The sequence below is a fragment of the Parafrankia colletiae genome (assembly GCF_001854655.1).
Classification (GTDB): domain Bacteria; phylum Actinomycetota; class Actinomycetes; order Frankiales; family Frankiaceae; genus Parafrankia; species Parafrankia colletiae.
In genome coordinates this window covers 115,211-172,881 of sequence record NZ_MBLM01000130.1, presented here as the reverse complement: position 1 = coordinate 172,881, position 57,671 = coordinate 115,211, and the positions used below count along the sequence as shown (strand labels likewise).

The window sequence follows — 57,671 nt, the reverse complement described above, 5'->3', positions numbered from 1 at the left end:
CCGACCGCGGTGATCTCCGGGCCGAGGAACCGGCGGCCCACCCGGGCGAACACGCCCGGGTCGCCCGTCGTCAGGAACCGGTGGACCGGTGGTGGCAGGGCGGGGTCGCGGAACAGCCCGTCGCGGGCGAGGACCCGGTAGGTGTCCTTTGCCGTCTCCTCCGCGCTGCTCACGAGTGTGACCCCCTCGCCCATGACGAGACCAATCACACCGGTCAGCAGAGGATAGTGGGTGCATCCAAGAATCACTGTGTCCACATCGGCTTCCTGCAGCGGCGCGAGATACGCCTCGGTCAGTCCCAGCAACTGCCGCCCGGACGTGATGCCGCGCTCGACGAAGTCGACGAAAGCCGGGCATGCCACGCTTACCAGCTCGGTGCCCGAGGCGGCGGCGAAGGCGTCCTCGTAAGCCCGGCTGGTGATGGTGGCGACGGTTCCGATAACTCCCACCCGGCCACTCCGTGTTGCGGCTACGGCACGGCGGGTCGCGGGCACAATGACCTCGACCACCGGTACGTCGTAGCGTTCCCGGGCGTCGCGAAGGCATGCCGCGCTCGCGGAGTTGCACGCGATGACCAGAAGTTTCACGCCCGCGGCGACGAGATGGTCCAGCGCGGCCAGGGCGTGCCGGCGGACCTCGGCGATCGGCCGCGGGCCGTACGGGGCGTTCGCGGTGTCGCCGATATAGAGCAGTGGCTCTCCTGGTAGCTGGTCCAGGATCGCGCGCGCAACGGTGAGACCACCGACTCCACTGTCGAACACCCCGATGGGCGCGCCACTCATGAGCGATGAGACTAAGCCGGAAACCCGGCGCTCACCCTGTGGCTGTCATCACTGGACCGCTGTCCGATCCCGGACAGTGCACGCGTCACGGACATGCTGGGCGTCACCGACAGTCCCACCCATTCCAACCCGGGACGTTTCGGCCCACGTCACACGATGTCTGGACGATACGGCAGTGGTCACCCACGGGCCGGCGGCCACCCCTGCCRTGGGTTCGCCGATGGTCCCGCCGCCCGCCGTGACGGATCTCTCGCCTGCGGCGCTCGCCTGCGCCCGGCCGGCCAGTGAGCGTCGCCGCCTGCGTTCGGACGGGTACRCCATACGGGGACAGGGGCAGCAAAGGGGGTGTACGCTAGAACTGCCTGTAGTCGATCAGTGACTAAAAGCGATCGGCCAGGTAGGTTGAGGACGCGACTGAGGTGTCCGGGTCGTTCCAATCATCCGTCCCCGGCCCGTGACACCCCAGTCGCATCCTCGATCTTGCGCTTCCGCCTCCCGGCGGGCCGCCGCGAATGCCCGGAGCCGTCGCGGAAGCCGTCGCGGATCCCGCCATCTGTCGAGGTGGCGTGGCCCGCGCGGACTTGGCGCAACCGCCGCCGCCGCGGGCTCGCAGGCGAGCCGCCGCCTACCGCGCATGGTGATCCGTGTTGCCGCTGACCTGCGGCGCTGTGACCTGACGTCACTGTCGGGTTGGCGTCGATCGCCCCCCGCGGGCCGGTCTGAGGCGTAGGAAAGCACCGTGGCTCGGTTCAACATTGCGACGGTCGGCGCGCTGGCCGTCACGGCCGGGATGGCTGCCGGCTCCGCCGACTCGCCGCGGCCAGCATGGGTGCTTCTGGTCGGAATGATCACTTTCGTCGTCCTGGGGGTCAACATCACTGCCTGGCTTGTGGTCCCAAGGGTCATCGGATCCGCCTTCGCCGCCACGCCGCCGCTACCCGCCGAGCCGGGCTTCTACGGCCGCGACCGCGACACGGACTGGTCCTCCTCCTCGGAGTGGCAGCCCGAGGCGTGGTCGTCAAGCTGGGACTACGCGGGCAGTGACGGTGTGGACGGCTCCGAAGGAGCCGACGACGACTGGCCAGCCCACCGCCAGGGCAGCCGGCACCGCCGCGACCGTGACACCGGTCCCGGCCCGGCCACCGGACCAACCACCGGACCATTCGGCTTCTCGCGGAACTCCGGCCACGGCCCGACGGCCGGCGACCACCGCGCCGCGGGCGACAACTGGTCCGTCACCCCCGGCTCCGCGCCCGGCGCCGCCGACAGCGCGTAGCCATCGGCTCGGGACCCGACGCAGGCTCAGGAAAGCAGGATGTCCCGATGCCTCCAGGCGAGCGCGACCAGCGCGGCACCGGCTGCCTGCACCGGCTCGTCCCGGAGCAGCCGCTCCACGGTCCGTTCGGTGAACGGGATGCCGGCGAAGACGGATCCCTCCGCGTTCGTGGCCACCAGGCCGGCGAACAGGGCGTCGAACACCGGCGCCTCGAAGACCGCAACCGTGAGCAGATCGGTGGCGAAGGTCAGCGGATCGACACCGAGACCGAGAACCGAGATCCGCACCCCACCGTCACGGCGGGCCTGTGCAAGGCTCGCGGCGAACGGCCAGGCACCGTAGTCGATGGGCTGGCGGTCGCTGCCGTACTCCTCCGCGGTGCCGAGCAGCTCCTCGGAGTACTCCCGCGTGATCGCCCGCCACAGGTCGAAGTCGTTGCGGAGGTTCCACTCCGCCGGGCCGGACGGCTGGAAAATGCCTGCCGGCACCACCTGCAGCAGCCCCCCGGCGTGACCGACCTTCGTCGGGTCCCGGCGGTGGAGAAGCATCGTCGCCTTCCCGGTCTCGCCGGCTGCGCCGGCCGTGCGGTCGAGGCGGATCGTCAGGGTGCAGACGGCGAGGTTCGCCGGCCGCCGCCGGAGGTCCCACGGCTCACCCACGGCCCGTCGCAGCGTCCGGTCGGGACCCGCGGCGAACTCGTGGGCGCATGCCTCTCCGACGTCGATGCCGTCGAAGTAGCGACCGAGACCGAAGGTCATTGCACCGCGCCCACCCGGCAGTGACAGATCCGCGTCGTGCAGCCGGTAGGTGGGCAGGTCCACGAACATCGCCGGCCGGTCGAGCGCGGCCATCGCCGCGGTATAGCCCGGGTAGCGGCGCCCCCCGGAGTCCACCGGACGGACGTCCTCGCTGCCCGGCCCGCGACCGGTCACCATGCCCGGATTCGCCTCGCCCTTGAGGTCCGCGGTGAGTTCGATCGTGACGGCCGAGAGCGGCAGCGGCTCGGCCGGGATCCACCGCTGGGCGGCCACCAGTGGGGTGCCAACCACCTGCGCGGACCGCGGGTACTCCCGCGCCGCCTGCAACGCCAGCTCGAACCGCTGCCGCTTCAGCTCGCCGCGGGCACGAAGCCAGGCAAGCTCGCTCGTCGTCCGGCTGATGCCGGTTTCCGTACCCGTGGTGCCGCCGTCCGGTGACACGGTCGTCATCCCGCCTGCTCCCTTTCCGTGGGGCCGGGCGGATTCCGACGCTCGCCGTCGCGCCCGCGATCATTCTGCGGCCGGGCTACGCCGAGGGCTTCGGCGGTCCCTCCGGTCGTGTCGACGGCCGCCGACGGCCGCCGACGGCCGCCGTCCCCGGCCGCCGCCGACGGCCGGGGACGGCGGCGGCGGGGCCACCACATCCGTCCAGTCGGCTCGCCGGTGCTAATCGCCGGTAAATTTCCGCAGCTGGACGGGTTAACGTGGCGATTGGGTGGGCACTATTGCGGGGCACCAGTGGTGGCGCGCCCCAGGGCGCCCGCCTGTCCCTGTAGCCGCACTATGACGGGCCGATCAAGCACTCATGGGGGGCGTCGCGCGACGTTTCCAGCCGGATGCGCGGTAGTTTCCGGAGGAATCGCTGCATGATTCGCCGGGCCGTGGACCCCGCCGACCCGCCGCCGCCCCATGGCGCGCGCAATGGCCGGTTCGTCACTGGCTCGCCCGTTCTGTACCAGCCGCCGACCGCCCGACATTTCCCGTGGAGCCCTGGCCCGATGAATTCCGGGACGATCGCACTCGTCAATGCGGACCGTGACGCCCTTGGGTGTTACCGCGTGCCGATGGTGAGAAATCCGACGTGGGGGCGCTCCCTCCGTCGCGCCGCCACCGCTGCGTCGCCGACGAGTGCGACGCTTGGCCGGTACGCGACCGGCCGGGGCACACCAGCCGGTTCCCCCCGTGGAGTGGGCGGCCAGCCAGTGCACGACCAGTCAATGCGTGACCGGCGAAGGCTCGACCCGTCGATGCCTGACCGGTCAGCGCCGCCGGACGCGAGAAGACCGAGACACTGCCGGTGCCATGAGGCACCCGGTTGGAGGTGACGCCGTGATGTTCCTGCCGCTCCTGCTCGGCCGGGTCGGATCCCGGGTTCGGGGTCAGCGGGCCCGAACCCGCCCAGCCGCGGCCACCGCGACTCCGACGCCGCGCGTGGACCCAGAGGTCTGCTCCCACCCGGCCGACGCGCTCACCAGCGTTCCGGCTGGACGGCTGAGTCGTGTCTGGATTCAGACCTGCCAGTGCGGCAGGCAGTGGACGCTGCAGCCCTGACCACTCTGAGGCGACCTGAGGCGCTGCCTGTCTCTCGGATGTCGAGATAGCCCGGCTTTCTGGATTGATGCTGCGCCCGTCGCTTCGGCCCGGGCTGCTTCGCGTCACGCATACCACAATCCCCGCCACCCGGAGTCCACCTGCAGCGGCGATCAGGTTCTCATCGACCAGCCGACAGCGGTAGTTGCCTTTACTGGTTCAGATGCGAACTGCCGCTCTGTGGACGACCGGGTGGGCAGGCCGAGCACCCGGTTGGTTGCCGCACCCAGGCCTTCATCCCGCCACGCCTGTTCCACCCGGGCGGCGGCGAGGTCGCCGCGTCCCGGCGCCCTCCGGCCCCGTGCCGTTGACGCGGCCGGCCACCCCCGACGTCACGGGAAGCACTACGACCCCTCCACGGACGACGTCCATGGAGGGGCTGCCGCGCTCACAGAACAATCCGATACGCCCTCGGTCGGACACGGAGGGCGAGAATCCGTGATGGCGGCGGGGCGTCCGTGGGTCGACCGTAGGTCATCGCATGTCACCGCGGGACTTCCTCCCGGGTCGCAGTTCCGCCCCGGTGGGGGCGCCGCGTGCCGGCGCCGAGCGGGCTCTCGCTGCCGCGCAGGGTAAATGCGCACGTCCAGAGGGATGACGAAACGGACCACGGCGAGCCTGCGTGCACGACACATGCCGAACCACTGGATCGTTGCGCTACGAAAGGTCAAACCCTGAAAAACCCGGCAGACCTGTCCGGAGGGCGACACGGTCCCGCACTACTGTGGCGCCGTCGAGTAACCGAACGGGCCCTTGGGGGGGTCTTGGGGCTCGACTCCTACAGGGATGGTCTGCATGGCAGACAGGCACGAGGGCGGCCAGACGCTGGCCGACCCACCCCCGCGGCGCGGCAGCAGCGCATTACCCACGGACGATCCGGGGACCACGCGAGACGGCACACAGCCGGGAAACACCGACCACACGACCGACCACATGCGGACCGCCCGACCACCGACGAGCACCGCGAGCCGCCGAGGGCTGTTCGCATCGCTCGCGGCCTTCGGGGCGACCGCGGCGGGCTGTTCGTTCGGCGCTTCCGGCGGYGGGAGCGGCGGGGCGGCCCCGACGGCAACAGCCACAGCCACCATGGGTCCGGTGACGCCCACGGGTGTTCCGACACCCGGCGGGCCCATGGGCGGTCCGGTGACGGGCATGCCGACCTCGGTGCCCACGACGGCAGCGCCCACGACGGGCCCCTCGACGCCGCCGGCCGGGGCGGCGACGCCGGCCTTCCTGCGCGGACGCGACCCGGTGGTGCACCTGCTGAACAGGGCGACCTTCGGGCCGACACCGGAGCTGGTCGCCGAGGTGCGCGCGAGCGGGGCCGGGGCCTGGCTGGACCGCCAGCTCAACCCGGGCTCCGTCGGCGACGGGACGATTGACGGCGTCCTCGGCCGTTTCCGGTTCCTGAAGGACAGCAACCAGACGCTGCACACCCTCGAGGGCGATGTCGACTACACGGACGTGATCGGCCTCGCGGTGGCGTCGATCGCGCGGATGACCTGGTCGAACCGCCAGCTCCTGGAGCGGATGGTCGACTTCTGGCAGTCGCACGTGTTCAACAAGGGCTATCCCAACGACGGCCTGTGGCGGGACTCGTTCCCGGACGACCGTGAGGTCATCCGGCCGAACGCGCTCGGGCGGTACGCCGACCTGCTGCTGGCGGAGACGACCAGCCCGGCGATGATCCGCAGGCTGAACGCCGACCGGTCGACGGCGCGGGCGATCAACGAGAACCTCGGGCGGGAGCTGCTCGAACTGCACACGGTGGGTGTCGACGGCGGGTACGACCAGGACGGGGTCGTGAACAGCGCCTGCATCCTGACGGGCATCTCCATCGACTCCACGTCGAAGAAGTACGTCTTCAAGCCGAGGGACCACTACGTCGGGCCGGTCGGAGTCCTGGGCTTCTCCGCGCCGAACGGCACCACGGAGGGCGGGGAGGCGGTGATGCGGGCCTACCTGGACCATCTGGCTCACCACCCGGCGACGGCGGCACACATCACCCGGAAACTGGCGACCTACTTCGTCGCGGACGACCCGCCGGCCTCGCTCGTCGAGACRCTGACGCGGACCTACCTGGACAGCGACACCGCGATCGCGCCCGTCCTGAAGGCGCTGTTCACCTCCGCCGAGTTYGCCCAGGCGGTCGGGCTGCGCACCCGCCGTCCGCTGGAGGACCTGGTGGCCACACTGCGCGTGCTCGGGATCCGCCCGCCCGCCACCGGCACCGAGCCGCTCACCTCGCTGTACTGGATGGCGAACGACATGGGCATGGCGCCACTGGCGTGGCCGGCCCCGGACGGCTACCCGCTGCGGGCGGAGCGCTGGGTGTCGGCGTCCGCCACGATCGGCCGCTGGAACATGCACCGCAACCTGCTCAACGGGTGGTGGCCGAAGAACCTCGGCACCCCGAAGGTCAACACGCTGCTCGGCGACGCGCCGCCGGCGACGATGACCGCGGCGGTGGACGTGCTGGCCCGCCGGCTCCTGTTCCAGGACCTGGCCCCCGAGCACCGGGCGGCGATCACGACGTTCCTCGGTGACCGCGGGTCGCGCAGGCCGGCGGACAACGAGTGGCTCGTCGGGCAGGTCGCCGCGCTCCTGCTCGATTCGCCCTACCACGTCTACGGTTAGGAGGCCGTTCGATGGTCCAGAACCTGCTCCGTCCCCCCGGCGGCCGGTACGCGCCCAGCCGGCGCGGCGTGCTCGCGGCGGCCGGCGCGGTGGGCATCACCGCGAGCCTCGCGTCTGTGCTCCCCGTCCGTGTCGCCTTCGCCGACACCCCCGGCCGGACGCTGGTCGTCCTCTCCCTGCGCGGCGGCATGGACGGGCTGAACGCCCTGGTGCCGGGTGCCGACCCGAACTACGCGGGCCTGCGCGCCGACATCGCGATCCCCACCGGGCAGCTCATCTCGATGGACCGGACATTCGGCCTGCACCCGGCCTACGCGTCCCTGAGGCCCCTGCTGGACGCGGGGAAGGTCGCGGCGGTCCCGGCCGCGGGGCTGCTCGACAACTCACGCAGCCACTTCCAGGACACCTTCGAGCTGGAGATCGGCGGTGACGGGCAGCGCAGTGGCTACCTCACGCGGCTGCTGAGCGTCCTGAGCCCCGGGTCGGCGTTCCGCGCCGTCCAGGAGGGCGGGTCGTTGCCCACCGCGTACCTCGGAGCCACCGAGGCGCTCACCCTCAACGGCATCGACAACTTCAAGGCGAGCGGCTGGGGTGAGTCGGCCGCCGAGCAGGCCGCCACCTCCGCGGTGCTCGGCACGCTGTTCGCCGAGGCCGACGCGGCCCACCCGTACGCGCGCGGTGTCGCGACGACCCTGGCGGCGCTCACCGCGGGCCGCGAGATCGCGGCGAAGCCCTACACCCCGGCCGACGGCGTCACGTACCCGGACGAGGGGCTGGGCCGTGCGCTGCGGGACATCGCCCGACTGATCAAGGTCGGGTCGGGAGTCAGGGTCGCGGCGCTGGAGACCGGCGGGTACGACACCCATGTCGGCCAGGGCGGCGTCACCGGCACGCTGGCGACGCTGCAGAAACGGCAGGGCGACGCGATCGCGGCGTTCTTCGCCGACCTGGGGGAGAAGGCCGCGGACGTCACCCTGGTCACGATCCAGGAGTTCGGCCGCCGCGCCGACACGAACGGCAACGGCGGCACCGACCACGGCGGCGGCGGGGTCATGTTCGTGATCGGCGGCGGGGCGGTCGGCGGGGTGCATGGCCAGTGGCGGGGACTCGCGCCCGACCAGCTCGACGACCGCGCCGTGCCGGTGCTCAACGACTACCGCAACGTCCTGGGGGACGCGATCCGCTGGCTCGGGATGTCCCAGGAGCAGCTAGGGACGGTGTTCCCCGGGCTTGCCTACACCCCGGTCGGCGTCACCGCGGCCTGATATCGCTGACCGCCTGTCGCCAGCCGACATCGAGACCTTGATCGGCCGCTACCTCGCTGGCATGACCATCCGCGGCTTGGCCGAGAGGTGTTCTGGCCGGACGAGTCCGGGCTCACCATGATCGCTACCCGTCATCGACCGTTCGCGGCGGAGGCGGCAAGGCGGGTACTGGCCGGCCTGTCTCACCCGGCCGACTGCATGTTGTCGCGACACGGACACGATTGGTCAACATACCCTTCGCCGACAACACTCTGTGTACTAGAAATTGTACACAGAGTGTCCACGGGGAGATGTGACCCGTCCTTCAGGCAGAAAGAGCAGACATGTCTCAGCGACAATGGCGAACAGGGATGTGCTCGGCGGCGCTGGCCGTCGTAGGGGTGATCGTCGCGCCCACAGCCGCGACAGCTGCCCCGAGCGGGCCGGCGGTCCCGGCGGGGCCCGGCACGGTACAGGCCTGGGGCGCCAACGGCCAGGGCCAGCTCGGCGACGGCACCACTACGGGCCGCCTGACGCCGGTTCAGGCTGTGGGCATAGATGAAATCACCGACGTCGCGGCCGGTGAGAGCACCGGGTATGCGCTGGCTCACGGCGCCGTCCAGGCCTGGGGTGACAACTCACACAACGAGGTCGGTGACGGCACCACCACCGACCGCCTGACCCCGGTGCAGGTCAGCGACCTGGTCGACGTGATCGCCGTCGCGGCCGGCGCCCACAACGGGTATGCGGTGCGCAGCGACGGGACCGCCTGGGCCTGGGGGCAGAACAGCGACGGCGCCATCGGCGACGGCACCACCACCAACCGCTCGACCCCGGTGCAGGTCGCCGGCCTGACCGATGTGACCGCCGTCGCAGGCGGTCTGCACACTGGTTACGCGGTGCGTAGTGATGGCACTGTCTGGGCCTGGGGGCTCAACAACGCCGGCGCGCTCGGTGACGGCACCACCACCGAGCGTCTGACTCCGGTGCAGGTCAGCAATCTGACCCAGGTGAAGGCCGTCGCCGGCGGTGTGTACAGGGGATATGCGCTGCGCCACGATGGCACTGTCTGGGCCTGGGGCTCCAACAGCTTCGGCGCGCTCGGTGACGGCACCACGACGGCCAGCCTGACCCCGGTGCCGGTCTCCGGCCTGACCCAGATCATCGCGATCGCGGCCGGCAGCAACAGCGGGTATGCGGTGCGCCGTGACGGCACCGTCTGGGCCTGGGGATACAACTCCGAAGGCCAGCTCGGCGACGGCACCACCATCAACCGCTCGACCCCGGTCCAGATCGCCGGCCTGACCCGGATCACCACCGTCGCGGCCGGCGCCTACAGCGGGTATGCGCTGCGCCGTAACGGCACCGTCTGGGCCTGGGGATCCAACGCCGGCGGCGCGCTCGGCGACGGCACCAACACCAGCCGCCCCACCCCGGCCCAGGTCACCGGCCTGAGCGGCGTCAGCGCGATCGCCGGCGGCGGCCTCAGCGGGTACGCGGTGCGCTGAGACGGGTCTCGCACCCGTCCGGCCGCACCACCCGCTGACCACATGAGGACAGCAGGCTCGCTGCTACCCGGCCTGTCACCCGGGTAGCAGCGAGAATCCAGGCATCCACGACGGGAACCGGCTCCGGAGGTCGACCGCTGTCCGCGTCCCGGAACGGGTCGTCCACGGCTGCGTGGCTCGACGGCAGGGTGTTCCGATCCCCGCACGGCTGCGCCGGGCGTATCCGGCGTACATGTGCCGGGTTGTCGGTTCGATGTCCGCAGCGGCGAGGTACTCGGCACCGAGGTGCTTCACCTTGGCGTTGCGTTCGGGTCGCGGCCGACGCGGACCTGGGCAAGGAGGCGCGCTCCAGCTGCGGCGACGTCCTCGGAACGCATGACGGTCTCTTCAGGTAGCTCGGCGTGCTGGTGACGTCATCCCGGCCGGCGAACACGACGATGCGCAGCGAGCCACTGGGGAGCCGTTCGACGTCCCCCCAGGGTGGGCGCATCGTCGCAGGAGCGGTCCTTGACCATGCACGGACTGTTGCTGATCCAGACGCCATATTCCACGGCGTATTCCACGCGGACCGCTTCCGGAGCGGTTCCAGCCCGGTATCGCCGGCAAAGTGCCTGCTAGACAGCCGGTGCGGGAGGGGGGATTTGAACCCCCACGCCCTAGGGCGGCAGATCCTAAGTCTGCTGCGTCTGCCATTCCGCCACTCCCGCCTCCGTCCAGGTTAGCGATCCGGGGTCGCAACGCGGGACGTGGGGCGTGCGGTCCCGGTGGTCTCGTGGCGATCTCCGGGGGGGTGGGGGTGCGGCGTGGGYCGGGCGGGAGCTGCGGTGTCGATGGCGGGTGCACGGGTGCTGCCCGGGCCGGGTGCCGGGCGATAGGTCGACGAACGGACGTTTCGGGCGGCGATTGCCGGAAAAGACCTGGTTGAGCCCTTGGTGCTACCTCGTCCGGGTGGGGCGGCGCTGCTCGGGGGCGAGCGTGATCCTGAACTCGATCATGAACCGACCAGGTGTCGCCGACCCAACACGGCCGGAGTGCGTGAGTGTCGTCGACGCGACCGTCAGGCAACCCCGTTCGGGTGCAGGGTGTACCTGCGCCGGCGGGCGCCTGGATGCCTCTGGGGGAAAGATCGTATGACCACCGCTGCAGATGCCACACCGAACGGGACCGAGCTGGTGGCCGGCGTGTCCGTCGAGGGCTGCTTCGAGCGGCCGGCGACAGCGGCGGGTGAGGGAGAGCGTGACCGGGCCCGCCGGCTGATCGACAACGGGCGCGCGACGATGGCCGTGATCAGCGCGGTGAGTGACACCGGCCTGCGGGTCGACGGGGGGACCGTCGCGGAGGTGCACCTGCTCGTGGACTGTCCCGGTGCGGAGCCCTACCCGGTGACCCGCCGCGCGGTGGTTCCCGAGAACGAGCGGCGCGCCGGGCGGACGGGTTCGGCCGGCGGCGGCGTGCCGCGTCAGCTCCGCCGCCGGGTCCCGGTCCTCGTGGATCCCGCGCAGCCCGACAACGTGCTGCTGATGTGGGATCTGCGTGTCGCGAGCTGACAACCGCATGCGCGTCGCGCGCTGACAGCTGCCGCCGTTCCCGTAGCCGGGTCAGCTCGCGAGGCCGATGTCCTTCAGCAGTTTGGCGACGTGGCCGGTGGCGCGCACGTTGTACTGCGCCTTCTCGATGGTGCCGTCCGCGTCGATGACGAACGTCGAACGGATGACGCCCACGGTCTTCTTGCCGTACATGGTCTTCTCGCCGAACGCTCCGTACGCGGACAGCACGGCCCGGTCGGGGTCGGAGAGCAGCGGGAAGGTGAGGCCCTCGACGTCCCGGAACTTCACCAGCTTGGCCGGTTTGTCCGGCGAGACCCCGAGGACGTCGATGCCGGCGTCGTTGAGCAGGGCGAGGTTGTCCCGGAAGTCGCAGGCCTGCTTCGTGCAGCCGGGGGTCGACGCCGCCGGGTAGAAGTACACGACGACCTTGCGGCCCCGGAAGGACGACAGGGCGACGTCCTTGCCGTCAGCGTCGGGCAGGGTGAAGTCGGGCGCGGGGTCACCGGGGGAGAGCCGGGCGGCGCTGGCGGTCTCGGTCATGACCGAGAAGCTAGTCGCGGCCCGTGCGGGGCGGCAAACGCCCCGCCGTGATCCCCCGGTGACCCCGTTCGTAGCAGTTGCGGACGTCTGCGTGGGCCCGTCCGATCAGCCCTTGCTCTTCGCCGCGGCGACGGCGGCCCGGAAACCGTCCGGGGTGAGCTGGTCCGGTGCGATCTGCTGCGCGTCGACGAAGACGCTCGGAGTCGACGTCACACCGCGTCGGGAGGCGTCCTCGTCGACCTTGGCGACGTAGCCGTCGTACGTCCCGTCGCGCACCGCGTTGACGAAGGCGGGTGAGGTCAGGCCGACGGAGRCACCCTTCTCGATCAGGGTGTCGGTCTCGTAGCCCCCGGTGTGCTCGGCCGGCTGGTCGGCGAACAGAGCTTCGTGGAACTGCCGGAACCTGCCCGCGTTGGCCGCTGCCGCGGCGGCGTTCGCGGCCCGCTCCGACTCGGGTCCGAGGAAGGACATCATGTGGTAGTTGACCTTGATGTCACCGGAGTCGACAAGGTCGCCGATGGTCGAGCCGGTCGTCTTCTCGAGAGATCCGCAGGCCGGGCACTGGAAGTCCTCGTACAGGTCGACGGTGACCGGTGCGGTCGGCTGCCCGACGACGATGGCGTTGTCCAGGCCGGTCGCCGACGCCGGCAGCACCACCGGCTTCGACTCCTCCCGGGAGTTCTGCACCGCGAAGCCGATCACACCGACGAGGACGAGGACGGCGGCCACGATCGACCCGATGACGATCTGACGGCGGCGTCGCTCCCGGGCCGCCTCGGCGGCGCGTGCGGCGGCGGCTCGCTCGCGGCGGGCCGCGGCACTGGCACCCGCCGAGCCGCGTCCGCCCGCGGAGTCCCCGCCCCCTGCCGAGCCGCCTCCGCCGGTGGGGCGGTCGCCCGGACGGTCACCCGGTGGGCGGCTACCGCCGCTTGCCGACGGTGCCTGCCCGTGTGGTGCCTGCTCCTGGCCTGTCCGGGTCCGCGACGGCTGCCGCCGTGAGGTCGGTCTGCGCGGTGCCTGCGGCTGCGTTGTCTTTTTCGACTGTGGTGCCATCGGTGCTCCCGAGATAGTCGTCCTCGTCGTCGTCGAGGGGCGGTTGCGTTGGCCTGGTGAGGAGCTGGTCGACGGCGAGGAAGCCGTTCGGCCACCGCGCCAGCAGTGCGCTCGCGATCAGCAGCGCGCTGTCCCGCACGATCTCCTGGGTGTAGTGGGTGGGTGCCTCGGCCGTCAGATCGCCGCCGGTGGAGAAACAGCCGCAGTCGATGCGCAGCCCGCGGGCGGCCGCCGAGATGATCGCGGCGGTGTAGACCGCGAACAGCAGGCCGGACACGACGGCGCCCAGCCGGACGGCGAGCCCGACGATGAGCAGTACGCCGAGGGCGATCTCGACGAACGGCACGGCGTAGGCGACCGGATCCACCAGTGATTCCGGCAGGATCCGGAACGCGCGCACCGAGCGCACCATGCCGTCCGGATCGCCGATCTTCAGTGCTCCGGCGACGAGCCAGACCAGGCCGAGGCCCACCCGCAGCACGGTGGACGTCAGCCGGGGCAGGACCCGTGCCGCCCTTCCCCGCACGGAAGCCGTCTCCGAGCTCATCCGGTTACCTCCCGGGTCGCTGCGGCCGCGCCGGCCGTACCCGCTGTGGCTGCCGGGGCCGGGCCCGGGGTGGCGTCACGGTCAGATGTGCGGCTCGGGCTGACGGTGGCGGACTCGTCGGGCCCGAGCCGCTCGGCGGTCAGGACGGGGAGATCCGCCACGTAGTCGGCGACCGGCGTGCCGGCGAGGTAGAGCACCCGGGCGCGGGCGTCGCGGCCGAAGGCGATGACCTGGCTGCCGTGGGCGACCAGAACGGACCCGTCAGCCTGCACCCTGGGCTCCTCCAGCGCCACGCCGATGGCCTCGGCCTGGGCCTTCACCTTCTCGAACGGCCCGCGGACGCCGATGAAGCTCTCGTCGAACTGGTTGAGCCAGCGGTCGAGCACGGGGGCGGTGTCCCGCTCCGGGTCGGTGCTGACGAACACCACCGAGACCTGGTCCCGCACGGACTGGTCGACTTCGTCCAGGGCGGCCGCGACGTCCGCCATGGTCGTCGGGCACACGTCCGGGCACATCGTGTAGCCGAAGAAAAGCAGAGTGATCTTCCCTTGCGTTCGGGTGCGAAGGTCGAACGGGCGGTCCTCGGTGTCGGTCAGGCCGAGTGCGGGTTTCGCGAAGCGTTCGGTAGGGATAACGCCGTGTAGTCCTTCGTTGGTTCCGTCGCCGACGTCGACGATCGTCACCCCGGCCCCGCCGTCGCCGTTGGAACAGGCGCCGAGTGTCGCGCCGAGGGCGAGAACGGCGGCGAACGCCAGCCCCGCGCAGCGCCGCCGAGGATGGCCGATCCGGCCGGCTCGGCCGGGTCCGCCGGGTCCGCTGACGTGGCCTGAGCGGCCGGTCTGGCCGGTCTGGTCGGGCGCGCTCCCCTCGGACGGGGTGGTGGCGGGACGGGAGCGTCCGGTCGTGTGGTGGTGGTGCGTGGACGTCTGGCTGCGCCTGGGCACTGGGGCTCCTAGGAGAGAACTGGCGGTGCCCGGCACCTTCCCTACGCGTGGGCCGGCCGCACCGAACGCGCGCAGCACGGAACGAGCGAGCCGCGGCGGGCGACAGGCGAACCGCGAACAGCGGAAGGAACCGGCACCGCGGGCTGGGGCCGCCGGCATGGCCGGGGCCCGCGGCCGGAATCGGGCCGGGTGGCACGGACCGCCCGCTCGGGCGGTCCGGGACGCCGGTCACGACGCACCTGGACGGGCGGTGGCACGCGCGTCAGCGCGGCCGCCGCGGCGCTGTTACGCCGGGACCGGGGACCGGTCCGGCGGGCCGCGGGCGGCGATGGCAGCCCACGGCCGGTCGAGGACCCGCGGGCCGCCCGACCGCGCGGCGCGCACGGTCGGCCTGATGATGCGGACCGGCGCGAGGGCGACGCGCAGGGTGGGAAGGCGCGATCCGATCGCCCGGCAGGTCGCGAGCAGGACCGCGACACCGTGCCTGGTCCACCACACGACGAGAGCCGCGGCGACGGTGTGCGCCAACAGCACGGCCGGGGTATGTCCGAGTCCGACCCCGGCGTGGTGACCGGGCGAGGCGAGGGCGACGGCTGCCTGGGCCGGCCTGTCGGCACCCGCGCTGGAGCCGGGCGTACGCCCGGCGAGGGCCGCCGCGAGCAGGTCGGACGAGGAGTACCCGGCTGTGCCGGGACTCCCTGCTCCGCTGGCGGCGCACAGCAGTCCGCCGATGGGTGGACCGCCGGTCCCCGATGTCGGGCCAGCCCCCGTCAGGAAGACGCCGTGCAGCGAGGCCTGGACGGCGAGCGTGCCGCCGAACGACCGGAGCCCGCGCCCAGGTCGCCTCGCCCCCAGCGCGGGACCGAACGCGTCGAGCCGGTCGTATGGGCCGAGCCGGTCGTATGGGCCGAGCCGGTCGTATGGGTCGCGCCGGGCGCGGAGGACGCGCCAGGCGATGCCTGCCGCTGTCAGCGCACAGGTGACAAGGAGGACCCGGCTGAGGGTGGGCGTGCCGGCCCTGGCGGTCGGCAGGTGAGCCAGCAGCGCGAGCGCGACGGCAGGCACCGCCGATCCCGCGGCGGCGGGGAGCATCTGCCAGGGGCTGCGCGCGGAGCGGAGAACCCTCGCCCCACGATGGCAGACCCGCACCTGACCAGCGTAGTGCCGCATCCGCGGCCCCTGATCAGCGCCGGTGGGCGGGGCACCGGCGGGCTCGATGCGGGGGAGTCCGATCGGGGCGGGCCGCCGCACCTCACACCCGATCGGTCCGGTGCCCCGGGCAGCACCCTGACCAGGGCAGCAGCGGTGGTGGAAGCCAGCCCGGGCGGGTGGGGCGCACGGGCCCGGTCGGTGCGGCGTGCCTGATGGCTGCGCCGGGGCGGGGCTGTTCTGGCACGATCGAGACGGGTCGTCAGCCCGGCCCCGTCTACCCCGCACGAGAACCGAGAGGGCGACATCGGTGCCGCAGGATCCGGCCGTCATCCAGCGTCAGATCGAACAGACCCGCGCCGAGCTGGCCGAGACCATCGACGCGATCACTGAGATCGTCAGCCCGAGGCGGGTGGCGGAGCGCGCAGGCGAGCAGCTCCGGTCGAAGGTCGCCGAGCTCCGTGCGCGGTTCGTCCCCGACGGGTCCGCGGACGGGCCCGCGGGTGGTGTCCTCGGCGCCGGCAGCGCCATCCGGCACGCGATCGCCGCGGTGCCGTCCGGTGCCCACCGGGGGAGCGCCGGCGACGGTGCCGGCATCCCCGTGGCGGCGGACGGAGGTCCCCCGCTCGGGCCGGTGGAGTACGGCGACGGCGCGACCGAGATCGTGCGCACAATCCGGTGGGAGCGCGTCGCGCTGGTGTCCGGAGCGTTCGTGCTGGTGATGGGGGCGCGGCGACGGCGGCGTCGGCGGCGGTGAGCGGTGGCGTGGTGCCGCCGGGCGTCCTCACCCTGATCCGGCACGGCGAGACCGAGTGGAGCCGCTCAGGCCGGCACACCGGGCGGACGGACATCCCGCTGACAGCCGACGGGGAGCACCAGGCAGCGCAGCTCCGGGCGTCGCTGGCGAGCCGGCGGTTCGTGCTGGTGGCAACGAGCCCGCGCCTGCGGGCGGCCCGCACCGCCGACCTGGCCGGCCTGGCCCCGGCGGACGCCGGCCCCGCGCCGGGCGCGTCCGCGCAGCCGGCGGTCCTCGAACGCGAGGTGTGGCCGGACCTCGCCGAATGGGACTACGGCGACCTCGAGGGCGAGACCACCCCGGACATCCGCCGGCAGCGTCCCGGCTGGACGGTGTTCACCGGTGACGTGCCGGGTGGGGAGAGCGTCGAGCAGATCGGACGTCGCGCGGATCTCGTGCTCGGTCGTGTCCGGCCACGGCTGGAACAGGGTGATGTCGCGCTGATCGGGCACAGCCACATGTTCCGGGTGCTCATCGCGCGGTGGCTGGGGCTGCCGCCGACTGCCGGCGCTGGCTTCGTGGTGCTGCCGTCCGCGGTCTCCGAGCTCGGGTACGAGCGGGAGACCCCGGTCCTGCACCGGCTCAACACCGGCCCGATCTGACCGCCGGGCCGCCGGGCCGCCGCTTCTCCGCGCGGCGGCCCGGCGCGCGATCAGAGGTCTCTGCGCAGCCCGGTACATCCCATCAGAGGTCGCCGCGACGGCGCAACAGGGCCAGCGCGGTGACGCCGGGGATGATCGGCAGCCAGTAGCTGATCAGACGGAAGACCAGCACGGCCGCGACCATCGCCGCGCCGGTTGCGCCGGACGCGGTCAGGCCGATGACCAGCGCCGGCTCGAGGGCGCCGACGTTGCCAGCCGTGGGGGCGGCGCCGGCCACGGCGGATCCGACCAGGTAGACGGCGGTGACCGACGCGATGCTGAGCCCGCCCTCGAACGCCCAGACAGCTCCGGCGAGTGCGGTGACCTGGCAGATCTTCGTGGCGGCGGTGCTGCTCACGAGCACGATCGTGCGCCCGGGAGAGCGGGCCAGCACGCCGAGATGCTGACGGAAGACCCGCAGTGCCGGTCTGGCCCGGGCGCGGATGCGTGGATGCGTCACCGCGGAGCCGACCCCCACCCCGACCACGGCGAGCCCGGCGATGACCGGGCCGGTGCCGAGGCCGTTCACGGTCATCCGAACCGGCCGGGTGACGGCCTCGCCGATGCCCGACCCGCGCAGGGTCCCGGCGACGAGAGCGATTCCGGCCAGGTGGACGAGGAACGCCGCGCCCTTGATGGACGCGACCGCAGCCAGGGCGGCGGGCCGGGTCATCCCGCGCCGTTCCAGGAAGCGCAGATGGACGGCGATGGCCCCGAGGCCGGCGGGTACGACACGGTTCGCCGCGGCCGCGGCGAGCTGGGAGGCGGTGGCGATGCCCAGGCCCATCCGCAGCCCGCTGGCCGCGCGCACGCTCACCCCGTGCGCCACGTAGAAGGTGCCGGAGGCAACAACGCAGACCACGAGCCAGGGCCAGCGCGGGGCCGGCACCGCCGACAGCGAGCCGACGACGTCCTCGCGGAAGCGGGTGGCCATGAGCCCGGCGACCACCGCGAGCACCCCCGCGGCGACGAGGATCCGCAGCCGCGTGCGCCGCAACCGGAACAGCTTCGGGTCGCCGAGGTCGACGGCGATGGCCGCCGCTCCGGTCGCGTCGACCCCCCCGAACACCGCCCGGGTGGCCCCGGGCGCGCCCGGGGCGCCGGCTTTTCCTGGCCTGCCCGGCAGGCCCGGGCTGCAGGGAGCGCCCAGAACCACCGGAACATCCAGCATTCTCGGCGAGAGCACGGAAGGAGTGGAAACGGAGGGAGTGGAAGGAGCGGAGGGAGCAAGGACGGCGGGAGCGGCCAGGGCCGCCTGCGTGCCCGGCCGAACCGGGACGGCCGCAACCGGCTCGGCGCCGCTCGGGCTGCTGACCTGGGCGGACGCGTTGGAGGCAGCTCCCGGCCCGGTACGGCCGGTACGCTGACCGCCGCGACCAGACGCCTGACGATCCCCTGGCGCGGTATGCCCGCGCTCGCCGACGCGCCTGTGACGGGGCAGCGCGGGACCGGTGACCCGTGGAGCCGTCGCGGCGCTGTCGGCGTTCAACACAACCGGGATCTCGATGTCTACCCCCATTGTCCGGAAGCCTCGCCACTCACGCTATGACGCGTGCCTGAACGACGGCTGAATGTCGTTCGTGCCGGGACTGCCCGGCGAAAGTCACGGACGACGGCGCTGGACGCCCCCCGCGGTCGGCGGCTCCGTCCCGCTGAAGGCAGTTCTGCGCCGCGACCGGGCGTCCCAAACTCACTGTGACGTGCCGGTCTGCTTCGGGGGAAGTACCCGGGAGATGACGGTTGGGTGGCCGTGGCAGAGCACCCGGGCGTCCGGTACTGACCCGTCCCGGAACGGCTCGGCGCGCGGTTCGCTCAGCCGGACGTCACACTCGTGGGGTGCCCGGACCCCCTGTCGGTGTGCCACCGCGGTTCGCGGTCGGCCAGCCACGTCCTGATCATGTCGCCGGCCCCTGCGGGGCGGAAAGCGACGGCGCCCAGGTCGGATGTCCGGAGGGTGACGAGGTCGAGGTCGTCGAGACGGCTGCCGAACTCGGCGTACCGGGGCACTGCGCCCGCGAAGAGCAGGTCGATCTCGGGCCGGGCGCCGGGGTCGGTGCCGGGGCGCTCCATGCCGCCGACGAAGTCCAGCGAGCGCACCTCGAATCCGGCGGCGCGGCGCAGCAGCCGGTGCAGAACCTGCTCGACGCCCTCGCCGGCAGCCACCCGTTCGCCGAGCAGGAAGAACCACGGCTGCCCGCGGTGGTTGGCGACGACGATCCGGTCGCCGATGGTGAGGAGCACCCGGGCGTACAGCACCGGAGCGGTGGACGGTCCCCGACGGGCCGCGGCCGGGTCGCCGACGGCCGCGCTCACCGGAGACCCCCGCCGGCGTCCCCGCCGCGCTCACCACCGGTGCCCTCGTCAACGGCCTGGACGGAGAGGGTGCCAACGCTCAGCCCGAGGACGTCGGCGGCGTCCTGGATGACCCGGCGCTCGTCCGGGTCGAAGTACCCGTCGGCCCGCCCGACGACGGCCCCGAAGTGCAGCACCGCCCAGGATCGCACGGCGTCCCCGCGCACCTTGCCGATCTCGCGCAGCGCCGCCCGCCGGCCGGCCACGAGGTCCGCGCGCAGGCGGGTGACATGCTGGTCGAACAGGCGTTCCAGGTCGGCGCGCGGGTAGTCCGCCAGCACCGCCTCGCCGTGGATTGACGCGACCATCGCGTCGCGCTCCTCGGGGTCGACGCGCCCGTCCGCCACCGCGACCAGGGCGCAGATGGCCACCGCGGCGTCGCGGAACGCCTCGCCGCGCAGGTCGTCGCGACGCGCGGTCAGCTGGGCGCGCAGGGTTCGGACCGACTGGCGCAGCGCCGTCCACCAAGGTTCCGCGTCCGTGACGGCCAGCCCGTTCCAGGACGGCCAACGCTCGGACCACCAGGCTGTGGCGGCCCGGCCCACCTCGACCGGTCGGACGTCCGCCAGCGTGGTACCCGACGTCCCCTCGTAGGGCCGGAGAAGGCGCAGCCCCGGCGGAAGATCCGTTCCCGTGGGGTGGCGCGCCGGGTCGAGGGCGACGGCGTAGAGCACGGTCAGCACATGCCGGTCGTGCGCCGGGCCGCCGGACGGGGCCGATCCACCGTCGGAGCCGGAGCGACTGTGCTCGACACACCCCGCGAAGGCGAGGTCCCGACCGGCTTCCTGTGGACGTGCTGCCCGTGCGGTGCCCTGGCGGGCGGAACCGGGTGCTGACACGGCATCGCGGGRCAGCGTGGCCCGCAACAGGCGCCCCGCGGCGGCCAGGGAGGACTCACCCGGGCGCGGGGCACCCCCCGGGAAGCGGAGCGCGCCGTCGCCCGTGGARTGAACCAGGAAGCCCCCGTCGAGCTCGACGAGCAGTGCGATGTCCATCAGGAACTGCGTCTGTGCCGGCATACCGTCCCCCGAATGTGACGTCCTGCGGTCACCTGGATGCTGGTATGCCGCCATCATCTACTRCCCGGCGATAAATTCACCGCATTCTGGCTGCCTGGTGGCGCAGCGTCGGGGCGAGGAGTGTGATCGCTGCTCCGGGCACGGACGGCCGGTCACGTGAACCGTTCTCAGTAGGCCCGGCACCCGACGGCTGTCGACTGTGCGGATGGGAGCTCGAACCAGACCTGCTTGCCCACGCCGGCGGAGGGCGGGTCGTCCACCACACCCCAGCGCGTCGCGAGGGCACTGACGAGCTGCATGCCCCGGCCGGACTCGTCGTCGTCCTGCGCAGCCCGGAGCACAGGCCGCAGCGGGCTGCCGTCACTCACGGAGACGCGGATCAGATCGGAACCGCACTCGACGGTGAGCCGCAACACCTCACGCGCACCGACAAATCGAACCGCATTCGTGACGACCTCGCTGACCAGCAGTTTCGCGACCTCAGCGGCGTTGCCGCAGCCCCACGCCACGAGCAGGTCAGCAACCAGCGCACGGGCCCGCCCGGCCGCCCGTGGGTCAGCGGGCAGGTCGAAGCCTGCGGTCAGCGCTTCGGCCACACATCACCTTCCGGGCGGTCGTCCATCCTGGCCTGCCAGCGGCGCCACGGTAGAGCCGGCGTCGCGTTCCTCCCACCTCGGGAGTGGCCTCAAACCTGCCTGACGTGGTCCGGCCACATCACGCGCACGAGCGACAGCCTGACCCCTGCGCAGTCAGGCGTGAAACAGGACTCGCCGTGGCYGGCTCGGGGCATCCCCGCCACCACGGCCGGGCCCCGTCCAGGTCGGTCATGACCCTCCTCAGATCACGTCGATGCCGTCGAGCACCGAGTCCTTGCGCGCGAGCCAGGCCCGGGCGACCGCCTCGACCTCGGCGCTCGTCGGCTGATCCGATCTCGCGCCGGGGTGCTGGCCTCGCGCCATGCCCGCCGGACCTGGCTGCTGCGGCCCACCGATGCCGACGTCAGCGCCGCCCGGGCCTGGGCCTGCTCCGCGATAGCCGTTCTGCCCGCCGTTCCCGTCCGCGCCGGCCTGGCCGTTGGGGCCGCCGTGGCCGTTCTGGCCCGGCCCCGTGGGGCCGGCGGGCCCACCGAGGCGCGCGCGGCTGGCCGGGTCCCGGCCTGTCCCGGCCCATGAGTCGTCGACCGAGATGGGACGGCGTTGCTCGCCTCCCGGACTGGCCCACGGTGAGCCCTGCGGGCGGGGCTGCTCCGGCCCCGCATGCCGGCCGCGTGGACGGCTCTGGTCGGCCGAGAGTCGCCCCGCCGCCGGGCGGCTGCCTCGGTCGGCGCCGCGGACGATCTCCGGGTGGCGCGGCGGCGGTGGGCCGGCGGCGGCGGCAGCCTGCCCGCGGGCGAGTTCTGCGGCCCGCGCGGCGGCGAGACTCAGCTCGACCGGGCCGGAGATCGGCGGCGCCGGCCGGGATGTCGGCACCGACAGCCGCTCCGCGTCCGCGGCCGGGGTTGCCCGCCCGACGTCGGCAGGCGGCCGGGACGCAGCGGCGGGCGGCTCGAAGAGGCTCCCGCGTGACACGTCCTGTGCCATTCCGGCAGGAGGCTGCCCGTGTGTCGGGCCCCGGTCGCCGGGCCCGGTGGGCGCCTGCCCCGCCCGGCCTTGCCCGGTGGGGACCTGCCCGGTCTGGTACTGCCCGGTGGGGACCTGCCCGGTCTGGTATTGCCCGGTGGGGACCTGCCCGGTCTGGTATTGCCCGGTGGGGACCTGCCCGGTCTGGTATTGCCCGGTGGGGACCTGCCCGGTCTGGTATTGCCCGGTGGGCACGGGGCCCGTCGGGTACTGCGGGTGGGGGGCCCCGGGCGGGCGGAGGCGTGGGGGCTRTTGCCCGTCCCAGTCAGGCTGACCGGAGAACCCGGGTGGACCCGCATAGGCCGGCTCGCCGGGATGGGCTGGCTGGGGGGGAGAGCTCGGCTGGGAGGGTTGCCGTGGGTCGCCGTGGCGCGGCGGCTGGCTCGGCCGATCCCGGTAGTCGGGCTGGTGTGGCTGCTGCGGCGGGCGCGCCATGGGCCCGGCCGCGGGTCGGACGCCGGGCGGTGGCACGGCAGGCCGTGAGAAGCCGGGCGCAGGCCCCGGCCCGGTCAGGGGATTCTGCTGTTCGCGTGGGTCCCGGGGCAGGTCGCCGTGCTGCCCGGGCACGGCCCGGCTGCGGCCGGGGGGCCTGTCCAGGAACGGCGCGGCGGTGGGCGGGTGCAGGCCGGGCGGTGCGAGCCGACGGCCTGGGTCCGGCTGCGCCGGCTGCGGTCGTGCGGGTGGGGGCTGATGGGTCGCCGGGTACTGCTGACCTGCCAACGGCTGGGCGCCGGTCATGGTCCGGTCGGGCTGCTGCTCGGCGGTGGGCGTCTGGGCGGCGGGGGCCGTGTTCGGCCCCCGTGCCGCCGCCGCGCCCGGGCGGCGGATGCCAGCCAGCGGGTCGCCGAAGACGGGCCGCCGCGTCGGGCCGGTGGCCGGGCCGCGGGTCGTTCCGGCGGCACGCGGGACGTCGTTCAGCCCCGCGGCGGCCGCGGCGGGGGGAGCCGTGCCCGGCAGCCCGGTAGGGGCGTGCTCTCCCGGCGGGAGCTGGTGCGGCATCGACTGCGTGGTGCCGGGGTGCGACACCGTCGGGTAGGACCCGGTGTCGAACGGAGGGGGAGGCGTGGCGGACGCCTGTGGCGAGGGAACACGGTCCGGTGCCCGGTGCTGGTCGACGGCGCGGCGGACGGCCTCCACCGGTGTTCCCCGGGTGTCGGTGACGCGGCCGGCCGTCGGATCAGGCAGGGCGCGGGGCGCGACGGCGTCCTCGGTGGCGGCCAACTCGCCGGTGATTGCGACGATCGTGGCGCAGGGCCAGAGTCGGTCGCAACTTAGACACAGATCAAACTCGTTGGGCTGATGGAGATCAATGAGAGTGACCAGCGAGTTGATGTGCTCGACGATCCGTGGTCCGGCCAGTACCGGTCCGTTCGCGATCATCTCGAGTTCCGAGCGCAACTGACCGTGGTACYGCTCGACGTCGACTACGCGCGGATCCTCCATCGAAGGCAGCATGCACCATTGCGGGCGGAAACGTGCGGGCGGCACCACCACAGCGTGTAACAGGTAACATGATCATCACGATCTGCGTACAAACGCGGTGCCGGTCGGCAGTGCAGTGTGTGGCGATCGCCACGCACTGCTTATATCGGGTATCCCGGCGTTCTGTTCTCTCACCGGGTGCCTTCGCTCAAAGTGCTGGCAGGTGGCCCGGATGGGGGGCGGACCCGGTCGTCGCGACGCTCATAAGACGCGAATCTGGCCGGTCAGAGCTGTTTCTGGGGGTGCTGGGGCCGTCGCGGGCCTTCATGCGGGAAGCGCATGGCCGGCCGATGGCCCGAAGGTGCCGGGCTGCGCGGGTGTTCTGGCAGCCGACGGCAGGTGCCGTGCCCCGGCCGGGCCTGAGCCCGCCCCCGGCGCTGTGCGCTGGCTGGCGCGGGCAGGTCAGGTGCGGTCGGGGCGGACTTCGCCGTCCCGGCGGACCTGACGCATCAGGCCCTCCTGGAGGCGGGCGAACTCCTCGATGTAGGGGCTCTCGACGCCCCCGGCGACACCGGTCTCCTTGCCGTTCTGCGAGCGGTCGAAGACCGGCTCGAAGCCGGCGAACTGACCTCCGCCCTGACCTGGCAGCCGCTCGTTCGGAGCGTCGAAGGCCGGGTAGTGCGAGCCCCCGGCGGGCGGGGGCGGCGGGGGCGGCGGCGGGGTGCCGCGCTCCGGCTGGCTGTCGTATCCGGGCGGGCCGTAGGCGGGAAGGTTGCCGGCGCCTGCGGGCGGCCGCTCGGAACCGTTGTCGAACGCGGGGTAGTGCGAGCCGTTGGATGACGGGCGCTCACCCGAGGTGTCGTAGCCGAAACCCCCCGCGGACGACGGGCTGCCGGGCGCGAGGGAAAGCGGTGCCGGGCCGCGCAGGCCGTCGCCGGGCCCGAGCTCCTGCTGGTCGCTGGCGAGGAAACCGTCCGATGCCGGGTAGATCCGGGCGGAGAGGCTGACCGACATCGGGTCGCTGCCGTACGTGATGACGTCGACCTGGTCCTCCGGGCCGATGCCACCGCTTCTCGCGAGATCGACGAACCGGAACAGGTCGGCCCAGCGCAGCCCTTCAAGGTCCACACTGATTCTCAGCGCCATTGGTTTGCCCCATCCCTCGGCTCGTGCGTGTCGACCGTTACCTGGCTTCCGACGCGGACGCTTGTGCTGGGTGCCGGGCATCCCCCCCGGCGCGCCTCCCGGCACCCGGCCGTGATGGGCCGGATGACGATGGGCGGCAGCTTATACCGCGTTGAGGTGTCAATCCCCATCAGGTCTGGTTGATATGCCGGTGTCCGTGGATGGGGCGGCCGTCGCAGTTTCGGCGGCTTCCGAGCCGCCAGCGGGGCAGGTGGATCTTCGCGACGGCACGTTTACCACTACGGGCGACGGCTGCTGTGGTTGCCGGACGGGTACGTGCCGGGGCAATCGGATGCATCCGGTCGGCGCCGGGGGTTCGGGCGAGTAGGGTCCGAGCCTGTGAGCGTAGTTTCCGGCGGTGTCAACGGTGTCGGGGGCGCGGCCGGCATCGACGTGGCGAGTGGCTCGTTGCCCATCCGGCTCCTGCACGACCGGGTGCTGGTGCAGCCGCGGGAGGATTCCGCGGACCGGCGTTCGAAGGCGGGCATCGTGATCCCCGCCACCGCGCAGATGGGTAAACGCCTGTCGTGGGCCGATGTGGTCGCCATCGGGACCGTGGTACGCACGGTCCAGGTGGGTGACCGGGTGCTCTATGACCCTGAGGACCGCGCCGAGGTCGAGCTGCACTCGACGACCTACATCCTGATGCGCGAACGCGACGTGCACGCTGTGGCGGCGGAACGGCTTGATGACGGGCTGACCGGGCTGTATCTCTGACCTCGCTGCCTGGTCATATTTCGGCATCTCCACGCGATCATCCTTTGATCTCCGGCTGATCCCTCCTCGGGTCGGCCCACGGCAGCCCCGCCGCCAGCCGCCGGCTGCTCGGTCATCCCTGGCCGCTGCCGTGCCCGGCCGGCTGCCGTGCCTGGYCGGYTGCCGTGCCTGGCCGGCTGCCGTGCCCGGCAACGGGCCTGCTGCTTTCGCCGCGCCGCCGCACCCACCGATGGGTGGCCCGCCTCGACCGGCCATCGTTCCTGGAACCGGCTGCTCCGAGCCCGCCCGTCCCGACAGGTACGGCCTTTCCCGGTGGGTGGTCGGTCGGTGCCGGAGCCGGATGTGGCGGGAGTGACACCGCGCCAGGGTGCCCCTGCTTGGTCTGGCGACTCTTCGGCCCGTATCCTTCGGGCGGCTTTGGAGATCCGTGTTCCGAACTGGTGGCCGTGGGTACCGGCTTCCGGCATGGGGAATGCGGACATCTGCCTGGCGCTCACTTCTCGGCCAGAGCCACTGCTTATTGTGATCAGCCGATGTCGTTCGGGTACCGTGCTCGCTCGATCCCGTTGTGGATCGACGTCGGTGTCGACAGGCCGCGGTCTGTGAGGACAAGGGAAAGGTAAGGAGAGGCATGGCTCGTGACTTCGACGCTCGGCGCAGCACGGATGTCGAGGAGGACGAGCTCCAGGAACAGAGCCTGGAGACGCTGAAAGCTCAACGTGCTGGTGCGGCGGCCGATCTCGGCGACGACATGGACGCGCTGGAGGCCGAGCTCGACCTCCCGGACGCCGAGGTCCGGGACGAGGAGCTCGCGTTGCGGGTGCTGCCGCGCCAGGCGGACGAGTTCACCTRCACGAGTTGCTTCCTGGTGCAGCACCGGAGCCAGCTCGCCGACACCCGCCGGACCAGGTGCGCCGACTGCGCAGCCTGACCGGCCTGACCGTTTTTCTGGCCTGACCGTTCTGTCTGGCCTGGCAGCTGTGGGCGCGCGCCGGTTCGGCGGGCGCCGGTTCGGTGGCGACGGATCGGACGGTTCCGGGAGAGAACGCGCCTGTGAGGTGCTTCCGGAACCGTCCACGTCCGTCGTGATCTCCACCGTGTCCTCGCTGCGCCGCCGGGCCGACACCACGTCCCGTGGTTGCCGAAAGCACAGAGTGCCTGTACCACTACCCTTGGCATCGTGAGCCGGGGGTGATCACGTCGTGGGTGCGCAGGGATCGGTCGGCCGTCCGGACGGTCCGGATTCCGTCGTTCCCGGGCACGGTCCGGGCACGGCCCGGGACCTGCTGCCGTGGCCGTACCTGCCACGCACGGCGGCGTCGGCATCCGAACTGCCTGTCCTCGGCACCAGGCTCGTCCCGCCACGGCCGGTCGTCCCCTCCATCTCGCGCGGGCGGCTGCTGGACAGGCTGGACACGGCGGTCGGTGGCCCGCTGACCTGCGTCTGCGCGCCCGCCGGAACCGGCAAGACGATGCTGCTCGCCGACTGGGCCAGATCCGGGCGGTCGCGGCACCCCGTGGTCTGGCTTCGCGTTGATCCCGCCCTCGGATCCCTCGGATCCCCGCGTGCGCGTCAGGCAGCCGGCCGGGTCCTGGGGGCGCAGGAAACGCAGGGCACGCCCGGGCTTTCCGCGTCGTCCTCCGTTCCCCACCGGTCTGCGCCGTCCGTCTCGCTCTGGGCGCAGATCCTGCGCGCACTGTGTCGAGACGCCGCGCTGCCCGCCGGCGATCAGCTGGCCCGGCTGGCGGCGGGGTCCGCCGGGTCCGCCGGCAGCTGCCCCGAGCGTTTCCGGCGCGAACTCGTCAACCACCTCGCCGAGATGCCCGCCCCCGCGGTGCTGATCCTGGATGACGCCCACCTGATCCGCGACCCAGACGATCTTGCTGTGCTGGAGCTGCTGGCCGGCGAGGGGGACGGACGCCTGCGGCTGGTCCTGGCCGGACGGACACCCGTGTTGCGCGCTCACCGCCTCCGCGCCGAGGGTCGGCTCACCGAGTTCGGCCCGTCCGACCTGGCTTTCACCGCGCAGGAGGCGGCCCAGCTGCTCGCCGCGCACGGCCTCCCAGCCACCGACCGGCTGGCGACGGCCCTGTGGCGGCAGACCGAGGGGTGGGCGGTCGGTCTGCGCCTCGCTGCCGCCGGCGCGGTGGAACGCGCGAGGTCCGCCGACGGTGTGCGGCCCGTCAGCATGCCTCGAGATGGCTGGCGGGCGGGCGATGTTGACGAGGTCGGCGAAGCGGGGCTGGCCGGCGCGGCGGACAGCGTTCCCGCGGAGCTTGATCCCTCCTGGGGTCCTCAGGCGGCCATTGCCGAGTACCTGCACGCCGAGGTCCTGGCGAGCTACCCGGAGCCGACCCGCCGATTCCTGCTCCGGACCAGTGTCCTGGAACGGATCAGCGGTCCGCTTGCGGCCGCGGTCGCTGCGATCGACATCGCGCCGGATGGCGTCGCGCCGGATGGCGTCGCGCCGGACGGAATCGCGTCGGACGGAATCGGGGCGGTCGGGCCGGTCTGGCGGCCGGGGGCGGCGCGGGCCCGGCGCGGAGCCGTCCATCTGCTGCGCGACTTCGCGCGAACCGGTGGCTTTCTCGTTCCGCTCGACCGGTTTCGGTCGGGCGGCTATCCGGCCGGAACCGCCGCGGGCGCTGAAGCCGCCGATCCGCTGCCGGACTGGTACCGGTACAACCGGTTGCTGGGCATGATCCTGCGTGGGCTGCTCCAGCGGGATCCGGATGAGGATCCCCGCGAGCTCAACCTGCGCGCAGCGCTGTGGTTCGCGGCGAACGACAGCACCTCCGACGCGGCCCGGCACGCACTGCGGGCCGGGGACTGGTGGTACCTCGCCTGCCTGCTGGTCGACGGCTCCGCTCTGATGGACATCCTGTTCGGACGGGCGTCCGAACTCGGCGTGCTCGTGGCGGCGCTGCCGGCCGGGGCAGCGGGGCTGTCACCCGAATGCGACCTCGTCCTGGCCGTGGCCCACCTGCGGTCAGGACAGCTGGAGGCCGGGTCGGCGAGCCTGCTGTCAGCCCGCGCCCGACTGCCTGCGGTCCTGTCCGGGCCGGGTGCCTCCCGGCGGCGCACGCTTGTGGAGCGGATCGACCTGGTTGAGATCTACCGTGCCGAGCTTGCCGGGCAGCCGACCGAGATGATCACCGCGTCCCGGCGGCTGCTGCGCTCCAGTGCCACCAGCGCTTCCAGGTCATCCGGCAGGCCCGAGGCATCCGGCCAGTCGAGCCTGCCGGTTCCGGCGGGCGCACCCGGCGGGTCCGACGGGTCCGACGGTTCCGGATCCGGCGCGTCCGGCGCGGCGGATCAGCCCGCCGAGACCAGGAAGAACCCGCCTCGCCCCGGACGTCCCGCGGATGAGCGTGCACGGGCGGTGGCGCTGTGCGCGCGCGGCCGGGGCGAGCTGTGGCTCGGTCGTCTCTCCACCGCCGCCGGGTTCCTGCAGGAGGGGGCCGTCGCCGCCCGGCGGGCTGGGCTCACCGGTGTGGAGACGTCCTGCCTCGGCGCCCTTGCTCTGCAGTACGCCCTGCGTGGCCGGCTGCGGCAGGCGGAGAGCGTGCTGAGCCTGGTGCTCGGCGACGCCGACCCCGCCAGCGACCACCACGCGCCCGACGCGGGGCCGGCCGCGGCCGCGCCCGGGCTCGCCGAGGCGCGGTTGGCCGCCGCGATGGTGTGGCTGCAACGGGTCGAGCTCGTCGAGGCCGACCGGTGCCTGGGTGCGGCCCGTCGGTCGCTGACCGTTGCCAGTCCGGTGTTCCTGGTCGAGCTCGTCACAGTCTGCGACACCCGGCTGCGGCTGTTGCGGGGAGCCCCCGACGATGTGCGCGCAGCCAGACGCATGCTCGCAGTCGGCAGGCCCGGCCCGATGCCGCCGTTGTGCGCCGCTGCCCGCCGGGCCGCGGAGGCGGACCTGCTTGTCGCCGCCGGGACTCCGGAAGCCGCGCGGCGCCTGCTGCTGCGCGACAGCGAACGTGCAGCGGACCCGCAGATGCAGCTCGCGCTCGCGCGCTCGGCGCTGGCCTGCGGCGACGTGCCGGCTGCGGAGGAGACGCTCGCCCCCCTGCTGCGTGCCGACGACGGCGGCGCGGGCCTGGTCGCGGCCTGCGTGCTCGGCGCGGTCGCCGCCGCCCGGCGCAATGATCACGCCCGGGCCGGCGGGCTGCTCGCGCGGGCCGTTGCGCTCGCCGCCGACGAGGGAATGGTGGCCCCGTTCACCGAGGCCGGCGAGGAGCTGCTGGACCTGATGGCCGCCCACCCCGAGCTGACCGACGGCCACCCCGCCTTCGTGGCGGCCCTGGACCGGTCCGCGGCGCCGCGCCTGGCTGCCTCACTGCTGGCGGTCACGCCGCGGGCTGCCGTACCGGGTCCCCTGGCGTCGCCGCCGGATCCGTCGAACGGGCTGCGCCCGACGGGCCTGCCCCGGCCGGCAACGGGTTCCGGCCTCGCGACGAGGGGCCACGGGAACTCCGGTGGCCGAACCGTGCCCGGCGCGGGTGCCGAGGTGATCGTCCCCGCTCCGACCAGACCGCCGGCAGATCGGGCCGGCGAGGCCACACCGGGACGCTGGCCGCCGTCCGCACCGGCAGCCGGCCCCCGCGCTGCCACCCCGGCACCCGCCGCCGGCGGAGCCCGGTTCGCCAGCGGGGCGCCGGGTGCCGCCGGCTCGCGTGCCGCCGCCCCGGCACCCGGCTTCGGAACGGGCCCCGGGGCAGGGAACAGACCGGAGGTCATCGGCAGACCGGAGGAGACCCGAGCGGGAGCGGGAGGTGGGAGCCCCCTCGTACTGCCGGGCGGTCTGGGCACCGAGCCCGCGGAGCGGCTCAGTGAACGTGAGCTGGCCGTGCTCAGCTACCTGCCGACCATGCTGACGACCGCGGAGATCGCGGCGGAGATGTACGTCTCGGTCAACACGGTCAAGACGCACCTCAAGAGCATCTACCGCAAGCTGGATGTCGCCCGGCGCCGCGACGCGGTCCACCGCGCCCGGGCGCTGCACCTGCTGTGAGCGCTGCACCTGCTGTGGGCGCTGCACCTGCTGTGGGCCCAGCCACCTCGGCGGTCGGGCCCCGTTCAGCGACCGGAGCCATGCGTGGGCGGGCGTACCTCGTCCGGCCAGCCGGCCTCGTCGAGCTGCCAGCTCGCCCGCGGCGGCAGCCAGGGTGGGCTGTCGTCCGCCGGGCCGGCCTGGTCCTGGGTGGGCCAGGGCCGCGGGGCACCTTCGGGCTGGTCGCACAGGCTGCCGCCATGGCTGGTGGTGTACGGAATCCCGAGGTCGGCGGCCTCATTCCAGCCTTGCTGGACGTCCGGACGGGGACCCCGCCCCGGGGGTGGCTGATTGTCCTCGAAACGAATTCCGGCAGCCCGGGCTGGCATGTCCCACGCTGATTGCGCGGCGGGCCAGAAGCGCTCCGCCGAGCCATCTTCCGAGGGGCGCCACAGGGGAAGCCGGGAGGAAAGAGGAAGCGTCCTCGCGACCGGGCGGGTCCGGAGCCGGCCGGCGCGGACTGCGCGGGCGGCCTGGACGGCCAGCGTGGCGCCGCCGGTGGCCATGATGATCGATCCGAGTATCTGCAGGTCGACGCCGCTCAACCGGTAGGACAACGCATAGCGGAGAGTTGCTCCGGCGGCGATGAGAAAGATCGAGAAGCCGGTCGTCACGCGCCTCACCTCGTATCGGCGTGCCCACGGAGGCCGCCAGAGTGGTGATCCGCTGCGAGTAGCGAGATACGTACGGTGAGAAAGCTACCCTCCGTGCCGATCGACTACACGCCGGTGGTCGAAGGTGGAGGTGGTGGTCGGACCGGGCCAATTCGAGGGCCGTTGGCGGCACCTTTGGGGGGCGGAGTCCTGTCGTTGTCGTTACGGACCGCGTCTAGGGGGTCACGCACAACGGCGCTGCGAAGGTAAATCGCGGTTGAACTGAGGTTCATTAGTCACATAAGCCAGTCAGGCTTATCAGGCGCCAGAAAGTAGGTGTTGCAGGGTGGCATCTGGGTAGCCGCGGCCCTAGGCTTGCCGAACATGTCCAACTTGGCCGGAAATACGCCGGCTGATTCGCGACTACCGGCCAGTGACCTGGTGTCGGTCTGCCCCCGGAGGCATGTGTGACTGACCGAATGCTCAGCAACCCCGATGGTAGCCCCAGCGCCCACCCGGCCAGYGGCCGGCTTGCCGTGACGATGGACACATCGGCGGGGGTTTCYCGACCGTCCGGCGTGCCGGCACCCCATCGGGCTCCCACCGCGCGGCACACCCCCATCGCGGCGACCTCCGCGGTGGGCCACCCCGCCTCGCGTACCCGTCCCGGTGCGGTCGCGGCTGGACTGCCGGGCCGAGCAGCTGTCCCCGCGCGGGGGCCGCAGGTGCCCCGCGACCTCGCCCTGGGCGCGGCGGAACTGCGCGGCGTCCTGCGCGTCGTCGAGGACTGTGAGCGCGCCGCGTCGCTGCCCGCGTTCCGCGAGGCCGCGCTTGACGGCATGGCACGCCACCTCGGCTACCGCCATTCCGCCTTCTTCCTCGGATCGTCGCCGCAGGCGACCTTCCAGGACGCCCGCCCCACCGGCCGCGGCCTCGCGCTGCGCATGGCCGGGCCGTTCCTGGAGCGGTACCGCAGCCTCGAGGTCTTCAACGACCCGGAGAGCCTGCGGTTGATGTGGGAGCGCGGGCTCGTCACGCTGGACGAGATCGGCGTGCCCGACCGCCCCGAGGTACGACTGCGGCTCGAGCGCTTCCTGCGGGCCCACGGAATCCACGCGAAGCTGCTCATCCGGCTGGCCGGGAACAGCGGCGTCGGCGCTGTGGTCTCGCTGCTCGACCCCCGCCCCGGTGCGTTCGGCCCACGGGACCGGGCCGTCGGCGCGGTGCTCGCCCGCCACCTCGGCAACCTGCTGCGCTTCTACATCCGGGTCAACCCGGGACCGGCCGTGACGGCCAAGCTCTCCGCCCGCGAGCGGGACGTCGTCCGCCTCGTCGCGGAAGGCCAGTCGAACCGGCAGGTAGCGGAAGCACTCTGCATCAGCATCGACACGGTCAAGCACCACCTGACCCACGCGCTGGTGGCCACGGGCTGCTCGAACCGCACCCAGCTCGCCCTCGCCTGGCAGCGCGAGATGGGCTCCATGCCGGCACCCGGGCTTCCCCGACTGTAGGCCAGGTCGGCGGTGCCTGTCCGGCACCGGCCGCCCATCCCGACATCTCTGGATACTCCCAGCACCATCCGCGCATGAACGCCAGCTCAGCAAGCGCCTGACCCGCGCACCCCGCGGCGGCGCCGCCCGGACGAGAGCGTCCGACGGCGCGGCCCGGATAGCACCGCCCGGCCAGCCCCTCCTGGCCGGCCCGGCCGGCACCGCCGGCTGGAACGGGGTCGGACCTGCCCATGTCCGGCCCTCGCCGACGGCGCAGCTATCGGCCGCGCCCCGGCAGGTCCGCCCGGACCGCGTCCTCGCATGCCCCCGCGCGACGCGTCCGAGGCCGACCGTGCGACGACATGCCCCTGGGGGCCGTGACCGCGACCGGGCCATGCCCGCCTGCCTGCCCGTCCACCCGGACCGGTCACGCGCTTCGCCGGACTCCGTCGCCTGTACCCGTGTTCCCGGAACCCGGTCTTCCCTGAACCCGGTCTTCCCGGAACCGCGTTCGTCCCGCCGGGCCTGCACCGCCGCGCAGGCCCGGCACGGCGCGCCCCCGAGCGCCCGGCTCGGCGCCCGGCCAGGGGAACCGGCGGGACGGCGGAACCAGCAGGATTGGTCGTCCGTTGGGGACTTCTGTAGTTCTCCCACCGCCGGGATGCGCCGGGACCGCTGGCTGCACCCGTCCCTGCCGCTCCTGCCCCACCGGCGGCGGGCTGCCGGGCCGCCAGGTCGGCAACATGCGGTCGGCTGTGACCTCCTGACCCTGCCCGACTCGCTGGCCGAGCGGCTGATCGGCCCGTGCGCCGCAGCTGGCGGCACTATGGCCGCCATCGTGCGAACGTCGCTGGCGGCGCGCGAAGCACGACCGCCGGGTTGTCGCAACGGTGGCTTCCGGCCCTGCCCCGAGCCATCGCGCGGGCCCGTGTCCGGCTTCGCCGCTGGCCGCCTGGCGATGGTGCCGAACTTCGCCCCGTGAACCGGGTGGGCGTCCACTGGGCGTCCGTTGGTGGGCTGCCGGCCGCGGCCGGTCTCTAGTCACTTCGGGTGGTCTCCCGGTCGCGGCCGTTGGTGCCGTGCTGACCGATCAGCGCGAATGATCCCGCGCCGGCACTCTCGGAACCCGTGTGGTCACGTGGTCGCAATGCGACTTGAACAGCGTATTTATCAATCCAGTGTGAGGGTTGGGAGCGACATCAGCGAAAAGTCCGGCGCCTGTGCTTGCGACGCTGCCCGCGAAGTGACTAGGTTGAAAGGGCCATAGCGCCACGTGTACGGAGGGCAGAAGAGACGAGTCCGCTGACAGCGCGTCCGCCGGTCCAGGGCCGGCATCGGTGCGTTGTTCCGGCAGGGACCGGAGGAACACCTGGATGAATGTCATGTCGGGGGGGAACAGTGCGATCGGCCATCGCGCGTCAGGGACCCGGCGGAAAAAAGGTGCATGGGTTTTTCCGGGCAGGTTTCACTGCCTGCCTTCCGTGCCCGGACAGCGCCAGGTATCAGCCCGCGTAAACATGAGAAATCAGCCGGCAGAGCGGATTTGTAGGGCCTGCCGGCGTGGTGTCGCTGATGCCACCTCGCGATTCGCGAGCGATGACAACATGGGCAATGGAAGCAACAACCCCGGCATTGGCCGCGCAGCGCAGGGTGGGCCTCGGCCCAGCTGCACGGGCATCCCGGCAGTCTGCGGCGATGGGACCGGCCGGGACGCCCGGCCTGCCTCTGATGTCGTCATGGCCTGTGACGGTCAGGGCCCTGACCAGGTAGATCACAGCGCTGTTTCGCGGTGGCACCTACGTGTGGAGACCCGGTTGGGGCCGGCTAGGATTTCGCGCACGCTCGCTGACTCAGGTGACCCGATCGGACCGGACCACCGTCACAGTGACCGAATCGCCGCCAGCGGCGCGGCGCCTGTCCGGGCACCCGCTGCTGTCCCCGACTGGGAGTTGCACCTGTTCGAACTGGCGCCGCCCGCCCACGTCCGGTTCCGGGACGCCGACTGCTTCGGCCCCGTGCTGACAGCAACCGACCCCGGCCGTCTCCGTCTTCGGCGGGGCCAGGCCAGGAGGAGCAACCGATGAGCAGCGCAGCGAGCGCGCACCCCCGGACCGAGCCCGACGACCAGGGCGAACGGGATCTGGTCGTCGTCATCAGCCCGTTCGGGGAGCCGGCGCCGCACCTGGTCGCGGCGGTCGGGCATGCCGGCGGCACGGGAATCCTCGATCTCGGCCTGGACCCGGCCCGCGGCCGCGAGGCACTGACCGCCGCGGCTGCCTGGTCGCCGGTGCCGTTCGGAGTACGGGTGGCCGAGGGCTGCCCGCTCGAGCTGGCGGAGCTGCCAGCGTGCGTCGACACCGTGGTCCTCGGGGTCGACGCGCCGTGGGGAGTGGCCGCGGTGGCCGCCGCGGGCCGGCGGGTGCTCGTCGAGGTGCTCTCGGTCCCGGCAGCGCGCCAGGCGCTCGACGACGGCGCGGACGGCCTGATCGCCCGTGGTAACGAGGCCGGCGGACGGGTCGGCGACCTCACGACATTCACTCTGCTCCAGTACCTGATCGCTGCGAAGTCGACACGGCGGGACGGAACAGTTGCCCCCGTGTGGGCTGCAGGTGGGATAGGCCCGGCGACCGCGGCGGCGGCTGTCGCCGGCGGCGCGGCCGGCGTCGTCCTCGACTCGCAGCTGGCTCTGGTACGGGAGGTGGAACTGCCCGCCGAGGTCGCGAAGGCCGTCCGCGCGATGGACGGCAGCGAGACCGCGCTGATCGACGGCCACCGTGTCTACGTGCGGCCCGACCTGCCCGTGGCCGGCCTGGTGGGCTGGGCGTCCGCGTCCGTGTCCGCCATCCCGAGCGGGACGGCCGGAACCGGCGCGGTAACCGACGCTGGGGGGGCAGCGGACGAACCGGAGGCGGACTACCGTGACACCGGTGGCGAGCGGRCATCGGACGGCGCCCTGAGCGTCTCCGCCGCCCTGAGCGCCCCCACCGACCCCACGGCCCCCGTCGCCCTGCGGCTGGGCGGGCGGGACCTGCGGGAACAGCTGCTGCCGGTCGGGCAGGACGGCGCGTTCGCCGCCGGTCTCGCCGATCGCCACCACACGGCGAGCGCGGTCGTGCGGGCCGTACGGGAGTCGATCCGTTCCTCGCTCGCGTCAGCGGCCCGGCACCGGCCGCTCGCCCCGGGCTCGGCGTTCGCCGCCGCCCGCGGGCTGCGTCACGCCGTCGCGCAGGGGCCGATGACCAGGGTCAGCGACAGGGCACGGTTCGCGCTCTCGGTGGCCCGCGAGGGTGGACTGCCGTTCCTGGCCCTCGCTCTGATGAGCGGCAAGGAGACGCGAGCGCTCCTGGAGGAGACCGCCGCACTGCTCGGCGACCTGCCCTGGGGCGTGGGGATTCTCGGCTTCGCACCGCCGGAGACGCGGGCCGCCCAGCTGGACGCGGTCTACGCGGTCCGGCCGCCGTGCGCGCTGATCGCCGGTGGCCGACCGGCGCAGTCGGCGCCGTTGGAGGCGGTCGGGATCGACACCTTCCTGCATGTCCCGTCCCCGGGCCTGCTGGACCGGTTCCTCGCCGACGGGGCGCGCAAGTTCGTCTTCGAGGGCCGCGAGTGCGGCGGCCACGTCGGGCCGCGGGCGAGCTTCCCGCTCTGGGAGGCGCAGATCGCCGGTCTGCTGGAGTTCGCCCGGCGCGGGGACGACGGGCCGGAGTCGCTGCGGGACCTGGACGTCCTGTTCGCCGGCGGGATCCACGACCCGGCCTCGGCCGCGATGGTCGCGGCGGCGGCGGCACCGCTGGTCGACCGCGGTGCGCGGATCGGCGTGCTCATGGGCACCGCCTACCTGTTCACCGACGAGGCGGTCACCGACGGTGCGATCATGCCGGGCTTCCAGAACGCGGCGATCACCGCGTCCCGCACGGTGCTGCTCGAGACCTCGCCGGGGCACGCCACACGGTGCGTGGAGTCCGCCTACGTGCATGACTTCCTCCGCCGGCGGGACGAGCTGGCCGCGGCCGGCGTCCCGCGTAAGGAGATGTGGGCCGAGCTGGAGCAGCTGAACCTCGGCCGGCTGCGCATCGCCAGCCGGGGCGTGCGGCGGGAGGGCGCCCAGCTGGTCACGGTCGGGCCCGACGAGCAGGCCGCCGAGGGCATGTTCATGATCGGTCAGGTCGCCGGCCTGCGTTCGGCGCGGACGTCGATCGCCCGCCTGCACACCGAGGTCACCCAGGACGCGACAGCCCACCTGGCCGCCCGGGCGAGTGAGTTCGTCGGGGCAGCCGTTCCGGGTCCGGCCGGGCCCGCCACGGCTACGTCGGCCACGGCCACAGGCCCCGTGGTTCGTTCGAGTGCTGACGACGTCGCTGACGGTGGTGCTGACGGCGACCGGCTGGCGCGCGCCGCCCGTTCCGTCGCGGCGGTGCGTGAATCCGCCCGTCCGCTCGATATCGCGATCATCGGAATGTCAGCCGTGTTTCCGCAGGCCGCCGATGACAAGGACTACTGGGCCAACGTGGTCGCCGGGGTCGATGCGATAACGGAGGTCTCGCCCGAACGCTGGAACGCGGATTTCTTCTACGACTCCGACTCCGTGGTGAAGGACGCCGGGCGGCGTACRCCATCAAAATGGGGCGGCTTCCTGCCGCAGATTCCGTTCGACGCCCTTGCCTATGGAATTCCGCCTCGTTCGCTCCGCAGTATCGATCCGGGTCAGCTTCTCGCTCTTGAAGCGGCGTCCCGGGCACTTCGTGACGCCGGATACGAGGACCGCCCGTTTGACCGGAAGCGTTCCTCGGTGGTGTTCGGCGCGGAGTCCGGATCGGACCTCTCCACCGCCTATGGATTCCGTTCGGCGTATCGCTCCTGGGTCGGTGAGCTCACCGCGGAGCTGGAGGAGATCCTGCCTGATCTCGACGAGGATTCCTTCCCCGGGCTGCTGGCGAACGTCATCGCCGGCCGGGTGGCCAACCGCCTTGATCTCGGCGGTCTGAACTTCACCGTGGACGCAGCCTGCGCCTCCTCCCTGGCCGCGCTGGACGCCGCCTGCAAGGAGCTTTCGGCCGGCTCGTCCGACCTCGTCCTGTGCGGCGGGGTGGACACGCATTCAAGCGTGCATGACTTCCTGCTTTTCGCCTCGGTGCACGCGCTGTCCCCGGGCGGGCGGTGCCGCAGCTTCGCCGCGGGTGCGGACGGCACCAGCCTCGGTGAGGGCGTCGCGGTGGTCGTCCTCAAGCGGCTCGCGGACGCCCAGCGTGACGGTGACCGGATCCGGGCCGTGATCCGCGCGGTCGCCGGCTCGTCCGACGGCCGGGCCCTCGGGCTGACCGCCCCGCGCAAGGCCGGGCAGGTGATCGCACTGGAGCGCGCCTACTCGTCGGCGGGGATCTCGCCGTCCGAGGTGGGGGTGCTGGAGGCGCACGCCACCGGCACCGTCGTCGGCGACCGGACGGAGCTCGCCACCCTCACCGAGGTGTTCAAGGAGCACGGCGCCGGAGCCGGCCAGTGCGCCGTCGGCTCGGTGAAGTCCCAGATCGGCCACACCAAGTGCGCCGCGGGGCTTGCCGGTCTGGTCAAGGTGGCACGCGCGGTGGAGACGGGCATCCGTCCGCCGACCCTGCACGTCGACCGGCCCAACCCGTACTGGGACCGGTCGGACAGCCCGTTCTACTTCGACGACCGGGCCCGGCCCTGGGTGGCGCCCGCCGGAGCCCGGCACGCCGGCCTGTCCGCCTTCGGCTTCGGCGGGACCAACTTCCACGTCGTCGTCTCCGCCTACGACAAGGCACCGGAGCCGGCTCACGGCCTGGACCGCTGGCCGGCCGAGCTGTTCCTGGTGCGGGGCCGAGACCGGGAGACCGCGCTGCGCCGCCTGGACCGTCTGGACGCGCTCGCCCGCGCCAACGACGGCGCGGGACGTCCCTACCAGCTGCGCGACCTGGCCCGTACCGTGTGCGAGGAGGCCGGGGGACCGGTCCAGATCGCCTTCGTCGCGGACGACCTGGACGCCCTGCCGGGCGCGATCACCCAGGCCAGGGAGCCCCTTTCGGCCCCGCGGGCAGGCGTGTTCGTCCGCGGGGGTGACGACGGTGCCACGGTGGCCGCCGGCATCGCGCCGGGTCCCGGCACCGGGGCCGGGGCGGTACCCGGCGGTGACGGTACGGCGGGGAGCCTGGCCTTCGTCTTCCCGGGGCAGGGGAGCCAGCGGCCGGGCATGCTCGCGGATCTCTTCGTGGCCTTTCCGCGGCTTCGCTCGCTGCTGGAGCTCGCCCCGGACGTGGCCGCGACCATGTTCCCGCCGGCCGCCTTCACCGATGACGAACGTGCCGCGCAGACCGCCGCGCTGACCGACACCCGGGCTGCCCAGCCCGCGCTGGGGCTGGCCGCGTTGGCCGTCTTCGAGCTGCTGGCAGGGCTGCGGATCCGCCCTGATCATGTCGCGGGGCACTCCTACGGCGAGCTGGCGGCGCTCAGCGCCGCGGGCGTCATCGACCGGGAGGCACTCGTCCGGCTCAGCCGGGCCCGCGCGGACGCGATTCTCGCGGCGGCCGGTGACGACCCCGGCACGATGGCGGCGGTGTCCGCGACAGCGGACCAGATCCGGGCCGCGCTCGGGGAGCCTGCCGCCGACGGCACCATCGCCGGCGTGGCACTCGCCAACCAGAACGCACCCCGGCAGACCGTGATCTCCGGGCCGTCCGCCGCCGTCGACGCGGCGGTGGAGCGGCTGAAGGCAGCCGGCCTGTCGTCCCGGCGGATCCCGGTCGCCTGCGCCTTCCACAGCCCGGTCGTCGCCGGCGCCGCGCACACGCTCGCCGCCGAGCTCGACGGGACGACTCTCGCGACGAACGTCATCCCGGTGTGGTCCAACACCCTGGCGGCCCCCTACCCGGGGACGCTGGCGGAGATCCGCGCGGTGCTCGCCGGCCAGGTCGCGGCGCCGGTCCGCTTCGTGGAGCAGATCGAGGCCATGTACGCCGCCGGCGTCCGTGTCTTCGTCGAGGCCGGGCCGGGCCGGGTGCTGGCACAGCTCATCGGTAAGATTCTCGCCGGCCGGCCGCACCGGGTGGTCGTCACCGACGCGCCGGCCGAGAACGGCCTGCGGCGCCTGCTGCTCGCCGTGGCCGAGCTCGCCGCGGCCGGCGTGGATGTCGACCCGTCCCCCCTGTTCACCGGGCGGGACACCCGTCCCGCAGCGGCCGAGCGCATGCCGCGCCGGCCCGGCTGGCTTCTCGACGGTGCCTACGTGCGGACCAGCGACGGCCGTCAGCTGCCCGGCGGCCTGCTGCCGGCGCGGCGGATCGTCCCGGCCGCGCCGGTCACCGCCACCCCGGCGGTCCTGGCCGGTAGGGCGGCGACCGTGGAGGCGGCGGGTACAGCGGCCGCCGTGGCCGCAGCGGCCGTCGGAGATCCGGCGGCTGTGACGAACACCGTTGCGCAGCCTGGCGCCCGCGGTGGGACGGACAGCGGCGCCCCCGCCGCACACCGACACGATCTTCTCGAATGGCCGGGTACGGGGCTCGGTGAATCGGTGGGAGGTTCTGCAGTGGTCGATCTTCGGACCGTCAACGGGAACGGCGTCRCTCACCCGGCGGCAGGCCCGAGCCCGAACGGAGCCCGGGCCGCTGTCCCACCTGGCACCGTCCCGGCCGACTCCGCCTCGGCTCCTGACGCCCCGGCTGCTGGTGCACCGGCCGCTGCGGCACCTGTCGCTCCAGCACCAGGCCCGGCCGACGGCCTGGTGCTGGAGTTCCTGCGGACGGGCCGCGAGCTCGTGGCCGCCCAGCGGGACGTCCTGCTCACCTACCTGAACGCTGGTCGGCCCGTGCCGGCCAGTACTGCCCCGGCTGCCGCGCCGGCCCAGCTCCCGCTCGGTACCTCGCGGGCCTGGCCGGAGCCGAACGGCCACCTGTCCGGCACGGCGGCGCAGGACCAGGCCTTCGCCCCCGCCCCACGCCACGCCGACTTCGGCGCGGCCGCCGTCATGTCGCCCCCACCGGCGCCTGTCCCAGCGGCGGGCGGGCCCGCGACGAGCGGGCTACCGGCCGACGCTCCGGAGGCGGAYGTCTCCGCCAACGGCACCGGTGCCCTGCACGCCTCCCCGACTGTCGTGGTCGCGGCCCCGGCCCCGACCCCGGCGGCACAGCCGGTTGCCGGGTCGGTGGTCCGTGGGATGGGTGAGGTCACGGATGCCGTGGTCGGGGTGATCGCGGATCTGACGGGTTATCCGGTGGAGATGCTGGAGCCTGATCTGGATCTTGAGGCTGATCTGTCGATTGATTCGATCAAGCGGACGGAGATCCTCGGGGAGCTTGCCGGGCGGGTGGGTCTGCCGGGTGCGGGCGGCGGGGCGTCCGAGCTGGATGAGTCGGTGGTCGAGGAACTGGCGGCGGTGAAGACGGTGCGGGGGATCGCGACCTGGATCGTCGAGCGCACCTCCCCGGGCGGCTCCGCCGTGGCCTCGTCGCCGGTCACCGGCCCGGTCGCGGAGGCAGTGACGGCGGGCATGCCGGCCGGTGTCGCGGGCGCGGTCGTGGTCGCGGCCCCGGCCCCGACCCCGGCGGCACAGCCGGTTGCCGGGTCGGTGGTCCGTGGGATGGGTGAGGTCACGGATGCCGTGGTCGGGGTGATCGCGGATCTGACGGGTTATCCGGTGGAGATGCTGGAGCCTGATCTGGATCTTGAGGCTGATCTGTCGATTGATTCGATCAAGCGGACGGAGATCCTCGGGGAGCTTGCCGGGCGGGTGGGTCTGCCGGGTGCGGGCGGCGGGGCGTCCGAGCTGGATGAGTCGGTGGTCGAGGAACTGGCGGCGGTGAAGACGGTGCGGGGGATCGCGACCTGGATCGTCGAGCACAGCTCCCAGAGCGCGCCCGACGACGGTTCCGGCGGTGGTTCCGCCGGTGGCCGTGGCGGGGGAGCCGGGGGCGGGTCCGGCCCGGCTCCTCGGCCCGGGTCGTACGACCTGCCGGAGCAGGGCACCGGCGGTGGCCGGGTTCCCGCGGATGCCGGGTCCCGTGTCCTGGTCCCGGCGGGAGCGTCCGCATCCGCCACGGCGGTGCTGCCGACGGCGCACCTTCCCGAGCCCTCCGTAGGGCCGGCGCCGAGCATCGGGCGGGCCGGCACTGCTGTGCTGGACAGCCCCCGGACCCGGAATGCGGCCACCGCGGTCCAGGCCCCGTCGGCGCCGGAGAGCTGGGGCGTGCTGTCCACTCCGCGCGGTGCGACGGACCCGACCTTCGCGGCCCGCGCCGGTGCGGTGCCGGCTGCCAGCGTCGTGCCGGCTGCTGACGCCGTGCCGGCCGTCGCAGCCGTGGGCGCCGTGGGCGCTTTGGGCCCGCAGTCCCGGGTCCCGCTGCGCCGGTTCGTGGTGGACCACGTCGAGCTGCCCGCGCTGCCGTCCTGGGACGAACTGGTCGCGGCGGGCACGGCGGTGTCGCTGGCCGCCGCGCGGTTCACCGTGGTCGAGGGTGGGCTCGGTATCGGCCTGGCGCTGTCGACGCTGTTGGAGCAGGCCGGAGCCCACGTCCGCATCGTGTCGGCCGACAGCGTGGAGCTCGATCCCGTTCTCGGATCGGACGCCTGCGCCGACGGGCTGTTCTGGGTCGCCTCGGCGGAAGGGGTGGCGGGCCCGGGTGCCGGCCTGCCGGCCGCCTTCGCGCCCCTGCGCGCCGCCGCGCTCGCCGGCGCCCGGCGTCTGGTCGTCGTGACCGGGCTGGGTGGTGACCTCGGCCGCGGTGCCGAGGCGGTGGACACGACACCGGCCGGCGGGTCGGCGGCCGTCGGGATGGCGGGGCTGGTGCGGACGCTGGCCCAGGAGCTCCCCGCCACCCGGGTGCGGCTGGTCGACGTCCATCCCAAGGCCGCGCCGCGACGGATCGCCGAGCGGCTGCTGGCGGAGATGTTCGATGCGGCGGCGCCGGTCGTCGTCGGCTACCGGGACGACAGCAGGATCACGCCGACGCTGCGCCCGGCGGACCTCGCCCCGTCGGGCCCGCCGGCCGCGGGCCCGACGGGGCTGGATGCCTCGGGTGTCGTGCTGCTCACCGGCGGCGCGCGCGGGATCACCGCACGGACGGCGCTGGCGCTGGCGCGGGCCACGGGCTGCGCGGTCGAGCTGATCGGGCGCACCCCCGTCCCGGACGGGCCGGAGGGTCCCGAGACCGCCGGTGCGGCTGACCCGCCGGCGTTGCGCCGGGCCCTGATCGCCTCCGGTGTGCGCCGCCCGGCGGAGATCGAGAAGCGTGTCGCGCGGATCCTGGCCGAGCGGGAGATCCGCGCGAACCTGGCCGCGCTGGGCGAGGCGGCGGCCTCGGTGCGCTACCACGCGGTCGACGTGCGGGACGGTGCCGCCCTCGCCGCGGTGGTCGCCGAGGTGTACGAGCGGCACGGCCGGCTGGACGGTGTCGTGCATGGCGCCGGCATCCTCGAGGACCGTCTGCTGCGGAACAAGACGACGGAGTCCTTCGACCGGGTGTTCCGGACGAAGGTGGACGGAGCGCGCGCGTTGCTCGGCGCGCTGCGGCCCGATGTGGGCTTCGCGGTCCTCTTCGGTAGCGTCGCCGGGGTCTTCGGCAACCGCGGCCAGGTCGACTACGCGGCGGCCAACGACGCGCTCGACGTGTTCGCCCACAGTCTGGCGACCCGGCGCACCGGCCGCGTGGTCAGCGTCGACTGGGGACCCTGGGGTGACTCCGGCACCGAGGCGGGTCGAGGCATGGTCTCCGAGGAACTGGCGCGGGAGTACGCCCGGCGCGGCATCGGCCTGATCGACCCGGACGAGGGGGTCACCGCGCTGCTACGCGAGCTGCGCGAGCCGGTCCCGGGCGCGCCCGCCCAGGTGGTCTACATGTGCGCCGATGCCGAGTCGTTCGATGGCTGAACCGATGGCCCAGGAGATCGCCGTCGTCGGGATGTCGGCGCTGTTCCCGGGTGCCGGCGACCTGGACACCTACTGGCGCAACATCGCCGGCGGCGTCGACGCGATCCGGGACGTCCCGCCCGGGCGCTGGGATCTCGACGAGTACTTCGCCGCCGAGCCCGCCCGCGCCGAGCGGCGGCCCGACGGGGCGGGCTTCTACTGCCGCCGCGGTGGCTTCGTCGACGACCTCGCCACCTTCGACCCGGCCCGGTTCGGAATCGTCCCGGTCTCGGTCGACTGGGCCGAGCCCGACCAGCTCCTCGCGCTGCGGCTCGCGGCCGAGGCGATGGACGACGCCGGTGGGCCGGAGGCCCTCGGTGACCGCGGGCGGGTCGGCGTCGTCGTCGGCCGTGGTGGCTACGTCGGCCCCGGGGTCGCCCGGCTGGAACAGCGGGTCAGGACGTCCCACCAGCTGGCGACCACGCTGCGCGAGGTTCTGCCCGGGGTCCCGGACACCGCCGTGGACCAGGTCGTCGACGCCTTCCTGGCGAAGCTCGGGCCGCAGCGGCCGGAGGCGTCCATCGGCCTGGTACCCAACCTGGCCGCGTCGCGGATCGCGAACCGCCTCGACCTGCACGGCCCGGCGTACACGATCGACGCGGCCTGTGCCTCATCCCTGATCGCCGTGGAGACGGCGATGCGGGAACTGGCGAGCGGTCGGGCCGGCGCCATGATCGTCGGCGGCGTCCACATCGTGCACGAGGTCTCCTTCTGGAGCCTGTTCACGCTGCTGCGCGCGCTCTCGCCGACCCAGCGGATCCGGCCGTTCGACCGCCGGGCCGACGGCATCCTGATGGGTGAGGGCGTCGGCATGATCGTGCTGCGCCGTCTCGCGGACGCCCGCGCCAACGGCGACCGGGTCTACGCGGTGCTGCGCGGCGCCAGCTCGTCCAGCGACGGGCGCACCGCGAGCCTGATGGCGCCGGCCTCGTCCGGGCAGATCCTCGCCATCGAGCGGGCCTGGGCGGACGCCGGCCTCGACCCGGCCGCCCCCGGTGCGGTGGGGCTGATCGAGGCGCACGGCACCGCGACACCGGCCGGCGACGGCGCGGAGCTCGCCACGCTGACGAAGGTCTTCGGCGACGACGTCGACAACGGGCGGGTCGGCCTCGGCTCGGTGAAGTCGATGATCGGGCACGCGATGCCCGCCGCCGGCATGGCGGGTCTGATCAAGGCCGCGCTGGCGCTGCACCACCGGACCCTGCCGCCGACGCTGCACTGCGACGAGCCGCACCCGCTGTTCGAGGGCAGCCGGTTCGCCCCCGTGCGGGAGGCGACGCCCTGGGAGCGGGCGGGTGCCGTCCCGCGGCGGGCCGGGGTGAACGCCTTCGGCTTCGGCGGGGTGAACGCCCACGTCGTCCTGGAGGAGTGCGCCGACGCCGATCGGGTTGGCGCTGTCGACCCCTTCGGTGCTGGCACCGCTGCCGGTGCCCGTGTCGGCACCGCTGCCGGTGCCGGTGCTGCCACCGCCGCCATTCCTGGCGCGGGTGTGGCCGACCCCACTGCCGAGCGGGTGCTGCTGTTCGCGGGCGCGTCCGCGGCGGACATCGTCGCCCAGCTCGCGGTGCCGGACGCCGAGCTGCTCGAGCGCGACGACGCGGCGACGGCGCCCGGCGGCGGACCGGTCCGGCTGGCGCTGGTGGCCCCCACCGCGCGCCGGCTCGCGCTGGCCCGCACGGTGGCGGCCCGCGGCACGCCGTGGCGGGGCCGGAACGACCTCTGGTTCGTCCCGGCGCCCCTGCTCGACCGCCGGGACGACGACACGGTGCCGCGGCTGGCCTTCCTGTTCTGCGGGCTGGAGGACAAGTTCTCCCCGCGGATCGACGACATCTGCGACCACTTCGGGCTGCCCCGGCCGGAACTGGGTGACACCACCGACCTGGGCCATCACGGCGTGGCGAGCGTGCAGGTCGGTCGTGTCCTCGACGTTGCCCTGCGCCGACTCGGCGTGACGCCCGACGTGGTCGCCGGGCACAGCGTGGGCGAGTGGAACGCGATGCTCGCCGCCGGCCTGATCGACGAGGAGTACGCGGACGGGTTCATCCGGGCCTTCGACCCGTCCTCGATCGAGGTGCCGGGCGTCGTGTTCGGCGCGCTCGGCTGCGGCGCGGACGTCGCCGCCGAGGTCATCGCCGATCTGACGGACGTCGTGATCTCGCACGACAACTGCCCGCACCAGTCGATCATCTGCGGGCGGGTGGAGAGCATCGAGACCGCCCTGGCGCGGCTGCGGGCGCGTGGGGTGATCGGGCAGGCTCTGCCGTTCCGCTCCGGCTTCCACTCTCCGTTCCTGCGTCCGCATCTGGACCGGCTGCGGGACGGGCTCTACAACACCCCGCTCGGCAGTGCCCGGGTCCCGGTGTGGTCGGCTACCACGGTGGCTCCGTATCCGTCCGGGCATGCCGAGATCCGGGAGCTGACCGTCCGRCACCTGCTGGAGCCGGTGCGCTTCCGGGAGCTGGCACGAGCCCTGCACGACGCGGGCGTCCGGGTGTTCGTCCAGATCGGGATGGGCAGCGTCGCCGGCTTCGTCGACGACACCCTGAGCGGGGCGGGCGACGAGCACGCCTCACTGGTCACCAACATCACCAAACGGTCGGGGCTGGACCAGCTGCGCCGGGTCGCGGTCGCGCTGTGGGCCGAGGGCGCCGCGCCGCGGATGGACCTCCTGCCCTGCCGCACCCGCCCCGACGTCGCCGCTCCGGCGGCCCGGCCCGGCAGGGTGGGGCGGCCCGATCGGGCGGTGCGCCTGCGCCTCGGCACCCCGCTGGTCCGGCTCGGCCCCGACGCCCCCGACCTGTCCGCCGCGCTGCGGCCCCGTCCCGGCGTGGACGTGGCCTCAGCTCCGGTGCCCGCGGCGGTTCCGGCGTCCGCGGTGCCGGCGTCCACGCCGGTGCCGGCGGGAGCGCGGCGGACCGGGCCGGACGGCCGCACCACGGTGCGCCGCGAGCTCTCCCTGGCGACCATGCCCGAGGTCATCGACCACTGCTTCTACCGGCAGCCGCCGGGCTGGTCCGACGCATCCGACCTCTTCCCCGTCGTGCCCCTGACCGGCGTCCTCGAGATGATGATGGCCGAGGCGTCGGCGCTGCGCCCCGGCCTGGTGATCACCGAGGTCCGGGACGTCCGCGCGACCCGCTGGCTGGCGATCGAGCCGCCGGTACAGGTTGACATCACCTGCACGCCGCTCGGCCCGGACGAGATCCGGGTGGACGTCGTCGGCTACACCCGGGCGACCGTCGTCTTCGCCGCGGCCCACCCGGCACCGCCGGAGACCACGGACGTGTCCACCGGCCTCGTCCCGTGTCCGGGAACCGCCGGGCAGGTGGTGATCCCCGGGGAGTCCACGGCACCGCACACCGGCCGGGCGATCTACGACGACCGGCTCCTGTTCCACGGGCCCGGCTACCAGGGCGTCGAGTCGGTCGACGGGATGGCGCCGACCGGGCTGCGCGGCTGGCTGYGGGTCACCGAGGCCAGCGGGGCGCTGCTGGACAACGCCGGTCAGCTCTTCGGCTACTGGGGCATGCAGTACCTTCCGTCGGACTGGCTGCTCTTCCCCGCGTCGGTCGCCTCGATCCGCTTCTTCGGCCCGCCACCGCGGACGGGAGCGCGGCTGTCGTACCTGGGCCGCATCCGCGACGTCACCGAGCGCACCGCGACGGCGGACATGGAGCTGCGCGACGAGGCCGGCCGGCTGTGGGCGCACCTGAGTGGCTGGACCGACCGGCGTTTCACCGAGGACGACGTCCTGTGGTCGATGGCGCTGGCACCGCAGGTCAACACGCAGGGCCGGTCCACGGCGGACGGCTGGGTCGTCGTGACCGAGCACTGGCGGGACCCGGCGTCACGCGAGCTGTCACTGCGCCACTACCTGGACGCCGCCGAGCGCGAGCGCCTGGCCCGCCTGAACCCGCTGGCCGCCCGCTCGTGGCTGCTCGGGCGGATCGCCGGCAAGGACGCCGTGCGGCGGCACTGGTGGGCGGGTGGCGCCGGTGAGCTGTGGCCGATCGAGGTCGGCCTGGCGGACGTGGCGTCGGGGAGCCCGGTCGTCGACCGGGTGCCAGGCCGGCCCGGCCTGTCGGCGCTGCGCCCGCCCGCGGTGAGCGTCGCGCACCGCCCGGAGATCGCCGTGGCTCTCGTCGAGGACACACCCGGCGGTATCGGGATCGGCCTGGACCGGGTCCAGCGGCGGGAGCGGGACGCGGAGGCGGCCGTCCTCACCGTGGCCGAGCTGCGGCTGCTCGACGAGCTGGCCGGCGGCGATCCGGACAGCCGCGCCGTGTGGTTCGCTCGCTTCACCGCGGCAAAACAGGCGGCGGCGCGGGCGGAGGCGCAGGCAGTGCCGGCGGGAGCGCCGGCAGGGATGACGGCGGCCGCGGCGTCGGAAGCGGACGGGTCCGGACCAGCGGGCGATCCCCGGCGGTTCGTGGTCGGCCGGCCGGTGCAGGGCGGCGAGCCCGTGCCCGCCGCGGTGACCCGTGGGCCGGGCGGCGCCGCGGTCCAGCCCGTCGGCGACCCGGGCGCGAGCCCCGGTCTGCCGGCTCCGCTGCTGCTCCCCGTCGCCGTGGCAGCCTTGGCGGGCGGCGGGCCGGACCCCGTGCCGGACGGCGGTCAGCCGGACGGCGGTCGGACGGACACCCCCACGGGACGTCCGTCCGGGCCGGCCCGGGAATGCTGGGTGGCCCTGCGCACCATGGACACCACCGGCAGGCCCCGGCCCGAGCCGGAGCCTGCCGACCGGCTGGCCGCGGCCGCCGGCGGCTATCTCGGAAACTATGTCGTGGCCTGGACCTCACCACGGACCGGACCTGTCAGCGCAACCCATCAGATCAAGGAGCAGACGCTGCGATGACCATCGACCAGTCGACCGCCACCGTGAGCGTGGACCCGACCGACCGCGCGGCCAGAGTGCTCTCCGAGGTGGCGGCGATCCTGCGCGACGTGATCGGCGAGGAGTACATCGTCGACATGTCGATCGAGATGGACACCTCGTTCAACGAGGATCTCGAGCTGGAGAGCATCGAGTTCGTCACCTTCGCCGACCGGCTCCGGGAGACCTACGGCGAGCATGTCGACTTCGTCGGCTTCCTCGCGGACATGGACGTCGACCAGGTGATCAACATGAAGGTCGGCCAGGTCGTCGCGTTCATCGTCGACAGCCTGGACGGCGCCCCCCAGGTGGCCGCGCGGTAGCGCGCCGCCACGGACCAACCAGGGGGGCGACGAGTACGTCGAGCGCGCGGGACGCCAGCGGACCGCGCGGGCAAACCTCCGAACGAAGCTAGGGAGAAGGCGCGTGGCTGAGATCGTCGCGAACAGCGTTCGTCTACATGTGCAGCGGCTGGAGCCGAAGGGCGGGGCCGCTCCGGACTCGCCGGTCGTCGTGATGGTGCACGGCATGGTGATGGACAACATCTCCAGCTTCTACTTCGCGCTGGGCAACTGCCTGGCCGGCGCCGGCTGCGAGGTCATCTGCTACGACCTGCGTGGGCACGGCCGCAGCGAGCGGACGCCGTCCGGCTACACCATGGCCGACTCGATGGCCGACCTGGCCGGACTGCTGGACGCGCTCGGTGTCGACCGGCCCGTCCACATCGTCGGCAACAGCTACGGAGCCACCCTGACCCTCGCGTTCGGCCTGGCGAACCCGGAACGGGTGGCCAGCCTGACCCTCGTCGAGCCGCCCTTCCTGATCGAGGGGCTGGGCGAGGAGATGGCCCGGTCGCTGACCCAGGTCCTCGCCGCCGTCAGTGACGAGGAGGTCGAGGAGTGGCTCGCGAACACCGCCGGCCGGGCCGTCACCCGGATCGCGCGCTCCGCGCAGGCGCTGCTGAAGGAGACCTCGATCGCGCAGGACATGCTGGCGACGCCGCCGTTCTCGCGGGAGGCGCTCACCGCGCTGCCGATGCCGGTCCTCGCCGTCTACGGGGCGAACTCGGACATCATCGACCAGGCGGAGGGGCTCGCCGAGCTCGTTCCCGACTGCACCCTGGTGGTCCTGGAGCAGCACACCCACATGGTGCTACGCGAGGCCGCYGACTACCTGCGGGACCTGCTCCGGTGGTGGCTGCTGCGCCGCGACCAGCCGATGCCCCGGCACCAGGTGCGCGGCGCCGGCTTCGACACGCCTGACTGGGTCCGGCAGATGATCCCGCCGCCCGACCTGAACGGCGAGCACCGCACCACCTCGCTGTCGACGGCGGCGGCCGGCTCGCCGTCGGACGCCTGATCCGACCGGGAGGCAGTTGAGTCGATGGGGCGCATTCTCTTCGCGGTGCCGCCGCTGACCGGCCACGTGAACCCGGCTGTCGGAATCGCGGGCGAGCTCGCCGCGCGCGGCCACGACGTCGCGCTGGCCGGTCACGCGAGCGCTGTCGGGCCGCTCGTCCCGCCCGGCGTGCCGCTCATCGCGCTGCCGGACGAGATCACCGCCGAGCAGCGGGCGGACCTGGAGGCGCGGTCCCGCCCGCTGCGGGGGCCCGCGTCGCTGAAGTTCCTGTGGGAGGAGTTCATCCTCCCGCTCGGCACCTCGATGGCCCGGGACGTCGGCGAGGTGCTCGAGCGCTGGCGCCCGGACGTCGTCGTCGCCGACCAGCAGGCGATCGGTGCCGCGCTGGCCGCGCGGCGGGCGGGGATCCGGTGGGCGACCCTGGCCACCACCTCGGCGGAGTTCGATGATCCGTACGCGGTGCTGGCCGGGGTCGGGCACTGGGTCTCGGACCGGCTGCGCGAGTTCCAGCTCGCACACGGCGTGCCCGACGACGGGGCGGAGCGGCTGGACCTGCGTTTCTCCGAGGACCTGACGGTGGTCTGCTCGGTGCCCTCGCTGCTGCGCAGCTCGTTCCACCCCTCCCACCAGGTGTTCGTCGGCTGCGCCGCGGGAATCCGCCGGCCGGCCCCGGCCTTCCCCTGGGAGTGGCTCGACAGCGGCCGGCGCACCGTTCTGGTCTCCCTCGGAACGGTGACGCGGGACGCTGGCGGGCGCTTCGTGCGCGCGGCGGCCGAGGCCCTGGCCGGGATGGCCGGCCAGGTGCAGGCGGTGGTCGTCGCGCCGCCGGGCCCGCTCGACGACCTCGCCGAGCAGGCGCCCGACGACCTGCTCGTCCGCTCGTTCGTGCCGCAGGTCGATCTGATGGACCAGCTTGACGCGGTAGTGTGCCATGCGGGCAACAACACCGTGTGCGAGGCGCTGTCACGGGGTGTTCCCCTTGTGGTTGCCCCCGTCCGCGACGATCAGCCGGTCATCGGCGAACAGGTGGTGCGGGCCGGGGCGGGCCTGCGGGTGCGGTTCGGGCGGTCGACGCCGTCGACGCTCGCCACCGCGATCGGCACCGTGCTCGGCGAGCCGTCGTACGCGGCCGCGGCCGGCCGGCTGCGTGACGAGTTCACCGCGGCGGGAGGAGTCGTCACGGCCGCCCACCACATCGAGAAGCTGCTGCCGTAGGGCCGGGGGGCGTGAGGGACGTGTGGCTCCTGGTTCCTGTTCTCGTCTGCCTGGGCCTCGTCGCGAACGGCATCCGGCTGCGGGGGCGGCTGCGCCGGCTCGACACGGTCGTCGCCTCCGGCCGGCCGGTCGATCCGGCGCACCTCTTCCTGGTCGCCGAGGGCGTCCGGCTGCCCGAGGCGGCGCGGCGCGCGGCGAGCAACCACGCGCGCCGCGAGCGCCTGCTGGTGCTGGACCTGGTACCGGCCGACCTCACCGTCGAACGCGCGCTCGACGTGGCCCGCATGGTGGACACCCGCACCTACCGGGCGGACCGGTCCGCGCCCGGCCGCGGCGCCTTCCAGGCCATCCTGGTGCACCGCGACCTGCTGGAACGGGCCGGGATCACCCACCTGGACGGCTTCAGCCCGGTCGAGCTGGTCGACATCGCCACCCAGTTGAAGCGCTACGCCCCGACCGCCACCGACCTCGCGGTGGTGCCGGGGCTGCGGGCCGCCCGGGACGACGCCGCGATGCGGGTGCGGGTGCAGCAGCGCGCCTACGCCTGCACCCCGGCCAGCCTCTACATGCCGTTCACGCCGCACATCGCGACGGCGATCGGGTCGCAGGTCAGCCAGCAGCTGGCCTACGTGGCGACGGCGCTGTTCTGGTTCCAGCCGTTCTTCGTCTGCGCCGGCCGGGTGCCGTTGGCTCCTCGTGACCTGATCCGTAGCCCGATCGTCCGGATCCTCGGCATCTTCCTGCTCGTGGTCCACTCGGTGCGCGCGGGCCGCGAGGCCAGGGCGGCCGGCATACCCGCCGACCCGCACAAGGCGGCCCGGCGGCAGCGCCGCGACGAGACCGCCGCCTGGTACCGGGCCCGAGCCCGGCACGTCGGGCGTCTGCGCGAGGTGACCAGCAGCGAATGCCCGTGGTGCGGTTCCAGGGAACTGAGAAGCCGCCTGCGTTCGCCGGACCTGGCGATGGGCAAACCCGGCAGCTTCCAGCTCGACACCTGCGGGCGGTGCGGGCACACCTTCCTCAACCCGGCGATCACCCCGGACGGGCAGGACTACTACGAGCGCGACTGGCGGGACGGGTTCGCCGCCGAGGCCGCGGAGCATGCCCGCGCGCGGGAGGCGGCGGCCGACCGGGCCCGCGCCGAGCTGCTGCGTCCCTACGCCACCCCACGAGCCTGGCTGGACGTCGGCACCGGTTTCGGGCACTTCTGCAACGTCGCCCGTCATCACTGGCCGGCGACCGCCTTCGGCGGGCTCGACATCACCGACTCGGTCGACGAGGCCCGCGCGCGGGGCTGGGTGGACGCCGCCTACCAGGGCGAGCTCGTCCAGGTCGCCGACCGGCTCGCCGGGCGTTACGACGTGATCAGCATGTTCGGCTACCTGGAGCGCGCCCGGTACCCGTCCGAGGAGCTTGATGGCGCGGTGAAGGCGCTCGCCCCCGGTGGCCACCTGCTGATCGAGCTTCCGAACCCGTCCTGCCCGGCCGCCCGGCGGCTGGGCAGGTACTGGCCGGGCTGGGATGTGCCGCGCCGGCTGCACTTCATCCCCGTCGACAACCTGCTCGCGGCGCTGGAGGACCGTGGCCTGCGGCCCATCGTCGTCGAGCTCGGCGCGGCGCAGCGCCCCGGCGACCTCACCGGGGCACTTGGCCTGCTCATCCAGCAGCTGGCGCCGAAATCCGAGCCGTGGCTCGACACCCACCGCGCCGGGCCGGGCCGGCGCCTGTTGCGGGTGCCGCTGCTGCTCGCCTCCATCGCCCCGCTCGTCCTGGCCGCGGTCGTCGACAGCCTGAGTCGGGCGTGGCTGGCGCGGGGGAGCCGCTCCAACACCTATCGGGTGCTTGCCCGGAAGGAAGGCTAGTCCGGTGCCGGTCCCCGGCGCCGGCTGTTACCACCGGCGCCGGGACGAGGCCAGCTGCCTGACCTGTGTGTGCGGCTAGTCCTGCGGCTGGCCGTTTGCGAGCGGCAGGTAGATGCGGGCGCCCTGCTCGGCGAACTCCCGGGACTTCTCCGCGAGCCCGGCCTGCACTGCGTCCTCGGTGTCGAGGCCGTGCTCGGCGGCGTACTTGCGGACGTCCTGGGTGATGCGCATGGAGCAGAAGTGCGGGCCGCACATGGAGCAGAAGTGGGCGGTCTTCGCCGGAGCGGCGGGCAGTGTCTCGTCGTGGTACTCCCGGGCCGTCTCCGGGTCGAGGGACAGGTTGAACTGATCGTCCCACCGGAAGTCGAACCGGGCGTCCGACAAGGCGTCATCCCAGGCCTGCGCCCCGGGGTGCCCCTTCGCCAGGTCCGCCGCGTGAGCGGCGATCTTGTAGGCGATGACACCGGCCTTGACGTCTTCCCGGTCCGGCAGGCCGAGGTGTTCCTTGGGGGTGACATAGCACAGCATGGCGGTGCCGTACCAGCCGATCATCGCCGCGCCGATCGCCGAGGTGATGTGGTCGTAGCCCGGCGCGATGTCGGTGGTGAGCGGGCCGAGGGTGTAGAACGGCGCGTCGTGACACAGCTCGCGCTGCAGGTCCACATTCTCCTTGATCTTGTGCATGGGCACGTGGCCCGGGCCCTCGATCATCACCTGGACGTCGTGCTCCCAGGCGACCGAGGTCAGCTCGCCCAGGGTCGCGAGCTCGGCGAGCTGCGCAGGGTCGTTCGCGTCGGCGATGGAGCCGGGGCGCAACCCGTCACCGAGGGAGAAGCTGACGTCGTAGGCGCGCAGGATCTCGCAGAGCTCGGCGAAGTTCGTGTAGAGGAAGTTCTCCTGGTGGTGCGCGAGGCACCACGCGGCGAGGATCGACCCGCCCCGGGAGACGATGCCGGTCTTGCGCCGTGCGGTCATCGGGACGTACCGGAGCAGYACGCCGGCGTGGACGGTCATGTAGTCCACACCCTGCTCGGCCTGCTCGATGATGGTGTCCCGGTAGACCTCCCAGGTGAGCTCCTCGGCCTTGCCCCCGACCTTCTCCAGCGCCTGGTAGATCGGGACGGTTCCGATCGGCACCGGCGAGTTCCGGATGATCCACTCCCGGGTGGTGTGGATGTTCTTCCCGGTCGACAGGTCCATGACGGTGTCGGCGCCCCATCGGGTGGCCCACACCATCTTCTCGACCTCCTCCTCGATGGAGGAGGCCACGGCCGAGTTGCCGATGTTCGCGTTGATCTTGACCAGGAGGTTGCGCCCGATGGCCATCGGCTCGCACTCCGGGTGGTTCACGTTCGTTGGCAGGACCGCCCGCCCGGACGCGACCTCGTCGCGGACCAGCTCGGGGGCAAGGCCCTCGCGCAGGGYGACGAACTCCATCTCCGGGGTGATCTCGCCGCGTCGTGYGTAGGCGAGCTGGGTGACCGCACGGCCGGCGACGGCCCGGCGCGGTGCCCGCCCCGAGCCGACGAAGAGGTCGTCCGCCGGCGTCTGGGCGGCCTGGCCCGGGTCGCTCTGGGTACCCGTCGCCCGCCTGCCGTCGTCGCCGGGCTGCACCGCCCGGCCGGTGATCTCCTCGGTGTCGCCGCGGGCGGCGATCCAGCCCGACCTCAGTGCGGGGAGACCGCGTCGCACGTCGACCCCGGCACCAGGGTCGGTGTAGGGGCCGGAGGTGTCGTAGAGGACGAGACTGTCGCCGGTGCTCAGCGCGACCTCGCGCATGGGCACCCGCAGGTCGGGCTGGGACCCCACCAGGTAGGTCTTCCTGCTGCCCGGGAACGGCCGGGCCAGGATTCCGCCCGCCGGCTGGTCTGCCGCCGGGACGTCGGAACGCGCGGGCTGGATGTGACGCACCACCTTTGATCACTCCCTACGCCGGAATTACCCGGACAGGTTCAGGCGGTCGGCGGCACCGGCCGTTGCCCGGCCGCCCTCTCAGCCTCCCAGGGTGGAAGCTCCCGCATCTGCCTCGACGCTACGGCAGGCAGCTGCCCTCCGCCACCCCCTTGGTCACCTTCGCCTGGTTCGTCACGCACCAGTTCGTGCCATTCTCGGCGTGTCTCGCGCCACTCGTCCTGTTCATCCGTCTCGCCCGGCGTGCCCGGGCCGGCTGCCGGTTCCGGCGGGCCCGGGTCGGAAGCCCCTGGCGCCGCGGACCCGGCCGGGGCCTGGCTGCCGAGCCCCGCGGTGACGAGCGCCGCGACCTCCTCCGGTGCCTGCCACAGCCGCTCGGTGGGGATGGCCAGCACCAGCCGGCCGGCGGGGCGGGCCTGGTGCGGCCCCGACTGGCCGATGCGCACGAGCAGCCGCCAGGGTCCGTACCAGACGTCCAGTCGACCGGTCGGCGCGTCGGCGGAGTCCGCCGCCAGTGCCCGGCCCGCGGGCAGGGCGAAGGCGAGCTCGATCTGCCGGTACAGCCGGGCGAGCATCCGCGGGGTCCGCCGGGCCGCGTCGTCGAGCGTGTCGCCGATCAGCGTGCGGCGGGTGATCGGGCCCCGCCCGGCCATCGCCCGCCGCATCGTGTCGACGGTGACGAAGCCCTGCCGCAGCGCGTCGACGATCAGGGCGCGGGCCTGCTCACGCTCCCCGGACCACTCGGCCATGTCGACCACGGAACGCGCCGGGACGGTGCGTGGCGGCAGCCGCGTGCGGTGGATGTCCGCCGCGGACAGCCGGGAGGAGCGGCGGAAGGCGACCCCGGGCATCGGCGCGCACCGGCGCTCCGGCGGGATCAACACGGTCACGACGTCGTCGTCGTGGCCGGTCAGGCCGTCGAGGGCGGCGGCCGTGGCGCCGCCGAGGACCGCGCCCCGGCCGCCGGCGAGCAGGGCCGCCCAGGCCTGCTGTAGCCGGGGCTGCCCGCCGACCGCCGTGATGAGGACACCGCGGGCGGGCTGCCGCCAGGTGCCAGCGAGGACCTGGGCCCGGATGTCCGCCCGGGTGAGGCCCGCGATGATCGCGTCATGCTCGCTGATGACACCTGACTGAAGGTCGGCGATCTCCCGCCAGGAGAGTCGGCCGGGGCTGAGGGCCATGGTCAGACGATGGCTGTTGTTCATCCGTTGTGTCCATGGTGGATTGTGATCTGTGGATAACCGGTCTCCGGATGGTGCTGCGGGACCTGGTCCCGGCGGTTCCGCCGCTGGTCCCCACGTCATCCGGTGTCGATCCCGTGTCGGCAGGCCCTGGTCGGTCGGACGCTGGTGATGGTCGGCGCGCGCCAGGCCCGTATCGTGTGCGACCGACAGGTTCGGCGATGGTGCGGGCGTGGTGCCGCACACCATCGCGGTTGTGCATGTGATGGTGGTAGCCGTAGGGGTTCGTCAGGTGGCCGGCGAGGCGCGGCGTCGGCCTGGGAGTCGGAGGAATGGCGACACACCGAAGGTCCGGGCGGTCCGGGAGCCGCCGCACGAGGGGCGGTCGCGACGGCCGCGATGGCCGCGTCCCCGCGCGGTCCGTGGCGATCGGTCTGGCCGCGGTGGGCGCGACGCTGTCCGTGGGCGTCGCCGGCGCACTGCACGTGACCGGGTCCGCCCAGGAGCCGGAGATGTCCGCGACGGCCGCCCGTAGCCAGTCGCCTCCCGCCACCCCGACGCCGGCCGACGCGCCCGACGCCGAGTCGGCGGCGCGGGCCGCCCGCGGCATCACGGACCCCAAGGGAGAAGGCACGGTCGGGGAGATGGCAGTCGGCGCGATTCCGGGCGTGGGTGATCTGATGATGTCGCGGATCCCCGCGGCGACCCGTCAGGTCATTGTCGTCACCGCGGCGGACGCGTCCGCGACGGTGAACCGTGTGGTCCGCTGGCAGCGGGCGGCCGCGGACGCCCCATGGGCGGCGGTCGGGGCGGAGATCGCGGGCCGCAACGGCGCCAACGGGTGGACGCACGACCACGTCGAGGGCGACCGGCGCAGCCCCGTCGGGGTGTTCAGCCTCACCGCCGCCGGGGGCCGGTACGCCGACCCGGGCACCGCTCTGCCGTACGAGTTCCGCCCGTCCTTCTACCAGGCCGGCAGCTACGCCGGAGACCCGATGGCCGAGGCCTTCAACTACGTGGTGGCGATCGACTACAACCGCCTGCCCGGCCATCCGCCGTCGGACCCGACCCGCCCGCTCGGGGCGGGTGCCGGCGGCGACATCTGGCTGCACGTCGACCACAACACGCCCACCAGGGGCTGCATCAGTCTTCCCCAGGCCTCGATGGAGGCAGTGCTGCACTGGCTGACGCCGAGCAGCCAGCCCATGATCATCATGGGGGACCGGGTGAGCCTCGAGGCCACCGCCGGCTGAGCCGGGCGCCTGCCGGACCGGCGGGCTTCCTCCGCCGGCCCGGGCCGGAACTGGCCGGGCCCGCCGGCGGCGGCCCGGCTCCGGCTGGCCTTCCCTAGCCTTCCGCCTTCTTCTCCGCGTGGCCGCCGAACTGCTTGCGCATGGCCGAGAGCAGCTTGTCCGCGAACAGCGACTCGCCACGGGAGCTGAACCGCTCGTAGAGCGACGCGGTCAGCACGTGCGCGGGGACACCCTCCTCGACGGCGGCCAGCACCGTCCAGCGGCCCTCGCCGGAGTCGGAGACCCGGCCGCCGAACCCGGCCAGCTCCGGGTCCTCGACCAGCGCGGTCGCGGTCAGCTCGAGCAGCCAGGAGCTGACCACGCTCCCGCGTCGCCAGACCTCGGCGATGGCCGGGATGTCGAAGTCGTACTGGTAGTACTCCGGATGGGCCAGCGGGGTGGTCTCGGCGTCGTGGCCGGCTGCCTGCGCCCGGCCGATGTCGGCCTTGTCGAGAATGGCCAGGCCCTCGGCGAACGCCGCCATCATGCCGTACTCGATGCCGTTGTGGACCATCTTGACGAAGTGGCCGGCGCCGTTGGGCCCGCAGTACAGGTAGCCCTTCTCGGCCTGGGTGACCTCACCGGTGCGGCCGGGAGTACGCG

35 protein-coding genes and 1 tRNA gene (2 of these 36 running past the window's edge) are annotated in these 57,671 nt (G+C 73.3%); 18 read left to right on the top strand and 18 right to left on the bottom strand.

The annotated features are described in order from the left end of the window. Positions 1–782: the 5' portion of a glutamate racemase gene (murI, locus tag CC117_RS21310; protein WP_071086857.1), read on the bottom strand. It extends 49 nt beyond the left edge of the window; only the first 782 of its 831 coding nucleotides appear in the window; it begins with the start codon at positions 780–782; its stop codon lies off the left edge, out of view. Positions 783–1,521: 739 nt separating this feature from the next. Between murI and CC117_RS21305 the strand changes: the two genes are divergently transcribed. Further along, positions 1,522–2,058, top strand: coding sequence for a hypothetical protein (locus CC117_RS21305; protein WP_241830300.1), 537 nt, complete (start codon positions 1,522–1,524; stop codon positions 2,056–2,058). A 26-nt stretch (positions 2,059–2,084) separates the two neighbouring features. Here CC117_RS21305 and CC117_RS21300 read toward each other — a convergent pair whose 3' ends face one another. Next, a complete protein-coding gene (locus tag CC117_RS21300; protein ID WP_071086855.1) occupies positions 2,085–3,266 on the bottom strand; it encodes a transcriptional regulator in 1,182 nt (393 codons plus the stop codon). Positions 3,267–5,558: 2,292 nt separating this feature from the next. Between CC117_RS21300 and CC117_RS21295 the strand changes: the two genes are divergently transcribed. The 3 genes from CC117_RS21295 (at position 5,559) to CC117_RS21285 (ending at position 9,795) form a co-directional block, all read left to right on the top strand. Then, positions 5,559–7,043, top strand: a complete 1,485-nt coding sequence (locus CC117_RS21295; RefSeq protein ID WP_241830299.1) for a DUF1800 domain-containing protein — start codon at positions 5,559–5,561, stop codon at positions 7,041–7,043. Between the two features lie 11 nt (positions 7,044–7,054). After that, positions 7,055–8,308, top strand: coding sequence for a DUF1501 domain-containing protein (locus CC117_RS21290; RefSeq protein ID WP_071086851.1), 1,254 nt, complete (start codon positions 7,055–7,057; stop codon positions 8,306–8,308). A gap of 323 nt (positions 8,309–8,631) precedes the next feature. Further along, the gene (locus CC117_RS21285; RefSeq protein WP_241830298.1) at positions 8,632–9,795 is read left to right on the top strand and encodes an RCC1 domain-containing protein; all 1,164 of its coding nucleotides are present in this window, start codon (positions 8,632–8,634) and stop codon (positions 9,793–9,795) included. A 626-nt stretch (positions 9,796–10,421) separates the two neighbouring features. Here the strand turns inward: CC117_RS21285 and CC117_RS21280 are convergent. Then, positions 10,422–10,502: transfer RNA gene (locus CC117_RS21280), tRNA-Leu, on the bottom strand. Positions 10,503–10,925: 423 nt separating this feature from the next. On the opposite strand from CC117_RS21280, the gene CC117_RS21275 reads away from it, so the two are divergent. Continuing rightward, complete coding sequence (locus CC117_RS21275) at positions 10,926–11,342, top strand: hypothetical protein (protein ID WP_071086847.1); 417 nt, start codon at positions 10,926–10,928, stop codon at positions 11,340–11,342. 51 nt (positions 11,343–11,393) lie between these two features. Here CC117_RS21275 and bcp read toward each other — a convergent pair whose 3' ends face one another. The 5 genes from bcp to CC117_RS21250 all read right to left on the bottom strand — a co-directional run bounded on the left by bcp (position 11,394) and on the right by CC117_RS21250 (position 15,596). Then, entirely contained in the window at positions 11,394–11,882 is a 489-nt protein-coding gene (gene bcp, locus CC117_RS21270; protein ID WP_071086845.1) for a thioredoxin-dependent thiol peroxidase, read from the bottom strand. A gap of 105 nt (positions 11,883–11,987) precedes the next feature. Further along, positions 11,988–12,611 carry a DsbA family protein gene (locus CC117_RS21265; RefSeq protein WP_071086843.1) on the bottom strand — a complete coding sequence of 208 codons (624 nt, stop codon included), beginning with the start codon at positions 12,609–12,611 and terminating at the stop codon, positions 11,988–11,990. 190 nt (positions 12,612–12,801) lie between these two features. Continuing rightward, positions 12,802–13,482 carry a MauE/DoxX family redox-associated membrane protein gene (locus CC117_RS21260; protein WP_071086841.1) on the bottom strand — a complete coding sequence of 227 codons (681 nt, stop codon included), beginning with the start codon at positions 13,480–13,482 and terminating at the stop codon, positions 12,802–12,804. Further along, a complete protein-coding gene (locus CC117_RS21255) occupies positions 13,479–14,426 on the bottom strand; it encodes an SCO family protein (RefSeq protein ID WP_071086840.1) in 948 nt (315 codons plus the stop codon). Before CC117_RS21255 ends, CC117_RS21260 begins: the two co-directional genes overlap by 4 nt. Positions 14,427–14,711: 285 nt before the next feature. Next, positions 14,712–15,596, bottom strand: coding sequence for a hypothetical protein (locus CC117_RS21250; RefSeq protein ID WP_071086929.1), 885 nt, complete (start codon positions 15,594–15,596; stop codon positions 14,712–14,714). 289 nt (positions 15,597–15,885) lie between these two features. Here CC117_RS21250 and CC117_RS21245 point away from each other — a divergent pair, with 289 nt between their 5' ends. Together CC117_RS21245 and CC117_RS21240 are read left to right on the top strand one after the other, a co-directional pair. After that, the gene (locus CC117_RS21245) at positions 15,886–16,332 is read left to right on the top strand and encodes a DUF3618 domain-containing protein (protein ID WP_071086838.1); all 447 of its coding nucleotides are present in this window, start codon (positions 15,886–15,888) and stop codon (positions 16,330–16,332) included. Continuing rightward, positions 16,329–16,973 carry a histidine phosphatase family protein gene (locus CC117_RS21240; protein ID WP_071086836.1) on the top strand — a complete coding sequence of 215 codons (645 nt, stop codon included), beginning with the start codon at positions 16,329–16,331 and terminating at the stop codon, positions 16,971–16,973. The genes CC117_RS21245 and CC117_RS21240 overlap by 4 nt, the downstream gene beginning before the upstream one ends. A gap of 82 nt (positions 16,974–17,055) precedes the next feature. Here the strand turns inward: CC117_RS21240 and CC117_RS21235 are convergent, their stop codons facing one another. From CC117_RS21235 to CC117_RS21210, 6 genes are all read right to left on the bottom strand, one after another. After that, positions 17,056–18,168, bottom strand: a complete 1,113-nt coding sequence (locus tag CC117_RS21235; RefSeq protein ID WP_407673564.1) for a lysylphosphatidylglycerol synthase transmembrane domain-containing protein — start codon at positions 18,166–18,168, stop codon at positions 17,056–17,058. A gap of 656 nt (positions 18,169–18,824) precedes the next feature. Further along, positions 18,825–19,325 (bottom strand): NUDIX hydrolase, encoded by a 501-nt coding sequence (locus CC117_RS21230; protein WP_071086832.1) that lies wholly within the window; start codon positions 19,323–19,325, stop codon positions 18,825–18,827. Beyond that, on the bottom strand, positions 19,322–20,383 hold the full coding sequence (locus CC117_RS21225) for a tellurite resistance TerB family protein (RefSeq protein WP_071086830.1): 1,062 nt from the start codon (positions 20,381–20,383) through the stop codon (positions 19,322–19,324). Before CC117_RS21225 ends, CC117_RS21230 begins: the two co-directional genes overlap by 4 nt. 167 nt (positions 20,384–20,550) lie before the next feature. Continuing rightward, positions 20,551–20,979: an ATP-binding protein gene (locus CC117_RS21220; RefSeq protein WP_071086828.1), complete on the bottom strand. Its 429-nt coding sequence runs from the start codon at positions 20,977–20,979 to the stop codon at positions 20,551–20,553. 240 nt (positions 20,980–21,219) lie between these two features. After that, complete coding sequence (locus tag CC117_RS21215; RefSeq protein WP_131803111.1) at positions 21,220–23,223, bottom strand: hypothetical protein; 2,004 nt, start codon at positions 23,221–23,223, stop codon at positions 21,220–21,222. Between the two features lie 663 nt (positions 23,224–23,886). Then, positions 23,887–24,570 (bottom strand): hypothetical protein, encoded by a 684-nt coding sequence (locus tag CC117_RS21210; protein WP_071086824.1) that lies wholly within the window; start codon positions 24,568–24,570, stop codon positions 23,887–23,889. Between the two features lie 378 nt (positions 24,571–24,948). Between CC117_RS21210 and CC117_RS21205 the strand changes: the two genes are divergently transcribed. From CC117_RS21205 to CC117_RS21195, 3 genes are all read left to right on the top strand, one after another. After that, positions 24,949–25,326, top strand: coding sequence for a GroES family chaperonin (locus CC117_RS21205; RefSeq protein ID WP_071086822.1), 378 nt, complete (start codon positions 24,949–24,951; stop codon positions 25,324–25,326). Between the two features lie 631 nt (positions 25,327–25,957). Then, complete coding sequence (locus CC117_RS21200; RefSeq protein WP_071086819.1) at positions 25,958–26,257, top strand: DUF4193 family protein; 300 nt, start codon at positions 25,958–25,960, stop codon at positions 26,255–26,257. 271 nt (positions 26,258–26,528) lie between these two features. Continuing rightward, positions 26,529–30,341, top strand: coding sequence for a helix-turn-helix transcriptional regulator (locus CC117_RS21195; protein WP_071086817.1), 3,813 nt, complete (start codon positions 26,529–26,531; stop codon positions 30,339–30,341). Between the two features lie 65 nt (positions 30,342–30,406). Here the strand turns inward: CC117_RS21195 and CC117_RS21190 are convergent, their stop codons facing one another. Beyond that, the gene (locus CC117_RS21190; RefSeq protein WP_071086815.1) at positions 30,407–30,994 is read right to left on the bottom strand and encodes a hypothetical protein; all 588 of its coding nucleotides are present in this window, start codon (positions 30,992–30,994) and stop codon (positions 30,407–30,409) included. A 557-nt stretch (positions 30,995–31,551) separates the two neighbouring features. Between CC117_RS21190 and CC117_RS21185 the strand changes: the two genes are divergently transcribed. The 7 genes from CC117_RS21185 to CC117_RS21150 all read left to right on the top strand — a co-directional run bounded on the left by CC117_RS21185 (position 31,552) and on the right by CC117_RS21150 (position 52,684). Beyond that, the gene (locus CC117_RS21185; RefSeq protein WP_407673563.1) at positions 31,552–32,484 is read left to right on the top strand and encodes a helix-turn-helix transcriptional regulator; all 933 of its coding nucleotides are present in this window, start codon (positions 31,552–31,554) and stop codon (positions 32,482–32,484) included. A gap of 2,059 nt (positions 32,485–34,543) precedes the next feature. Next, on the top strand, positions 34,544–43,336 hold the full coding sequence (locus CC117_RS21175) for a type I polyketide synthase (protein ID WP_071086809.1): 8,793 nt from the start codon (positions 34,544–34,546) through the stop codon (positions 43,334–43,336). Next, on the top strand, positions 43,329–48,230 hold the full coding sequence (locus CC117_RS21170) for a type I polyketide synthase (protein ID WP_071086807.1): 4,902 nt from the start codon (positions 43,329–43,331) through the stop codon (positions 48,228–48,230). The genes CC117_RS21175 and CC117_RS21170 overlap by 8 nt, the downstream gene beginning before the upstream one ends. Then, positions 48,227–48,571 carry a phosphopantetheine-binding protein gene (locus CC117_RS21165; RefSeq protein WP_071086806.1) on the top strand — a complete coding sequence of 115 codons (345 nt, stop codon included), beginning with the start codon at positions 48,227–48,229 and terminating at the stop codon, positions 48,569–48,571. Before CC117_RS21170 ends, CC117_RS21165 begins: the two co-directional genes overlap by 4 nt. 103 nt (positions 48,572–48,674) lie before the next feature. Beyond that, positions 48,675–49,607, top strand: coding sequence for an alpha/beta fold hydrolase (locus CC117_RS21160; RefSeq protein WP_071086804.1), 933 nt, complete (start codon positions 48,675–48,677; stop codon positions 49,605–49,607). Between the two features lie 24 nt (positions 49,608–49,631). Then, the gene (locus tag CC117_RS21155) at positions 49,632–50,822 is read left to right on the top strand and encodes a glycosyltransferase (protein WP_071086802.1); all 1,191 of its coding nucleotides are present in this window, start codon (positions 49,632–49,634) and stop codon (positions 50,820–50,822) included. Positions 50,823–50,842: 20 nt separating this feature from the next. Continuing rightward, the gene (locus CC117_RS21150; RefSeq protein ID WP_071086800.1) at positions 50,843–52,684 is read left to right on the top strand and encodes a class I SAM-dependent methyltransferase; all 1,842 of its coding nucleotides are present in this window, start codon (positions 50,843–50,845) and stop codon (positions 52,682–52,684) included. Positions 52,685–52,759: 75 nt separating this feature from the next. Here the strand turns inward: CC117_RS21150 and thiC are convergent, their stop codons facing one another. Next, on the bottom strand, positions 52,760–54,595 hold the full coding sequence (gene thiC / locus CC117_RS21145; RefSeq protein WP_407673566.1) for a phosphomethylpyrimidine synthase ThiC: 1,836 nt from the start codon (positions 54,593–54,595) through the stop codon (positions 52,760–52,762). 41 nt (positions 54,596–54,636) lie between these two features. Beyond that, positions 54,637–55,800: a hypothetical protein gene (locus CC117_RS40910; protein ID WP_456320350.1), complete on the bottom strand. Its 1,164-nt coding sequence runs from the start codon at positions 55,798–55,800 to the stop codon at positions 54,637–54,639. 308 nt (positions 55,801–56,108) lie between these two features. On the opposite strand from CC117_RS40910, the gene CC117_RS21135 reads away from it, so the two are divergent. Continuing rightward, positions 56,109–57,029 (top strand): L,D-transpeptidase family protein, encoded by a 921-nt coding sequence (locus tag CC117_RS21135; protein ID WP_071086795.1) that lies wholly within the window; start codon positions 56,109–56,111, stop codon positions 57,027–57,029. 94 nt (positions 57,030–57,123) lie between these two features. Here the strand turns inward: CC117_RS21135 and gnd are convergent, their stop codons facing one another. Further along, a protein-coding gene (gnd, locus tag CC117_RS21130) for a phosphogluconate dehydrogenase (NAD(+)-dependent, decarboxylating) (protein WP_071086793.1) crosses the window boundary here: on the bottom strand, positions 57,124–57,671 show its 3' portion. 475 nt of this gene lie beyond the right edge of the window; the window shows 548 of its 1,023 coding nt (coding positions 476–1,023); its start codon lies beyond the right edge, outside the window; the stop codon is at positions 57,124–57,126.

Bases quoted from the DNA above. Each gene is read 5' to 3' on its own strand.
- bcp (WP_071086845.1), bottom strand. From the start codon at position 11,882: ATGACCGAGACCGCCAGCGCCGCCCGGCTCTCCCCCGGTGACCCCGCG.
- CC117_RS40910 (WP_456320350.1), bottom strand. From the start codon at position 55,800: ATGAACAACAGCCATCGTCTGACCATGGCCCTCAGCCCCGGCCGACTC.
- CC117_RS21135 (WP_071086795.1), top strand. From the start codon at position 56,109: ATGGCGACACACCGAAGGTCCGGGCGGTCCGGGAGCCGCCGCACGAGG.
- CC117_RS21300 (WP_071086855.1), bottom strand. From the start codon at position 3,266: ATGACGACCGTGTCACCGGACGGCGGCACCACGGGTACGGAAACCGGC.
- CC117_RS21275 (WP_071086847.1), top strand. From the start codon at position 10,926: ATGACCACCGCTGCAGATGCCACACCGAACGGGACCGAGCTGGTGGCC.
- CC117_RS21210 (WP_071086824.1), bottom strand. From the start codon at position 24,570: ATGGCGCTGAGAATCAGTGTGGACCTTGAAGGGCTGCGCTGGGCCGAC.
- CC117_RS21285 (WP_241830298.1), top strand. From the start codon at position 8,632: ATGTCTCAGCGACAATGGCGAACAGGGATGTGCTCGGCGGCGCTGGCC.
- CC117_RS21165 (WP_071086806.1), top strand. From the start codon at position 48,227: ATGACCATCGACCAGTCGACCGCCACCGTGAGCGTGGACCCGACCGAC.
- CC117_RS21250 (WP_071086929.1), bottom strand. From the start codon at position 15,596: ATGCGGCACTACGCTGGTCAGGTGCGGGTCTGCCATCGTGGGGCGAGG.
- CC117_RS21290 (WP_071086851.1), top strand. From the start codon at position 7,055: ATGGTCCAGAACCTGCTCCGTCCCCCCGGCGGCCGGTACGCGCCCAGC.
- CC117_RS21155 (WP_071086802.1), top strand. From the start codon at position 49,632: ATGGGGCGCATTCTCTTCGCGGTGCCGCCGCTGACCGGCCACGTGAAC.
- CC117_RS21260 (WP_071086841.1), bottom strand. From the start codon at position 13,482: ATGAGCTCGGAGACGGCTTCCGTGCGGGGAAGGGCGGCACGGGTCCTG.